71 protein-coding genes (1 of these 71 only partly in view) are annotated in these 55673 nt (G+C 43.5%); 10 read left to right on the top strand and 61 right to left on the bottom strand.

The annotated features are described in order from the left end of the window. Positions 1-234, bottom strand: partial view of a hypothetical protein gene (locus tag QZ995_RS08465; RefSeq protein ID WP_301805472.1) — the 5' end (the start) only. 1137 nt of this gene lie to the left of the window's left edge; only the first 234 of its 1371 coding nucleotides appear in the window; its start codon is at positions 232-234; its stop codon lies off the left edge, out of view. Positions 235-426: 192 nt separating this feature from the next. On the opposite strand from QZ995_RS08465, the gene QZ995_RS23815 reads away from it, so the two are divergent. Beyond that, positions 427-591: a helix-turn-helix domain-containing protein gene (locus QZ995_RS23815; protein WP_366919686.1), complete on the top strand. Its 165-nt coding sequence runs from the start codon at positions 427-429 to the stop codon at positions 589-591. Positions 592-606: 15 nt separating this feature from the next. On the opposite strand, the gene QZ995_RS08460 is transcribed toward QZ995_RS23815, so the two are convergent. The 5 genes from QZ995_RS08460 to QZ995_RS08440 all read right to left on the bottom strand — a co-directional run bounded on the left by QZ995_RS08460 (position 607) and on the right by QZ995_RS08440 (position 4875). Continuing rightward, on the bottom strand, positions 607-1578 hold the full coding sequence (locus QZ995_RS08460; RefSeq protein WP_301805469.1) for a toprim domain-containing protein: 972 nt from the start codon (positions 1576-1578) through the stop codon (positions 607-609). A 13-nt stretch (positions 1579-1591) separates the two neighbouring features. After that, complete coding sequence (locus QZ995_RS08455) at positions 1592-2704, bottom strand: AAA family ATPase (RefSeq protein ID WP_301805468.1); 1113 nt, start codon at positions 2702-2704, stop codon at positions 1592-1594. A gap of 253 nt (positions 2705-2957) precedes the next feature. Further along, positions 2958-3764 (bottom strand): phage antirepressor KilAC domain-containing protein, encoded by an 807-nt coding sequence (locus QZ995_RS08450; protein WP_301805465.1) that lies wholly within the window; start codon positions 3762-3764, stop codon positions 2958-2960. A gap of 230 nt (positions 3765-3994) precedes the next feature. Then, complete coding sequence (locus QZ995_RS08445) at positions 3995-4177, bottom strand: hypothetical protein (protein WP_301805462.1); 183 nt, start codon at positions 4175-4177, stop codon at positions 3995-3997. Next, positions 4174-4875: a DNA replication protein gene (locus tag QZ995_RS08440; RefSeq protein ID WP_437124724.1), complete on the bottom strand. Its 702-nt coding sequence runs from the start codon at positions 4873-4875 to the stop codon at positions 4174-4176. The genes QZ995_RS08445 and QZ995_RS08440 overlap by 4 nt, the downstream gene beginning before the upstream one ends. Before the next feature lie 184 nt (positions 4876-5059). Between QZ995_RS08440 and QZ995_RS08435 the strand changes: the two genes are divergently transcribed. Beyond that, positions 5060-5362 carry a hypothetical protein gene (locus tag QZ995_RS08435; protein WP_301805459.1) on the top strand — a complete coding sequence of 101 codons (303 nt, stop codon included), beginning with the start codon at positions 5060-5062 and terminating at the stop codon, positions 5360-5362. A gap of 147 nt (positions 5363-5509) precedes the next feature. Here the strand turns inward: QZ995_RS08435 and QZ995_RS08430 are convergent, their stop codons facing one another. The 43 genes from QZ995_RS08430 to QZ995_RS08220 form a co-directional block, all read right to left on the bottom strand. Then, on the bottom strand, positions 5510-5647 hold the full coding sequence (locus QZ995_RS08430; protein WP_301805457.1) for a hypothetical protein: 138 nt from the start codon (positions 5645-5647) through the stop codon (positions 5510-5512). Positions 5648-5865: 218 nt separating this feature from the next. Beyond that, the gene (locus QZ995_RS08425; RefSeq protein WP_301805455.1) at positions 5866-6246 is read right to left on the bottom strand and encodes a hypothetical protein; all 381 of its coding nucleotides are present in this window, start codon (positions 6244-6246) and stop codon (positions 5866-5868) included. Then, positions 6233-6577: a hypothetical protein gene (locus QZ995_RS08420; RefSeq protein WP_301805453.1), complete on the bottom strand. Its 345-nt coding sequence runs from the start codon at positions 6575-6577 to the stop codon at positions 6233-6235. Before QZ995_RS08420 ends, QZ995_RS08425 begins: the two co-directional genes overlap by 14 nt. After that, positions 6574-6909, bottom strand: coding sequence for a hypothetical protein (locus QZ995_RS08415; RefSeq protein WP_301805452.1), 336 nt, complete (start codon positions 6907-6909; stop codon positions 6574-6576). The genes QZ995_RS08420 and QZ995_RS08415 overlap by 4 nt, the downstream gene beginning before the upstream one ends. Before the next feature lie 14 nt (positions 6910-6923). Continuing rightward, on the bottom strand, positions 6924-7157 hold the full coding sequence (locus tag QZ995_RS08410; protein WP_301805450.1) for a hypothetical protein: 234 nt from the start codon (positions 7155-7157) through the stop codon (positions 6924-6926). A 375-nt stretch (positions 7158-7532) separates the two neighbouring features. Further along, positions 7533-7856, bottom strand: coding sequence for an ead/Ea22-like family protein (locus QZ995_RS08405; RefSeq protein WP_301805449.1), 324 nt, complete (start codon positions 7854-7856; stop codon positions 7533-7535). Further along, positions 7853-8158: a hypothetical protein gene (locus QZ995_RS08400; protein WP_301805446.1), complete on the bottom strand. Its 306-nt coding sequence runs from the start codon at positions 8156-8158 to the stop codon at positions 7853-7855. The genes QZ995_RS08405 and QZ995_RS08400 overlap by 4 nt, the downstream gene beginning before the upstream one ends. Continuing rightward, positions 8155-8547 carry a hypothetical protein gene (locus QZ995_RS08395; RefSeq protein ID WP_301805443.1) on the bottom strand — a complete coding sequence of 131 codons (393 nt, stop codon included), beginning with the start codon at positions 8545-8547 and terminating at the stop codon, positions 8155-8157. Before QZ995_RS08395 ends, QZ995_RS08400 begins: the two co-directional genes overlap by 4 nt. A gap of 247 nt (positions 8548-8794) precedes the next feature. Continuing rightward, the gene (locus QZ995_RS08390; protein ID WP_301805441.1) at positions 8795-9277 is read right to left on the bottom strand and encodes a hypothetical protein; all 483 of its coding nucleotides are present in this window, start codon (positions 9275-9277) and stop codon (positions 8795-8797) included. A gap of 578 nt (positions 9278-9855) precedes the next feature. Then, positions 9856-10110, bottom strand: a complete 255-nt coding sequence (locus tag QZ995_RS08385) for a hypothetical protein (protein WP_301805438.1) — start codon at positions 10108-10110, stop codon at positions 9856-9858. A 51-nt stretch (positions 10111-10161) separates the two neighbouring features. After that, entirely contained in the window at positions 10162-10806 is a 645-nt protein-coding gene (locus QZ995_RS08380; RefSeq protein ID WP_301805435.1) for a hypothetical protein, read from the bottom strand. A gap of 2 nt (positions 10807-10808) precedes the next feature. Then, positions 10809-11831, bottom strand: coding sequence for a ParB N-terminal domain-containing protein (locus tag QZ995_RS08375; RefSeq protein WP_301805433.1), 1023 nt, complete (start codon positions 11829-11831; stop codon positions 10809-10811). Between the two features lie 265 nt (positions 11832-12096). After that, positions 12097-12555: a hypothetical protein gene (locus QZ995_RS08370; RefSeq protein WP_301805432.1), complete on the bottom strand. Its 459-nt coding sequence runs from the start codon at positions 12553-12555 to the stop codon at positions 12097-12099. A 403-nt stretch (positions 12556-12958) separates the two neighbouring features. Then, positions 12959-13393, bottom strand: coding sequence for a hypothetical protein (locus tag QZ995_RS08365; RefSeq protein ID WP_301805430.1), 435 nt, complete (start codon positions 13391-13393; stop codon positions 12959-12961). Between the two features lie 358 nt (positions 13394-13751). Next, entirely contained in the window at positions 13752-14534 is a 783-nt protein-coding gene (gene spo0A, locus QZ995_RS08360; RefSeq protein WP_003337874.1) for a sporulation transcription factor Spo0A, read from the bottom strand. A gap of 289 nt (positions 14535-14823) precedes the next feature. After that, positions 14824-16149, bottom strand: coding sequence for a SpoIVB peptidase (gene spoIVB / locus QZ995_RS08355; RefSeq protein ID WP_301805424.1), 1326 nt, complete (start codon positions 16147-16149; stop codon positions 14824-14826). A 109-nt stretch (positions 16150-16258) separates the two neighbouring features. Next, positions 16259-17983 carry a DNA repair protein RecN gene (gene recN / locus QZ995_RS08350; protein ID WP_301805422.1) on the bottom strand — a complete coding sequence of 575 codons (1725 nt, stop codon included), beginning with the start codon at positions 17981-17983 and terminating at the stop codon, positions 16259-16261. Between the two features lie 12 nt (positions 17984-17995). Next, positions 17996-18445 (bottom strand): transcriptional regulator AhrC/ArgR, encoded by a 450-nt coding sequence (ahrC, locus tag QZ995_RS08345; protein WP_301805420.1) that lies wholly within the window; start codon positions 18443-18445, stop codon positions 17996-17998. Between the two features lie 4 nt (positions 18446-18449). Next, positions 18450-19307 carry an NAD(+)/NADH kinase gene (locus QZ995_RS08340; protein WP_301805417.1) on the bottom strand — a complete coding sequence of 286 codons (858 nt, stop codon included), beginning with the start codon at positions 19305-19307 and terminating at the stop codon, positions 18450-18452. Between the two features lie 254 nt (positions 19308-19561). After that, entirely contained in the window at positions 19562-19864 is a 303-nt protein-coding gene (locus QZ995_RS08335; protein WP_301805416.1) for a hypothetical protein, read from the bottom strand. 182 nt (positions 19865-20046) lie between these two features. Further along, entirely contained in the window at positions 20047-20874 is an 828-nt protein-coding gene (locus QZ995_RS08330) for a TlyA family RNA methyltransferase (protein WP_301805414.1), read from the bottom strand. An 8-nt stretch (positions 20875-20882) separates the two neighbouring features. Further along, positions 20883-22769: a 1-deoxy-D-xylulose-5-phosphate synthase gene (gene dxs / locus QZ995_RS08325; protein ID WP_301805412.1), complete on the bottom strand. Its 1887-nt coding sequence runs from the start codon at positions 22767-22769 to the stop codon at positions 20883-20885. Between the two features lie 150 nt (positions 22770-22919). After that, positions 22920-23816: a polyprenyl synthetase family protein gene (locus QZ995_RS08320; protein ID WP_301805409.1), complete on the bottom strand. Its 897-nt coding sequence runs from the start codon at positions 23814-23816 to the stop codon at positions 22920-22922. A 1-nt stretch (position 23817) separates the two neighbouring features. Beyond that, the gene (gene xseB / locus QZ995_RS08315; protein WP_301805407.1) at positions 23818-24069 is read right to left on the bottom strand and encodes an exodeoxyribonuclease VII small subunit; all 252 of its coding nucleotides are present in this window, start codon (positions 24067-24069) and stop codon (positions 23818-23820) included. Next, on the bottom strand, positions 24059-25414 hold the full coding sequence (xseA, locus tag QZ995_RS08310; RefSeq protein WP_301805403.1) for an exodeoxyribonuclease VII large subunit: 1356 nt from the start codon (positions 25412-25414) through the stop codon (positions 24059-24061). The genes xseB and xseA overlap by 11 nt, the downstream gene beginning before the upstream one ends. A gap of 23 nt (positions 25415-25437) precedes the next feature. Next, positions 25438-26289 carry a bifunctional methylenetetrahydrofolate dehydrogenase/methenyltetrahydrofolate cyclohydrolase FolD gene (gene folD, locus QZ995_RS08305; RefSeq protein ID WP_301805401.1) on the bottom strand — a complete coding sequence of 284 codons (852 nt, stop codon included), beginning with the start codon at positions 26287-26289 and terminating at the stop codon, positions 25438-25440. Positions 26290-26384: 95 nt separating this feature from the next. Then, entirely contained in the window at positions 26385-27362 is a 978-nt protein-coding gene (locus QZ995_RS08300) for an O-sialoglycoprotein endopeptidase (protein WP_301805399.1), read from the bottom strand. A gap of 16 nt (positions 27363-27378) precedes the next feature. Next, positions 27379-27789, bottom strand: a complete 411-nt coding sequence (gene nusB / locus QZ995_RS08295) for a transcription antitermination factor NusB (protein ID WP_022585090.1) — start codon at positions 27787-27789, stop codon at positions 27379-27381. A 15-nt stretch (positions 27790-27804) separates the two neighbouring features. Beyond that, positions 27805-28017: a DUF2273 domain-containing protein gene (locus QZ995_RS08290; protein ID WP_003337889.1), complete on the bottom strand. Its 213-nt coding sequence runs from the start codon at positions 28015-28017 to the stop codon at positions 27805-27807. Positions 28018-28029: 12 nt separating this feature from the next. Then, complete coding sequence (amaP, locus tag QZ995_RS08285) at positions 28030-28599, bottom strand: alkaline shock response membrane anchor protein AmaP (protein WP_301805394.1); 570 nt, start codon at positions 28597-28599, stop codon at positions 28030-28032. Between the two features lie 105 nt (positions 28600-28704). Beyond that, positions 28705-29136, bottom strand: coding sequence for an Asp23/Gls24 family envelope stress response protein (locus QZ995_RS08280; protein ID WP_003337891.1), 432 nt, complete (start codon positions 29134-29136; stop codon positions 28705-28707). A 65-nt stretch (positions 29137-29201) separates the two neighbouring features. Then, entirely contained in the window at positions 29202-30557 is a 1356-nt protein-coding gene (accC, locus tag QZ995_RS08275; RefSeq protein WP_301805392.1) for an acetyl-CoA carboxylase biotin carboxylase subunit, read from the bottom strand. Between the two features lie 16 nt (positions 30558-30573). Then, on the bottom strand, positions 30574-31086 hold the full coding sequence (gene accB, locus QZ995_RS08270) for an acetyl-CoA carboxylase biotin carboxyl carrier protein (protein WP_301805391.1): 513 nt from the start codon (positions 31084-31086) through the stop codon (positions 30574-30576). 179 nt (positions 31087-31265) lie between these two features. Beyond that, positions 31266-31958, bottom strand: coding sequence for a SpoIIIAH-like family protein (locus tag QZ995_RS08265; RefSeq protein ID WP_301805389.1), 693 nt, complete (start codon positions 31956-31958; stop codon positions 31266-31268). A 15-nt stretch (positions 31959-31973) separates the two neighbouring features. Continuing rightward, on the bottom strand, positions 31974-32612 hold the full coding sequence (spoIIIAG, locus tag QZ995_RS08260) for a stage III sporulation protein AG (protein WP_301805387.1): 639 nt from the start codon (positions 32610-32612) through the stop codon (positions 31974-31976). Between the two features lie 29 nt (positions 32613-32641). Beyond that, positions 32642-33358 carry a stage III sporulation protein AF gene (spoIIIAF, locus tag QZ995_RS08255; RefSeq protein WP_301805384.1) on the bottom strand — a complete coding sequence of 239 codons (717 nt, stop codon included), beginning with the start codon at positions 33356-33358 and terminating at the stop codon, positions 32642-32644. Between the two features lie 10 nt (positions 33359-33368). Further along, positions 33369-34553, bottom strand: a complete 1185-nt coding sequence (spoIIIAE, locus tag QZ995_RS08250; RefSeq protein WP_301805381.1) for a stage III sporulation protein AE — start codon at positions 34551-34553, stop codon at positions 33369-33371. Positions 34554-34572: 19 nt separating this feature from the next. Further along, the gene (spoIIIAD, locus tag QZ995_RS08245) at positions 34573-34962 is read right to left on the bottom strand and encodes a stage III sporulation protein AD (RefSeq protein WP_003337898.1); all 390 of its coding nucleotides are present in this window, start codon (positions 34960-34962) and stop codon (positions 34573-34575) included. A gap of 14 nt (positions 34963-34976) precedes the next feature. Further along, a complete protein-coding gene (gene spoIIIAC / locus QZ995_RS08240) occupies positions 34977-35180 on the bottom strand; it encodes a stage III sporulation protein AC (RefSeq protein ID WP_003337900.1) in 204 nt (67 codons plus the stop codon). A gap of 16 nt (positions 35181-35196) precedes the next feature. Then, positions 35197-35715: a stage III sporulation protein SpoIIIAB gene (gene spoIIIAB / locus QZ995_RS08235; RefSeq protein ID WP_301805371.1), complete on the bottom strand. Its 519-nt coding sequence runs from the start codon at positions 35713-35715 to the stop codon at positions 35197-35199. Then, complete coding sequence (spoIIIAA, locus tag QZ995_RS08230) at positions 35703-36665, bottom strand: stage III sporulation protein AA (RefSeq protein ID WP_301805369.1); 963 nt, start codon at positions 36663-36665, stop codon at positions 35703-35705. Before spoIIIAA ends, spoIIIAB begins: the two co-directional genes overlap by 13 nt. Before the next feature lie 136 nt (positions 36666-36801). Further along, the gene (locus QZ995_RS08225) at positions 36802-37293 is read right to left on the bottom strand and encodes a CD1247 N-terminal domain-containing protein (RefSeq protein WP_301805367.1); all 492 of its coding nucleotides are present in this window, start codon (positions 37291-37293) and stop codon (positions 36802-36804) included. 54 nt (positions 37294-37347) lie between these two features. Then, positions 37348-37614, bottom strand: coding sequence for a YqhV family protein (locus QZ995_RS08220; protein ID WP_301805364.1), 267 nt, complete (start codon positions 37612-37614; stop codon positions 37348-37350). Between the two features lie 154 nt (positions 37615-37768). On the opposite strand from QZ995_RS08220, the gene QZ995_RS08215 reads away from it, so the two are divergent. Genes QZ995_RS08215 through QZ995_RS08205 form a run of 3 tightly spaced genes read left to right on the top strand, consistent with a single transcriptional unit; the run spans position 37769 to position 39809 of the window. Continuing rightward, positions 37769-38590: a phosphosulfolactate synthase gene (locus tag QZ995_RS08215; protein ID WP_301805362.1), complete on the top strand. Its 822-nt coding sequence runs from the start codon at positions 37769-37771 to the stop codon at positions 38588-38590. Next, positions 38581-39300 carry a 2-phosphosulfolactate phosphatase gene (locus QZ995_RS08210; RefSeq protein ID WP_301805359.1) on the top strand — a complete coding sequence of 240 codons (720 nt, stop codon included), beginning with the start codon at positions 38581-38583 and terminating at the stop codon, positions 39298-39300. Before QZ995_RS08215 ends, QZ995_RS08210 begins: the two co-directional genes overlap by 10 nt. Before the next feature lie 38 nt (positions 39301-39338). Next, positions 39339-39809, top strand: coding sequence for a DUF441 domain-containing protein (locus tag QZ995_RS08205; RefSeq protein ID WP_031414310.1), 471 nt, complete (start codon positions 39339-39341; stop codon positions 39807-39809). Between the two features lie 144 nt (positions 39810-39953). Here the strand turns inward: QZ995_RS08205 and QZ995_RS08200 are convergent, their stop codons facing one another. Beyond that, positions 39954-42131 (bottom strand): YcdB/YcdC domain-containing protein, encoded by a 2178-nt coding sequence (locus tag QZ995_RS08200; RefSeq protein ID WP_301805352.1) that lies wholly within the window; start codon positions 42129-42131, stop codon positions 39954-39956. Further along, on the bottom strand, positions 42122-42691 hold the full coding sequence (locus QZ995_RS08195; RefSeq protein ID WP_301805349.1) for a sigma-70 family RNA polymerase sigma factor: 570 nt from the start codon (positions 42689-42691) through the stop codon (positions 42122-42124). The genes QZ995_RS08200 and QZ995_RS08195 overlap by 10 nt, the downstream gene beginning before the upstream one ends. A 165-nt stretch (positions 42692-42856) precedes the next feature. Here QZ995_RS08195 and QZ995_RS08190 point away from each other — a divergent pair, with 165 nt between their 5' ends. After that, positions 42857-43429: a DUF1349 domain-containing protein gene (locus QZ995_RS08190; protein WP_301805347.1), complete on the top strand. Its 573-nt coding sequence runs from the start codon at positions 42857-42859 to the stop codon at positions 43427-43429. Positions 43430-43563: 134 nt separating this feature from the next. Here the strand turns inward: QZ995_RS08190 and efp are convergent, their stop codons facing one another. The 4 genes from efp to QZ995_RS08170 all read right to left on the bottom strand — a co-directional run bounded on the left by efp (position 43564) and on the right by QZ995_RS08170 (position 46316). Next, positions 43564-44121 (bottom strand): elongation factor P, encoded by a 558-nt coding sequence (gene efp, locus QZ995_RS08185; protein WP_031414306.1) that lies wholly within the window; start codon positions 44119-44121, stop codon positions 43564-43566. 41 nt (positions 44122-44162) lie between these two features. Beyond that, positions 44163-45236: a M24 family metallopeptidase gene (locus tag QZ995_RS08180; RefSeq protein WP_301805343.1), complete on the bottom strand. Its 1074-nt coding sequence runs from the start codon at positions 45234-45236 to the stop codon at positions 44163-44165. Between the two features lie 27 nt (positions 45237-45263). After that, complete coding sequence (aroQ, locus tag QZ995_RS08175) at positions 45264-45713, bottom strand: type II 3-dehydroquinate dehydratase (RefSeq protein ID WP_301805342.1); 450 nt, start codon at positions 45711-45713, stop codon at positions 45264-45266. Positions 45714-45776: 63 nt separating this feature from the next. Then, positions 45777-46316, bottom strand: coding sequence for a YqhR family membrane protein (locus QZ995_RS08170; protein WP_301805338.1), 540 nt, complete (start codon positions 46314-46316; stop codon positions 45777-45779). A gap of 135 nt (positions 46317-46451) precedes the next feature. Between QZ995_RS08170 and QZ995_RS08165 the strand changes: the two genes are divergently transcribed. Together QZ995_RS08165 and QZ995_RS08160 are read left to right on the top strand one after the other, a co-directional pair. Then, on the top strand, positions 46452-47396 hold the full coding sequence (locus QZ995_RS08165) for a DUF1385 domain-containing protein (RefSeq protein WP_301805335.1): 945 nt from the start codon (positions 46452-46454) through the stop codon (positions 47394-47396). Between the two features lie 28 nt (positions 47397-47424). Further along, positions 47425-47763, top strand: a complete 339-nt coding sequence (locus tag QZ995_RS08160) for a hypothetical protein (protein ID WP_301805333.1) — start codon at positions 47425-47427, stop codon at positions 47761-47763. Between the two features lie 6 nt (positions 47764-47769). Here QZ995_RS08160 and QZ995_RS08155 read toward each other — a convergent pair whose 3' ends face one another. The 3 genes from QZ995_RS08155 to QZ995_RS08145 all read right to left on the bottom strand — a co-directional run bounded on the left by QZ995_RS08155 (position 47770) and on the right by QZ995_RS08145 (position 49936). Continuing rightward, positions 47770-48702: a patatin-like phospholipase family protein gene (locus tag QZ995_RS08155; protein WP_301805331.1), complete on the bottom strand. Its 933-nt coding sequence runs from the start codon at positions 48700-48702 to the stop codon at positions 47770-47772. A gap of 122 nt (positions 48703-48824) precedes the next feature. Beyond that, the gene (gene mntR / locus QZ995_RS08150; RefSeq protein ID WP_301805328.1) at positions 48825-49277 is read right to left on the bottom strand and encodes a transcriptional regulator MntR; all 453 of its coding nucleotides are present in this window, start codon (positions 49275-49277) and stop codon (positions 48825-48827) included. 119 nt (positions 49278-49396) lie between these two features. After that, positions 49397-49936, bottom strand: coding sequence for an NADPH-dependent FMN reductase (locus QZ995_RS08145; RefSeq protein WP_301805326.1), 540 nt, complete (start codon positions 49934-49936; stop codon positions 49397-49399). A gap of 214 nt (positions 49937-50150) precedes the next feature. Between QZ995_RS08145 and QZ995_RS08140 the strand changes: the two genes are divergently transcribed. Further along, positions 50151-51200, top strand: a complete 1050-nt coding sequence (locus tag QZ995_RS08140) for a hypothetical protein (RefSeq protein WP_301805323.1) — start codon at positions 50151-50153, stop codon at positions 51198-51200. A 129-nt stretch (positions 51201-51329) separates the two neighbouring features. Here QZ995_RS08140 and deoC read toward each other — a convergent pair whose 3' ends face one another. The 3 genes from deoC to QZ995_RS08125 all read right to left on the bottom strand — a co-directional run bounded on the left by deoC (position 51330) and on the right by QZ995_RS08125 (position 54614). Then, entirely contained in the window at positions 51330-52007 is a 678-nt protein-coding gene (gene deoC, locus QZ995_RS08135) for a deoxyribose-phosphate aldolase (RefSeq protein WP_301805322.1), read from the bottom strand. Between the two features lie 33 nt (positions 52008-52040). Further along, positions 52041-53345, bottom strand: a complete 1305-nt coding sequence (locus QZ995_RS08130) for a pyrimidine-nucleoside phosphorylase (protein WP_301805319.1) — start codon at positions 53343-53345, stop codon at positions 52041-52043. 333 nt (positions 53346-53678) lie between these two features. Beyond that, entirely contained in the window at positions 53679-54614 is a 936-nt protein-coding gene (locus tag QZ995_RS08125; RefSeq protein WP_301805317.1) for a sugar-binding transcriptional regulator, read from the bottom strand. Positions 54615-54756: 142 nt separating this feature from the next. Here QZ995_RS08125 and QZ995_RS08120 point away from each other — a divergent pair, with 142 nt between their 5' ends. Continuing rightward, positions 54757-55539, top strand: a complete 783-nt coding sequence (locus tag QZ995_RS08120; RefSeq protein WP_301805314.1) for an alpha/beta fold hydrolase — start codon at positions 54757-54759, stop codon at positions 55537-55539. Positions 55540-55673 lie beyond the last annotated feature (134 nt).

Here is a 55673-nt window from a genome sequence, read left to right as displayed (position 1 = left end):
TGACGTGAGCCTATCGAGTAAGTCTAATGTAAACGCAGTATCTGCATTGGAAGATAGTATCTTGGATAGTCTACCCTTGGAATATTTCATCATATCAGCTAATGTTGACATTTTTACAAATCCAAAAGACCACATTTTACGTTGAATCAATTGTCTTAGTTCCACACGCATCAGGTGAACGTCTTGATCTAAGTATTCTCTGCGTATAGAGTTCTCTATAGTTACTATCTCCATAGATTTCACCTCTCGCAATACGTCTCATAATGGGATTATACATCTCATTATGAGATTTGTAAACACATAACGGGACGTTGTTTTAGCTTAATAACTATGTTACTATGATAAAAAGAAAGGAGTTGGATTAATTTGTCATCAAAGCGAGAACTTTCACTTGAAGGTAATGAACTAAAAGATTTAATAGACATAATGAAAGCTGAAAATAAGATAAAAACTTATTCCGAACTGGCCGAGTTATTAAATATTAACGTAAGTACCTTTAGGAATAGACTACATCGCGATAATATGAATTTTAATGACGTGGTAAAATTAGCTGACTTTTTAGGGTACGAAATGATTTTTAGGAAAAAGTAGATCAATATTCCTAAATTATCCTATACAAATATTAATATTAATAAAATTATTTTTACTTGTAAACGCCCTCATATAGTATTTCATCAATTCCGCACTATTTTTTATTTCGTTTGGGTCCTTGTACCGAAACGGATACCCTACGACGTTAACCGCCATGTATCCCGACAGTCCTCCGACGACCGCCCGTTTCATCTTCTGTCCAGCCGAGTCGTGGTCCGCCATCACCCCGATAATCTCTATCGGGCTCTTCCGCAAAGCCTCCGCCTTCTCTTCGCTGAACACCGAACCACCTAACGCTACCGCCGGCACCCCCGCACTCCACAGATACATTGCGTCAATCTCGGATTCCACGAGCACCGCTCTTGTAATTCTCTGCTTATAAACGATGTCCAGCCCGTACACCATTTCACGTATAGGTCGCCCTCCCTTTGCGTACCAGAACGTCTTCTCGTTAACCTTCCGATATTTAACGTTCCCTAACGTTCCATCCGCGTTAAACCAAGGAATAGTAATCGCGTTAGTCCTCGGATCATAGCCCGTTCGGAACATCTGCTGTATCTCATCGGTTATACCTCGCGAAGCTAAATACGGATGGTCCCTGCCTAGGTACTGTTCGTCTAACGGCTGGATTCGCGGCTGGTCTATACGTAAGCGCCCCGACAAATCTAACGTAAGAGTCTCGGGATCAACCGTTCCCTCCCCGTACTTCCACCGCAAGTAATCCTGCGTCTCCTCTTCCGTTTCCTCCCGTAGAAACGCGAGCAACTTCACGATCCCGCCGCGTTGGTAATCCGGGTCCTTCGCGCCCATATCCGACCAATAGCCGGCCTTTGCCTTATTGCGAGGGTCATTACTATCGCGTAACCATACGTAGAAGGAAGGCGACCGATCCCAACGGAAGGGGCTGGCCGCAAGTAGCTTGTCATCCGTCCACGTTGCGGCCGTCCACGAAAACTGCTCGAGCTCAGCCCGAATATCTATCTCCATTTGTACGTCCTCCTTAAAACGGCATCTTAAATTGATCTGCGGCCGCCTCTCCGCTTGGTAGTTCGCGCACAAGCCCGTAGTTCGGCATGTAAATGACTTCTAACGTGACACCTTCGCCACCGTTGCGCCCTTTATTTAACTGTATAACCCCGATTCCATCCAACGTATCTATCCCGATAGTTAGTGCCGAATCCTGGAGGAACGACTTACTCTTCATTAGTTCAGCGCGTGTGGGCGGTCTAAGCTCTCGATTGCCCTCGTCGTCCCTGTCATCCCGGACCTCTTCCGCCTGCGTAATGCCGTGGATAACGCATTGATATCGACCTGCCAACGCCCTTATTTTGTTCGAAGTCTCGGTCGCGTCGCCTCCGGTTGTCTTAGACCGGTTCGCCTCGTAAGTCATGTAATAGTACGGGTCAATAACAACAACATCCGCCTTTGTTGCCACAATGTCAGCTTCTAGGTCGCGAACTCTACGAGAAGAGAAGTCAATGTCATCTACCGTACGAACGACAATGGTACCTGGTATGATCTCGTTGATCTCCGTTAAAAACTGTTCGAATCCCTTTTCAAACTCTTCCGTTAATTTCCCATTAAGTAGCGCTCTGTTCTCGAATCCTACCTCATAATCCACACCGTCAATGTTTGCGTTAACAGCTCCTTGGCGTGCTGAGATAGATGAATAGGCACGGGCCATCCATTCGAATCGAGACATTTCCATCGCCCACACAAGTACGTTTGCGCCTTGAGCAGCGGCTTCTATCGCTTCCTCCATCGTAAATATAGATTTACCTCGGCCACTCCGCCCGTACCACGTATAAACATTGCCGGAAAGGTAGCCGCCTATCTCTTTATTAATCGTAGGGAATTTCGACTTCCATATCTTAAACGACGTTCCTTCCTTACGTTTTCGATATTCGTCAAGAAACGTTACCGTATCACGTTTAATATCCGTTCCTATCTTTGATCGCGTAGTCGTTTCCGCCCTGATATGCTCTGTTTGCTCGATGAGCCACGCGGCAAACTCTTCCGTCGACAGTTCCGTAAACTTATTCCCAACGTCCTGTCCAGTTAAGAACGAATGAAGCCGTAACTTGCCCGCATCGTTCCTTATCTTACGCGCCATGTACTCGAAGGAATCGCCGACTTCCGGCAGGTACGTAAAGCCCGCACACTCAGCGACTACAGTTCGATAATCCGGCGCCTGCCCTCCGTTGCTGTCCGCGTAGTCCTTTATGAACCGGTAGGCCTTCCGTTCAGCTTCCGTGGGGAAATGCTCGGCCCGTATGTCGTATCGAAGAAATGCGCCTGTATCGTTTGTGTCAATCACTTTCGATAGAAATGATTCACCGTATGCCAAAACCGCTCACCTCCGCTAGTCAAGAAATGTCTACAGAGCCTTTACCAAAATAATACTCGATTTGAGCTAAGGGCATGCCGTTGATACGACGGGCACCGCCATTCCTTTCTAACAGTTTGTCAATGTAATCTAGCCCCTTAGCCGTAACATAAGTAATCGGAACGTTAAATAGGCTGCTGTTTCCGAACGTCCGTTGCTTTACCACGAAGTAGCCCTCGTTAACATACATCTGGTAGGGCTCGTTTTTGTGATTTAGAAGCTTAATACCTCGTAAGAATGCATATAACTTCTTTTCGCCAATCCCTAATGATTTACCTGATTCGCGAATAAGTTGGTAATTGTCTGCGTTTATGAATCGATCATGAGCCTGTACCTTTGGTTTCTGTATAGATAATTGTTCTTCTGCAAGAGATCGGGCCTCTTGCTCTTCTTTCAATTTTGTAGCTAGTTGAATTAAAAAATCTGGGCTTGTGAGGGCTTTTTCTAATGTACCCTCAGTCATATAAGCACCGTGCTTACTAATTGAAGGTAATATCTCATCAAAAATCCAATATTCAAAACGTTGAGAAGATGGCAATTTAGACTTTGCTATGAGACGGTATAGATTGCCTTCATTTATGAATTTCATTTTTTGTTCTCCACCTGATGTAGGGACTGAACGAATCGTGCACCCCTCTTCTCGGCAGTGATCTCGGACAGCTTTTTGAGGATTTGAGTACCCCAAAGACTTAGCAGAACTCGTTGCTCCGAACCACTCCCTTCCGTCTAAAATTAACACTTCTACTTCTCCAAAGATTTCGTGTTTAAAAAGATTCAGATTGACCATACGTCTTCCCTCCTTTTATCATGCAATAGTTTGATCGGTTGCTCCTTTTCTTTATACCACGATGTTTTTGTACACTCGTTTTTTCAGTGATAGCAGATGTAAATAAAAGTAATTTATTTTGTGCTCTAGTACTATCTTTTGTGCTATAGTGTGATTATTTGTGATTAATTTTAGAGTATTTTTTTAAATAAAATGCTTGACAGATTTTTATTTAGGTATATTAAACATACTTATAAAAGACGTCTTCCCCACTCTGACAATTTCTCCGACAACCGATCCGCCTTCTCATCCGACAGCTCCCCGAACTCATTCCGAAACTCTATTAGCAGCGCGTAATCAAGAAAAGCCTCTGCGCAGTAATCCCGTTCCTCATCGGTCATACGCGGCTTCGTACGGAATAATCTCGCAATCATTTTCGCATCCCCCTCTTCGAATCGCCATTGAACCCTAGCTGCAAGCATTGCTCCCGCACGCGATCCGCTAGTCTTTTATCATATAGAGTAACCAACTCTTCCATCGGTATGTTCGAGGTGTAAACGGTGGGTATCCGATTCGTCACCCGATGATTAATAATCGTATGCAGATCGCCTCGAAAAGCCTCGGTCGCGTCCCGTACTCCGATATCGTCCAGCACCGCGAACGGAGCATTAGTCGCGTGCTTCATCCATTCATAATATTTACCGGATGCGGGCTCGGCAATGTGGTCGGGTACTTTCGGTCTATTAAACTGATTAAATAGCGTTTGCCACTCGTTTACGTCGAGGAAGAAGACTGGCCGCTGTAACGGCTGGAGCCCTCGTTGGATTGAGCCGATATAGTGCGTTGTCAGGTACGCGTTCGCAATTGCGGCGGCTGTCGTGGTCTTGCCTGTGCCGGGTTCATACGAGAATAGATACAGCGACTTGATACGTTCAGAAGGTTCTGAAACCTCGTTGAATTGGCGTATAAACGTCGCTATATAACGTTCGATATTCGAATAGATACTACGCTGTTCGACGCGTGGCGGTGCCGTCTCGACGGTTACAAGAGCGTAGTCACTTGGGATGCAGGCGGCGGCTACTCGGCCCCCTTTTCCGCTGGCTCCGTGCATCGCGATGAAGGACGGGCACAGGCGGGTGCAGGCGGTCGGGTCGGTAGCATGGCGGCAGGGTTCACGTAGGATGCAGTGTGGTGCGTTTGTCCCTATACTCAATCACATAACCCCCTAATCGTTCACAAATTTGCAACTTTTTATTGATTACCCCGTTTTGGAAGTAAATATAATATCTACATCACTCTTGAATGGAGGTTTTATCATGAAGATTTCTAGTTTTATAGTAACTTCTATGATGGCAATCCCTCTTCTCTTTGGAGCATCAGTCGTACACGCAGATTCCACTAGTAGTAAAGGTTCGATCATGGCAAAGTGTCCTGATGAGGTGCAAGTGTATTGGCCCATGTCGAAGTTCCCTAAATCTTCCGACGTTCCCTCGACAGCCGCCGACTATAAAGACCGAAACTACACAATTACAAACCTAAAGCTAGATAGAGTCACTACAGACTACTACAGACCGGGTTACTGGGTAGGAATTTATAAAGGAACATGCACATGGAATTAACATTTACAGGGATTGCTGGACTTGTTCTGGCAACCCTTTATTTACTTTATAACCACTACGTAGTTCATCCGTACTCGTTACTTTTTCCCCTCCAAATAGTAATGTAAATTAGAATCACGAAATCACACGTTATCAAAAAATAATATTCTATTCCTCGTTAAACATTTGCATTGCGTCACTGTACCCGCGCCAATTGTCTACACCACATGCCTCAAGACAACTTAGCATGTAACTGTCGTTCTGTAATTGCTTGTATTCTTGCACTGAAATAGTTACGAACTCCATTTCCATTCCTCCTCGACTATTAGTTTAGGTAGTTAGTTTTCTACCACATTTAGGACAATAATATACATCAATTCTATAAACCTCATTACGAAAATGTTCTATAAAAAGATAATGTCTGTTTGTACTCTCATCATATATAACCCCGTCATCTCCTCTAAGATAGGTTTCGTCATTGTATCTATGGCAATATTCGCACATATTCCGCACCTCCCCGTTATTTACAACCATTCCGCAAGCTCCTCCGTACTCATTACGTTCTCCTTCGTTGCTACTCGTCTTTCCTCGCGCAGCACCTTCGCCAGTACCCGCGCCCTCATATACGTATACATAAATGTAAAGGTCAACGTTAGGTACTGTCGCGTTGGCTTATAATCGCGGAAGCATCCGTCAATAAACCGTTTGACTACTTCCGTTCCGTGTTCGTCGATCATCCGTTTGATCATGCCTTGCTCGGACCGCCAGCCACGGGCAGGAACGTAAGGGAGTCTGTAGAGTTCCTCGTGTTGGTCACGTAGATACTCGGTAAACGTAGTCGTATTCCAATCGGCAATTTCCCGTTCGCGCCAAGCCTTCGCAGGCGGGAGTTTACGCTTTGTCATCGAGGTCCACCTCCTCTGATTCGTACTCCATCACGAAATCCCAAAAGTCCTGACAACCGTAGGAATCGAGCATACGCCCTACAGTAGATTCAACCGCGCGAAGTCTTCGTTCCATCTGCGCTACTTTCATTTCCGCATCCAGCGCCCTTTCAATTGCGTGAGGCCATCCGGTACGGGCTTCAGCGATAAACGTCCACCCGCACTCCGTACAACTATTCGCCATAGCCTCGTTGCATATCGCTAGGTCAGCCGTTAAGTCGCGCTTCTCACCCGCACAATATGGGCAAGGCAGTTCACTTTCGTAATAGCATACGCATCTGTCCGTTATCATCCCAATACTTCCTCCTCTCCGCCTAGATAATCGATGATTCCCATGTAGTCGAACTCACTCGCGAGAGATCGGACACCCTCAAGAAGTCCACACAACCGTTCTACCTCCGCTTCGGCGGATAACGCCCTTTCAATCGCATGAGGCCATCCGTCACGAGCTTCGGCGATAAAACGAGCGTCTGCCCTCTCACCGCAACTAGCAACAATCACACCGCCTCCCCATGACGGGATAGACGTTGCCTCTACACAATACCCCCCGTGATAATCCTTGACCCAAGGCCCCTCTGTCGCCGCGTTACATATCTCTAAGTCTTCGTGTAGATTCCGTTCCATTCACACATCGTCTCCTAAAATAAAATCGTTGTCTGAGGTAGGTAATGGTAGTACATGTAATCCAAAAGAAAACCGTCCGCATCAGACTTGCTAGAATCAGTTTGTTTTGTTTGCACATGCTTTGGCCCATAGCTCTCTATTCTTTTTGGAAGCTCATAGCCTATGCACCATAAAATAACCGCGAGCAAAACGGCACATTTAACTCCCCGCCATATAATTTTCCACGCAAACCGCTCTACCTCACGCACTATCCATCGCTTCCTTTCCGTAGTCGTAGCGCGTGCCATTCGCAAAAGTGTCGAGTGTACGCCTTATCTGCGGCGATCTGCCGTTTGACCGCGCGTTTTAATTGAAAAGCGTGATAAGCGAGTTTGATTCGGGTTAGCATTCGGAGACACCTGCCCTTTCCCGTATTCCTAAAAGCACTGTTAGTTGATTGTAGATTCCAAATACTGTATATTCAATATGAAAGGTGGGGAATCAATGAATAAGTTTGAATGTTTCGTACTTTATTTTTTCAGCTTCTTATTCTTTCCATTAGGCATTATTTTAGGATTAGCTTTTTTGTTAGGAAAAGATTCTTCAATAAGAAGAGTTGGACGAAACTGCCTGTTTTCAGCTCTTTATTCATTTGCAGTACTCGTAACGATAGGAGTGATTAACTTTGTTGTTTCATGATTTATTTCGCCCGTTTCACATCCTAATCGAGCAATGACGCTATTTAATCGTTCAATCTCCGCTAGTAACTTCGGTATGTCTTCGCGGGCATGGGCAATGAACTTTGCGTCTTCTTCCCGATGAATAAGCGAGCGATCCAACTTATCGTATACATCGTATACATCGTATATATCGAAACACACCATCTTACCAGGAACCACTCGCCAAGGTCCTTCCGTTGCCTTCTCCACACGTTCCCGTATCGCTTCAATTTCTTCACGCGTCATCATATTAGCCCACGATCCCCTTTCCATTCGATCTCCGGCAGACCTACGGTGTTTAGGATCTCCTCGACATCCTCGTCGTACGTAAAGCCCGGAATACAAAACAATATAGTAAGCGCGTTAATTAACGTATCACGTAGCTCCTTATCGGAAGCGTATTCGACTACATACTCGTCAACACCAACAACGGCTTGATTCAAACCGGCCAGTATTTTCGTAATTATCTCATCCTTTCGCTCAGCTCGTTTGATTGCCGCTGTCTGCTCGGGGTCAAATAAAACGTAGGGTCTTCCGCATACCATGGTCATCTTCCGATTCCTCCAATAGCGTAGATAATTTCAAGGATCGCGTAATACTCCGGGTTAAGTACGTTCAGTATCCCGTGGATAGAAACGATGCCTCCCACTATGACGGCGACTATCGAAAGCCCTCGGATAACCCAGTAGTCCTCACCGGTAGGATTGACGCGACCGAACCAGCCTTTTAGAGACGCGTTATGTTCCTCGATTTCAATACGTCTTTTCTCCGTAAACCTCCACCCGAACCAAGCCAAGACCATTATCGGTATCAAAACCGCTATTTTCACAATACCTACCGTAATTTGCTGTTGAACTAATAGCTCGAAAACGTGTCCGCTGGCCGTTCCGAGTTGTGACGCTAATTGTTCCAGATAAGCCGCAATTTTATCGCTGGTCATTAGGACGCCTCCTCCGATTAGTTATTTTTGTCCCATGTCTTCACGCTATAATTCGCAGTAAAGGAGTGTGAACTATATTGACTATTTCGTTTTCTTACATCGTTTCTCGCGAAGACATCTCGCTGATTATTCCGGTGTTAGATTCCGCCGCGATCCCGTACAAGCTCGAATGGAACGGCGGGGATTACACGTTAGGCTTTCCGGAATTACACGTGCGGCAATTTGCGGTGGTTCATCGTCTGTTGGGTTACGATGCATCCGCAAGTACGTCGCGGTACCATCGGTAATCACCGTCATGTTCGGTCGACGCTGTTTTAACCTCTAGCCGAATTTCATCCGTAAGTAGAAACTTCCGGAAATAGTCTAGTTTTTTCAGTGTCCGATCGGTGAGCTTCCGGTAGCATTCGTCAAAATATTGATAGACGTTATTGCCGCGAACTACGGGTATGACATCTTTTCCGAGCCATCTACGGTTCAACGCGAAGTAGACGAACTCTAAGCCTTGGTAAACTGCGCGGGGGACGTTCTTCCTCGCGCCGTAATCGTAAACAACGCACGTATGTCCGAGGGCCAGCGACATGAGAAAGGTATAATCGAGGTCTTGCAGAAGGAAGTCCCACCGTTTCTGTTCGCAAGCTGTCGACTGAATACGGATAAAGGAATACTCGCCCGGAATGACCGGAATAGCCTCGATTCCATTCGTTAGATTGACGAAGTGCTTGCGCATCATATGACCTCCGTTTTCGTTTTATTTACGTGACTTTTACGCGGATACAATGGAAACTGTCACAAGTGCTGGTTGCGTATGTCTTGCCGCCATTTCGGGAGCAAATGCCGTCGCACTCTTCCGAAAGCATGTGACTATCCTGAAAGTACACGCAGAAGTCGCATATAGTCGTACAATCGTCATTGCAAGTTATCAAGAGGAAACGCCTCACTTTCGTTTTATTTACGTGACCACGCGTTTAGTAATCGTAACTTTGTGGCGGGAGATAACCGGCGCCACGTTCCGGCGAGTATGCGCATTTGGCTAGGCTCCTTTCAGAAGGGAATTCTGCACATTGTATAGAATATGAAACTGTGAGACTATTCTAGGGGGTTTAAACTTGATGTTTTTAAGAGATTGGGAAATTGTGGGAGTCCACGACGTTGCATTGTTCGCAAATGAGGACTCCGTCATCGCAGTACATAACAATGCAATTATTGGCCTCACCAAACTGACTAGTTGTAATAATCCGTCATTTGAAGCAATAGTCCCAAACTGTAAAATCGTTGTTTACACTGATAAGAAAAAAATCGAGATAGGCCTTACCACTCCTTGTGCGTAACCCCAGCGCATTTCTGAAAGAACACCTCTTTCTTAAGCGATTCTAAAACACGAACGGCGTCCTCAATTGTTGCGCCCTGTTCCGTGAACCACTCGAAAACAACATTACGTAAGGCTCGGTAATCGCACTCTGCAATTCCCTGAGGAACACCAGAAGTTTTCGCCATGTTTGATCCCTCCATTGCGGCCGTCAACTTCGCAGTCAAGTCAATGTACTCACGTGTAAATTTACTCATACCATCGTCTCCTTTTCTTTCTTGTCGCAGGCCAGTTCAGGTGGGAGGATTCTAAACCACCTGTAACTGATCTGGTATTTCTGCCTGAGTCTGAGATTTAACTTCGTTGACAATGCCATTATCGAATGTACCGGCCTGCTGCATAGCGATGTTCCACCACATGACGGAATATTCGTCGAGGCGTTTCCTGAAAATATCATGCAAGGTCGCGTTTCTTCTAATCTTTCTAAAGAATGCGTTATTTGACCGCTTATCGAGGTTAGATAAAATCATTCGAGATAAATGGTAAGCCTCTCCACTCTTCGAAATGGCCCCCGGTTGTGCTATGAGATATTTGAATGCGGAATTAAACTGTATCCCAAAAGCAATAGACGCGTTTTTATCAAAATCAGGAAAAATCTTATTGAAAAAATTCATAGTAGTTTTCTTGGCCGCTAGAGGTAGTTCTTCAATTGAATTGATAAACTTACCCGCCTCAACGACATCCTGCATCCACGTCACGATGCCTCTTTTATAGTTTTCGTTCTGAGCCGCTTCTGACCCAAACATTAATGCGCGTTCGATCTCACTACTTGCGTGTAGATAGGCTGTGTTCTTTTCTCTAGTCGCTTGTTCTGCTGTCTTGCTTGTCACCTCTTCAAAATTGATACCAAACATTTTCATTAGTAGATTTGTTGTTATTACTTGATTTTTCATAATTAAACCACCTCGATTAATTTATTGTTATCGGTTACGTCAATAACCGTAATCCGCGACTCACTTTCAATAGCAACTGTCATTTGCTCAGATAGCCTAGCAATGTTTTTGAGTTCGGCCGAAAGTCTCTCCACCAGTTGTCGCTCTGCTCCCATAATAACGTCCCCCGCGAACCTTTCATTTTCGAGAAATACTTTGAGGTAACCAGAAGCCGAAGTCACTGAACGGAAGATATCGTATAACGGGCTATCTTGTTGGTGCTTGACTGATCGTTCTAGCCGTTCCAGTTGTCGGATACGATCGTAGCTTTGCACGAGGGACGCTTCCATTTCGTCTCGCTCACGCTCTATTTCTGCAATACGTGTCTCAGCATCCCGAAGTCTTTTCTCGGTTTCATTCGGGGGTACCGCCGTCCGCGCGCCTTCTAACTCGGAGGTCAAACGTTGTACTTCGGCTTCCTTTTCGGCAAGTTTACGTTTAGTTTCCGTGTAGGCCCGGTGTATTGATATTTCGTCGTCATCGAGCTGCGCAATAATTTCGGGGTCTGCGTTGTCAGCGATGTACTTGGCCTTTTCGTATTGCTTTCCGGAGCCGAAGCCGGATACGTTTGCTACAATGTCTCGCGTCTCGCCTTTCTTACCCTCCGGTAAACTTTCCGTAGGGTCTATTTTCTTTCCGGCCTTTTCCCGTTGTTCCGACTTTACCCTTTCCACGCGTTCCAGCCTACGCGCCCAGTCAACTCGTTCACTGAATGTAAATTCCTTGCGGTTTTCATTCTCGCTGATTTCCATTCGTAGTTGATGCTCGTAGTCACGAACGGTCATGACGCGGACCTCAATTTGTTGCCAGCCGAGATGCTTGCAAGCTCGGAGGCGGCGTTCACCTGCAATGAGGACGCTATCAGGCGTGGTAACCGGTGGATTAATCAATCCATTGTCAGCGATATCTTGCGCGAGTTCTTCGATATTGCCGAAGTCTTTACGAATACGGTCGGAAACTTTAATACTTTCAATCGGTAATAACATAAAGTACATCCTCCTGTTCGGGGTTCGTTCGCCCCATTGTTCTACTTCTTAGATATACATCCCCGCGATAGTATATAATCACATACCTTTCTTCGCGTGATCCTTCTAATAGAGATAATACCTTCTACTTAATAGTTGACCGCGCGATAGAAGGAACGTAGTGACTGATTGATGCGCTATCTTTTATTCTTTAAAAACATTCTTTTTAATAATTCTTTTTCATCTACGCGTGAGTAGTATGTCTCTACGTTAGCGTAGTATGTTTCTACTGGTGTGTAGATACCTCCCTCCCTTTCTCCTTGCCGAGCAGTTTCTTTACCTCTGGCTTTGACGCCGCCATCTCCCGGAGCCTCTCGATGAATCCCGGCAACCTTCCCGCAAACTCAGCCTCAGTCAACGGATCGTGAACGGTGTAGTATATCTTGTCTGCTCCGTTAGGACTCGGACGTGTCTCGATGTCCACCAGTCCGATCGCGCTGAGTATCCCGTCCAACAACGGGAGCGTCGAGTAGCTCATCTGGAACTTTTCAACGATACCCTTGCGCCCTCGCCATGACTTGCCGTGGTTAAACGATGACTCGTCGTTATTTCGGAAACGTAAGAGGAAAAGGTAGTATAACGTTGCCTTGTCGCCAATGTACGGATGGTATACGTCCCATATGTCGTGGTAAACGAGACTAAAGCCGGATCGTAGCGTGCCCTCTCGGATGTATACGTTTGCCACTCGGATATTCACCTCCAACTGATGCCTACACTTGTTTATTCGTACGCGATGGTGAGTTCGCACACTTTTAGGAGAAAAATTTTTGTCCCTTTACTCTTAATAGGGCAATGAGGTAGTCGAAATTGGGACATAAACCTTAAATTTTTTTACTTTAACAATTGCCTATAATTACGAGACTACAAAAACTCAAAAATTTGGTACACGTTTAGTAAATTAATTTGACTCATCTAGCATTTATGACACCCTTTACTCTTAATAGGCCAATGAGGTAGCCGAAATTGGTACATAAACCTTTAAACAATTTTTTTTACTTTTGAACAAAAAAAAATAAAGCCCGTCTCTCGACAGGCTCCATCCTTTATGTATTTAAGAGTATTAGGTGAATACTACACCTAGAATTACATTATTTAAATTTTGCGCGGAGTTCTTGGAATACCTTTTTATTGGACGCTTCCGAGGACCCCCAACCAAACTTACCGTCCATAATAAGGAAAATCAGTTCAACCTCTTCACCTTTATTATTTTTACCGCGGACTAATACTGTCTTACCCTTTTTCCCGGCCTTCTCGTAATCTACCGATCCGATAACTGTTGTATCACTAAGTATGGCGCTGTCTCCAGATATAGCATTCGCGGCCAGTGAGAAAATCTGCTTCACGTCCGGATGAACATGTTCTTCGACAAACTTCTTCTTAACCTCTACGTCCTTATTATTCAGGAACTGCTCTACGTATTGGAGTGCGAGTTGCTCCTCTGCACTCAAAGACTTACTCGTTTGTTCCGAACTGCATCCGGCTAGTAAAAGAACAATTATTACTACATACGAAAATCGCTTCATTAAAACCCCTCCAGATTTTAACAGATTCAATATACGTTAATCTTACTAGATTGTTCAGTATAATCCAAATAAAAAAGCCAGCCCCGAAGGACTAGCGCAATGATACCGTGAGTTTATCCGCGAAGGTATTCTACTATTTTCTAACTTATCCTCCAGTTAAAGTTGATTCACAATAAATATTCAGGTACACTTTTGGTCAAGCGATCTTTCCGACTAACTACGTAAAAATACGGAGGTGAAAAGACCAACTTTATCGTAATGCCGATGAAAAATTTATTGGAATCTCGAGCGAGCCACAAGCAAAAATTGACCCAAACAAGACGCTTAGCTTAACGTGAAAACAGCGTGGGTATCGGCTTTAACTAATCTTCGCCTCAATCCGCAGCTTATCCGCCACCATCGCGATAAACTCGCTATTTGTGGGTTTTGCCTTAGTATTAGAAACCGTATAGCCAAACAAGCTAGAAATGGAATCCAGGTTACCTCTCGACCAAGCCACTTCAATCGCGTGACGGATTGCACGTTCCACACGGCTGGCTGTTGTATTAAACTTTTTAGCAATATCCGGATAAAGTACCTTTGTGATAGAACCCAATAGCTCAACATCGTTATAGACCATTGTAATTGCTTCTCGCAAATATAGATATCCTTTAATATGAGCAGGCACTCCGATCTCATGGATAATGCTGGTTATGTTGGCATCTAAATTACGTCCTTTATTTTGTATCATCGAAGAGGTTTTCATTACGGGGATAAAAGAGGTCTTGCTACCGATCATCTGACGAATTCGCTGTGCAAGAATGTCCATGTCAAAAGGCTTTAATATATAGTAAGATGCCCCAAGTTCTACCGCGCGCTTTGTAATCTCTTCTTGGCCAAATGCTGTCAGCATGATGATTTTAGGTTGAGGCGTTAGTCGCATCGCTTGAATTTGTTCTAATACAGCCAAGCCATCCAGATGAGGCATAATAATGTCCAAAATAATAATGTCTGGAACGCGTTCTTGGACGATCTTTAATACATCATTTCCGTTATAAGCAACCCCGCTTACGCTCATATCACTCTGAGTGTTAATATACTCTTCAAGAAGACCTACAAACTCACGATTGTCATCAGCTAATACCACGCTTATCTTACTCAAATTCGTTCCTCCTTACGCATTCGATCACAGAGCATGATCTAACACTTCTTTCCTGTGAAGAAGTACGTTTCTCTTGATTCCTTAAGGTAAATTATTCGACAGGTCATTTTTAACTCCTGCCCATGACGAAAGATTGAATGATATCTCTGATGATTCGACAAATAAGAGTAAAAGGACAGATGATCAGATATTTATAGGAGGGATATCGTGTAATTTGCTGTAGAACTTTTGCTAATTTCCGTATTTGGTTCTTCAGAAACAAGAATGTAAAAAGGTCTCAAGCAAGCTCTTAGCTCGCCTTGAGACCCATTGATTGTTGTTGTTTTATCGTCAAACCCGCATCCTGAAGCATCCATTCAATAAAGCAACCATAGCCGGAAGTAGGATCATTGACGAATACATGCGTAACTGCTCCAACCACTTTACCCTCTTGAATAATAGGGCTGCCGCTCATACCTTGTACAATTCCACCTGTTTTTTCTAATAATCGCTTGTCATTAACCTTAATGATCATCCCTTTAGTTGCAGGAAAATGCTGTTTTACAACGTTGACAATTTCAATCTCAAACTCTTCTACCTCTTGTCCATTCACGACTGTTAAAATTTTTGCTGGACCTTCTTTTACCTGCTCAGCTAATGCTACCGGCAATGGTTCATTTCGCTTTGCTCTTTTAGGTTTGTCATACATTTTTCCGAAAATGCCAAACGGGGTGTTTTTTGAAATGTTGCCTAACACTTCATTTTCATTGTAAAAGCGGGCGAATTTCTCACCTGGATTACCACTCTGCCCTTTCTCAATGGAAGTAACACTAGCCTGCACGATTTGTCCATCTCCCACAACGATAGGCTGTCCTGTATCTACATCTGAAATGACGTGACCAAGAGCTCCGTATGCCTTTGATTCTGGCTCATAAAAAGTTAACGTGCCCACACCTGCTGCGGAATCACGAATATAAAGTCCCATGCGATACTGATTATCTTTTTTGTCTTGTGCTGGTTTAAGTGTCAAAACGATCTTTTCTTTTCCACGTACAACCATGAGTTGAATAGATTGGTTCTTTGCACCAGCTTCATTCACAATCTTTTTGACTTCACTCATGTCATTAATGTACAGATCATTCATTTTGACAATCATATCTCCAACATGAATGCCAGATTTTTCACCAGGTGAAACCTTTTCTTTACCTGTATCAACCAAATGATGGCCAACTACAAGAACGCCAGCAGTCTGTAGCTTAACACCTATTGATTGTCCGCCAGGTATGACTTTCAGATCGGGGAGCACATTAACCTTAACTTCTTTAATGGGAAGCTTGCCAACTCGCCATTGCAGACGAGCCTGCCCTACTTTTTTGGGTGCTACTTGCAATGGTTGGCTAAAATCGACGTGTACTTCACGGGCTTCTTTTCCGTTTACTTGCAAAATTTCGGGGTTACTGTTTACTAACGTTCCCATTACAGGTACGGAAAGCTTTAATTGGCTAAGGGAACCTTCAAATAACCGTAGTTCTTTGGGTAAAGAGGTTACATCATGAAAGGGGGTTGAAGTAACAATAAACGCAGTCAAGAGTAAGAGCAGAGATCCAATCCATTTTCTTTTGTGATTTCGTATCACCCAGCAATCACTCCTAGCTTCCCTACCTACACCTACAGCTACACCTCACTTACTAATATTTAATGTTACCTGCACGCCACCTGTTTATAACACCAAAAAGCTGTCAATTTCAATTGACAGCTTTCCGTTCTTCTCCAAGGAGAATCATTTCCTTAGCATGCTCTTTTGTTTTCTCTGTAACTTCAGCTCCGCCAAGCATACGAGCAAGCTCGTTTACGCGCTCTTCAGCAGACATGAGGACAACCGTTGTGCTGGTCTCCTGCTCATCCATCTGCTTTTGAATATAAAAATGGGCATCTGCCATAGAAGCTACTTGTGGTAAATGCGTAATACATAGCACTTGGCGATGTCTCGCTACTCGTGCCAATTTTTCCGCAATAGCTTGAGCAGCTCGACCGCTGACACCAGTATCTACTTCATCGAAGATCAGAGTGCCCACCTGCTCGGTAGTGGCTAGTATGCTTTTAATCGCGAGCATGACACGGGATAATTCCCCTCCAGAGGCAATCTTGGTTAAGGGGCGTAGTGGTTCACCTGGGTTCGGGGCAATCAGAAATTCTATCTCATCAATCCCGCGAGAACTCACCCTAACTCGATTGCCCTCAACCTCAATGCCTCGCTCGTCGGGAATATGCCTAATCTCAATTGCAAAACGTGCTCGTTCCATATGCAATTCTTTTAGCTCATGCTCAATCAGGTTAGCAAGCTCTATTGCTAACTCACGGCGAATCGTACTTAATTCCAGTGCCTCAACAGCTACATCAGCTTCGGCTTCACGGAGTGTTTTCTCCATTTGTTGCAAACGATCATCATAATGCTGGATTTCATCTAGTTCATCCTGTATACCTGCTGCATATTCCAGAATCTCGTCTACGGACTTACCATACTTGCGTTTTAATCCAGATAACTGGTCTAACCTGCTTTCTACTTCAGCTAGGATAGCAGGATCAAAATCCAGCCGATCCTTTATATGACGCAATTGTTGAACGGTATCTTCTACCTGATAATATGCACTTTGAATCGTTTCTACGATCGGAACTAGCTGTTCATCATATTGTTGTACCCGCTCCAATTCCCCCATAGCGTGCCCAAGCCAATCTTGTCCCCTCTGATCTCCATAAAGGGACATATAAGCATCCTGTACACCAGCAAATATTTTTTCAATATTAGCCCACTTCTTACGTTGCTGCATGAGCTTCTCATCTTCACCAGGGATTAATTTTGCCGCTTCAATTTCATTTAACTGATAGCTTAACAGGTCAATACGCTGCATTAATTCGCGCTCATTCTTAGCCATTCGTGATAAATCCTGCACGGCTTTGCGATATTTTTGATATAAATGACTAAATTCTTGTTTTGTTCCAGCCAAGCGAGACTCCCCATAAGCATCGAGCCAGCGAATATGCTTATCTGATTGCATAAGCGCCTGATGATCATGCTGACCGTGTACGTTTACCAACCACGGGCCTAATTCTCGTAACATTGCTAAAGTAATTAGCTGGCCATTAACGCGAATGATGCTTTTACCCGTAGAAGAAATATCCCGACGTACAACCAAGATACCATCAGGGTCAACCTGAATGCCGAAGTTCTCACAGACGACGTAAGCAGGATGCCCTGGCTTACATTCGAACAGACCTTCTATCTCTGCCCGTTTTTCTCCGTAACGAATAAGCTCTGCTGAACTGCGATCACCGAGCAATTGCCCTAGCGCATCGATAATAATGGATTTACCTGCCCCTGTCTCCCCTGTCAGGATATTAAGCCCTGGCCCAAAAGAGATAGTGGTGTGTTTGATAATCGCAAAATTGCGTATGGTTAGTTCGTGGATCATGCATACCCTTCCTTATAGCATGTCTAAGAAGCGTTGGGACACTTCTTTTGCATTCTCTTTGGTTCGACAAATGATTAAAATCGTATCATCACCGCAAACACAACCCATTATCTCATTCCAATGTAAATTGTCAATCAGAACAGCAACGGAATTGGCATTTCCTGGCATTGTTTTTAGTACGATCAGGTTTTCGGAAAAATCAATGCTCACAAATGAATCCAAAAGCACGCGCTTCATTTTTTGCAATGGATTAAACTTTTGGTCCGTTGGTACAGAATATTTGTAACGGCCGTCACTCATTGGAATTTTTATCAAATGCAGTTCTTTAATATCACGTGAAACAGTTGCCTGTGTTACACTGTACCCGTTTGAGCGCAGGTAATCTACGAGCTCATCCTGTGTTTCTATATCATTATTCATGATGATCTCTTTGATTTTGATGTGTCGTTGGCCTTTATTCATACATTTACTCCCATTCACCTTGTAATTTAGTTCGAATTAATTCATAAAAATTGCCCTGTCTCCATTTGATCAGCGGTGTAACATGCTTGGATTGCTCAACAAAGATCTCATCTCCGCCCTCTAAACGTGAACCAAACTGACCGTCGATCGAAAGTCCAATCTCATCATGCACAGCATCTACCTCAATTCGAAGGCGCTGATCTGATGCTAGCACGATAGGTCTCGCCGTCAGGGAATGAGAGGCGATTGGTGTAAGCAATAGCATGGCAACATTTGGAGCTACAATGGGACCACCCGCTGCTAACGAATAGGCCGTAGAGCCGGTCGGGCTGGAGACGATAATCCCGTCCCCGCTAAAAGTTCCTACATAAAATCCATTTGAATAAACGGAACACTTAATGATCCTGCAAAATGATCCCTTGGTAATCCCAATATCATTCATAGCTGTATAAGTGGCAAGCCGTTCACCTTGTCGGTACAACTCAGTGGTAAGCATACTTCGTTCTTCTGTATAGTATTGCCCGGTTAATAGCTTCTCTACGGCGTCGGTTAGATTATCTGGCTCTGCCTCTGACAAAAAGCCTAATGTACCAAGATTAATGCCGAGTACTGGTAAATTATGACCAGCTAGCTGCCGAGCGATACCGAGTAACGTGCCATCTCCTCCAAGCACGCAAAGAATCTCCACATATTTTGAAAAATCATAGAGGGGTACAGCCACATCTTCGCGACCAATTACACCTGCTAAATCTTGTTCCAAATAAACTTTTGCCCCGCGCGCTTCCAACAAGTACAATAACTCACGGGCGACCACGCGGGCTTTAGGCTTACCCTTGTTTGCGATAATTCCAATGGACTTCACAGTGTCACCCCAGTATCTTTGATCATCTGCTTCTAGCAGGGATATTACGCGAATCTGATCCCAATGAATTCTTGCTGATCATCTCAGATGAGGGTTACTCGTTTGATTGATTTGAAACGAAGGATTCGCTCTAACATTTGTTCATCTTTATACAATTATACATATTTTTTTGCATAATGGATAGAGGGAGTAATGCTTCCTTTTCATATCCAACAAGCTAAAAACCGCATAAAACCTGCTTTTTATTATGCAGATTATAATCTTTCCACATATTCCTTTGCTTCTTTAAGAGACAGCCCCAGTTCTAGTCTTGCTTCTTTGATTGCTTCTATTTGTTTGCCTTCAGAAAGTAATCTCATTAGCTTCGCATTTATCGGATGATTCAAAACGGCATTGTTATTTGGTTTTATATGCTCAGAACAATCTGTGGCTCCAACCTGACAAGCAATTTGCTGTAGAATGACATTCATTCTTTTTAATTGATTTTGTAGCTTATTAATCTTTTCAACTAGCAGTAATACAATGCAAACTAAGACCATAATTATCGCAAGTTCCATAATCTTCTCTCCTATTTTCCTTTTTAGGGACAACACTTAGCTTTTTTATAAACAATGTAACATGGACAAATCAAATTTTCCTGTAAGAATCGTCTGTCAAAATGATTGTAACGGCTCGAGATAAAGAAAAACCTCAAATCCATTAGAAATGATTTGAGGTTTCGTCATTCATTTGCTTAAATCTAACTCAATTGCTTATGTGCCTCGGCGACAACTTCCTCAATACGTGAAAGCCACCACGGCTCATCCTGTTCTACTACACGCTCATCAGCCCGCGGTTTATAAAGATGGAGAAGAAACTCAATATTTCCCTCTCCTCCCGTGATTGGCGAATAACTGACACCATTTACTTGAAAGCCCAATGTAGTAGCAAATCCAGCGATCTCTTCTATGACTTGACGATGCACACTGGCATCCCGGACGATTCCGTTTTTGCCCACTTTTTCTTTACCTGCTTCAAATTGCGGTTTTACCAATGCTAGTACATTGCCGCCCTCTTGTAAAAACGTGTAAAGCACTGGCAAAATCAGCCTTAAAGAAATAAATGATACATCAATCGAAGCCATGTTTGGCATCTCGTGTTCAAAAGCAGCCGGGTCCATATGGCGGAAGTTCGTGCGTTCCATGACAACAACTCGTTCATCCTGACGTAATTTCCACGCTAATTGATTGTAGCCTACATCAATGGCATACACCTTTCTTGCTCCATTTTGCAGAGCACAGTCCGTAAAGCCTCCCGTGGATGAACCAATATCCATCATAATCCGATCGGTTAAGTCAATTTGAAACTCTTTAATAGCCTTTTCCAGCTTAAGCCCACCGCGGCTTACATAAGGATGAAGGTCACCTTTTACTTGAATAGCAACATCCTCTGGAAATTTTGTACCTGGTTTATCGCATCTTTCACCCGCAACAATAACAAGCCCTGCCATAACGGCTCGTTTTGCTTTTTCACGGGTCTCATACAGCCCCCGATCTGCAAGTAAGACATCTAATCGTTCTTTTTTCATAGTCGTTATTAAGCCCTCTGTTTATTTACTGGTAGCAAGGAGCGTACACGTGCAGCGATCGCTTCGGCTGTTAAACTGATTTCCTGCCGTTGCTCCTTAACACTGCCGTGCTCAACAAAATAATCGGGAACCCCCATCGGTTCCACTACCATATTATGATAGCCTTGCTCAGCATAAAATTCCATGACTGCACTGCCAAAGCCACCTTGCACACAGCCCTCTTCCACCGTAACAATATCCATATTTTCCTTGGCAAGACGCAGGAGCAATTCTTCGTCTAAAGGTTTACAAAAACGTGCATTGACAAACATCGGCATGATGCCATCCATTTGCAACAGATTAATGGCTTTTTCCGCGACGTCATAAATATGCCCAAATGAAAGAACAGCCACGCCTTTCCCCTCTCTAACTACTTCCATCTTACCGATTGGAAGGGTCTTGAGCTCTTCATCCATTTTGACACCTAGACCGTTTCCGCGCGGATAGCGGAAAGAAATAGGGCCGTCATACTCTGCCGCTGTTTTCATCATATGCTGCATTTCATTCTCATCTTTTGGAGCCATAATGACCATATTGGGAATAGCACGCATAAAAGCAATATCATAAACACCTTGGTGCGTCTCTCCATCAGCTCCTACCAAACCAGCACGGTCTACCGCAAAAACAACAGGCAGCTTCATTCGAGCAACATCATGGATTAACTGGTCATAGGCACGTTGCAAAAAGGTGGAATAAATCGCCAGGAACGGCTTCATTCCTTGTGTCGCCAGCCCGGCCGCGAATGTACAAGCATGCTGTTCAGCAATCCCCACATCAAACATTCGCTCTGGATATACCGATGCATACTTTAAGAGACCTGAACCATCTGGCATAGCCGGTGTAATTGCTGCAATACGATCGTCTTGCTGTGTTAGCTTAATCAACGTATCAGCAAATACACTCTTGTAGGCAGGCGCAGCAGCAACTGCTTTAATCATTTCACCAGATTCAATCTTATAGGTATCTGTTCCGTGCCATTTCATTGCATTTTGTTCCGCCGGCAGATACCCTTTTCCTTTTTTGGTAATCACATGCAACAAGACCGGTCCACGTGTATTCGCGGCTGTACGCAGTGAATCAATCACCAGCTCTAGGTTATGTCCATCAATAGGACCAATGTACGTAAAGCCCAGCTCTTCGAATAAAATGCCGGATACAAGCATGTATTTCATGCTATCCTTGACCTTTTCAGCCAGTTGAGCCAATTTGCCCCCTACAGCGGGAATCGCCTTAAGCAGGCTCTCCACCTCATCCTTAGCTCTATTATAAATATGATCTGTACGTAATTTGCCCAGATAGTTATGCATAGCACCTACATTTGGTGCGATGGACATTTCATTATCATTTAAGACCACGATTACATTCTTCTTTTCATGACCAATGTGATTTAAGGCTTCAAAAGCCATACCGCCCGTCAATGCACCGTCTCCAATGACACCTATCACATGGAAATTTTCCTTCTTCAAATCGCGGGCGCTCGCCATGCCCATGGCACCTGACAACGAAGTGCTGCTATGCCCTGTTTCCCAAACATCATGAGCACTCTCCGCCATTTTTGGAAAACCGCACAATCCCTTATATTGACGCAGTGTCGGAAAGTCATCTTTTCGTCCTGTTAAAATTTTGTGTACATAGGCTTGATGACCAACATCCCATAAAATTTTATCCTTTGGACTGTTAAAGCAATAGTGTAGTGCGATCGTTAGCTCCACAACTCCTAGGTTAGGAGCTAAATGCCCCCCTGTTTTAGAGAGGTTTTCTATCAGGAACCGACGAATTTCTTCGGACAACTGCTGTAATTGGGAGATTGTCAAATGCTTGAGATCATCTGGGCTCTTCATGTTTTCAAGCAACACTGTAACCCCTCGCTTTCACTAAGTCGCAAACGTTCCATACTAATCATACATAATGCTTCACAAAAATTACACGTACACGCATTATATCCTTTTCTTATGTAAAAAACCATAAGAGAGTAATGATATCTCTCTTTAGGCAAATCTTCATCGCTAGCTAACACGCTCCATCACATACTCCGCTAGAGCAAAGAGAGCAGGATGATTGATCTTAACTGCTACAAGCTCTGCTTGAGCCTCCTTGACAAGCAAAGCTAGACGTCGTTTGGATTCAGCAAGTCCAAGTAAAGCAGGATATGTTGCTTTCTCTTTACTCGCATCACTTCCTACAGCTTTACCAAGCAATGCCGCATCTCCCTCAACGTTTAAAATGTCATCTTTAATCTGGAAGGCTAGTCCGATCTTTACAGCATAATTAGTCAGGGCCTGCAATTGCTTTGGTGTTGCTTCCGCCAGATATCCTCCGCCCCGCAATGCCGCAACCAGCAGATCGCCTGTTTTATGTAAGTGGATATACTCTAATTGCTCAAGGGAAAGCTGTTTGCCCTCTCCCATAATATCCGCCATTTGGCCACCTACCATCCCTCGTTCACCGGCACGCTGGCCAAGCTCAGCTATCAATTGAACAGTTGTTTCAGCTTTAACCTCGGGATGATGTAAATAAGAGCCAGCCACTAGGCCAAACGCTCTTGTCAGTAGGGCATCTCCTGCTAGAATAGCAGTGGCTTCCCCAAATACCTTATGATTAGTCGGTTTACCCCTGCGTAAATCATCATCATCCATGGCAGGGAGATCATCATGAATCAAGGAGTAAGTATGAATCATTTCTAAGGCTATCGCATAAGGAAGGCCACGTTCAACTGGTTGTTGAAACGCTTCTAGCACCGCTAGAACAAGAATGGGACGTAACCGCTTCCCACCAGCCATTAATGAGTAATGCATAGATTCGTACAGTTTGGCAGGAACGCCTTCTGCAGACAGTGCTTCTGGTAATTCAGTTTCCAGTAATGCAATTTTTTCATTTAAATAATCCTTCAGACTGAAACTCATGCTAGTCCTCCTCCACATGGAACGGACGCTCGGATATGCTGCCGTCTTGGTCTAGAAGCTGAATTACCTTGGCTTCAATTGAGTCTAACTTTGTTGCACATTGACGAGATAATTGGATTCCTTCCTGGTACAACTCAATCGCTCTCTCTAAAGGAACATCGCCTTCTTCTAGCTGACGCACCACTTCTTCCAGCCGTTGCATTGCTTCTTCAAATAAAAGCTCTGTTTCCTGAGCTGCTTTTTTACGAGCCATGGTTCTCTTCCTTTCGCTCTATATCTGTTACCGTTGTCATGATCTTCCCATCTTGATATCGTATCATGAGCTGATCGCCCACTTCAATTCCTTCAACAGATTTGATTAATGCATCTCCTTTATAAGATAGACTAAAGCCACGTTGCATAACCCTTAACGGACTCAAGGCATCCAAATGCTGAACCAAAGACAGCCAGGCTTGCCTTGATCGTTCCGTTTTTTGCTTCATAGATTGTGTTAATTGGCTCTCCATTCGATTGATTTGGCCACGCCTTTCTGCCACCTGTCGCTCCAATCGAATTTGTTTTAGCCGTTTTCTCACATGGCGGATTTGCTCATGTTTACGGGCTACCTTCATTTTCACCATAGCACTAAGGCGCAATGTTACTTCGTCAATTCGCTGTCGTCGCTCTTCTACTCGGCGCAACGGATTTTTTAGCCCATACGATTGCTGCAAGCGTTGTAAATGGGTGCGCTTCTCTTGAAGCTGAGTTTGGAGTGCACGAGCCAGTCGATGATCTAGCTGTTTAATTCTCTCCAGCCACTCCAAATAATGAGGGACGGCTAACTCGGCGGCCGCAGTCGGAGTAGCCGCTCGAATATCAGCAACAAAATCTGCAATCGTATAATCTGTCTCATGGCCAACTGCTGAGATTACAGGTGCCTGAGAAGCTACGATAGCTCTGGCAACGGCCTCGTCATTAAATGCCCAAAGCTCTTCAATTGAGCCCCCTCCCCGACCCACGATCATAACATCCACTTGATACTGATTGATGTGTCGAATGGCACGGATGATTGAAGCAGGAGCCTCGACACCTTGTACAATCGCTGGAGCAAGCATAATTTCTGCTTGAGGGTACCTGCGCTTAATTGTGGTAATAATATCTCGAATTGCTGCTCCCGTTGGTGAAGTTACTACCCCAATCGTTTTCGGAAACCTCGGTAAAGCCCGCTTTCTTTCAGCAGCAAACAGACCTTCCTGCTGCAGTTTTTCTTTTAATTGTTCAAAAGCAAGGAACAAAGCCCCTATCCCATCTGGTTGTAATTCTCTTGCATACAATTGATATGCGCCGTCCCTTTCAAATACAGAAATGGAACCACGCACAATCGCTTTGGTTCCATTCTTCGGTATAAATGTAAGGAAACGGTTATAGCTAGCAAACATCACGATTTTAAGCCGTGAATCCTTGTCTTTTAACGTGAAGTACATATGACCGCTGTGATGATGCGTAAAGTTGGAGATCTCTCCGCGAACCCAAACATCAGCTAGTCTAAGATCTCCCTCCATCATACGCTTCACATAGCGGTTTAACTCCGCGACAGACATGACCTCTGCTGGCTTCATACGATCCCTTCCTCTATCTACAATTATACAGTCAGTTTACGCCTTGCTGAGATGACCGTGTTTTGCATGAGCATTGTAATTGTCATTGGACCAACGCCGCCTGGAACTGGAGTGATATGACTCGCTACTTCCTTCACTTCATCAAACAAAACATCTCCAGTCAACTTGCCGTCTAGGCGGTTCATTCCAACATCAATGACAATAGCGCCATCCTTTACATGCTCTTTCTTGATTAAGTGAGCGATTCCTACTGCAACCACCAATATATCTGCCTGACGAGTATGTTCCTCCAGGTTTTTCGTACGAGAATGACACATAGTAACCGTAGCATTTTCATGTAACAGTAATAAAGAAACGGGTTTCCCTACAATATTACTGCGACCGACTACTACAGCATGCTTACCCTCTATACTAATTCCTGTACTTTTAATCAGCTCAATCACACCATGCGGCGTGCAAGGAAGAAACGTCTCTTTGCCAATACTTAAGTTCCCTACGCTGATTGGATGAAAGCCATCTACATCCTTTTCCGGGGAAATCGTATCAATAATCGCTTCCTCGTTCATATGCTTTGGCAAAGGTAATTGTACCAAAATCCCATGAATGTTCGGATCTTGATTTAATTCCTTTACTAAATCGACTACTTCCTGCTGTGTTACATTACTTTCAAGACGAAATGACTTAGAGTAAATCCCCGTTTCTTCGCACGCTTTGATTTTACCGTTCACATACGTTTGAGAAGCAGGATCATCACCAACTAAAACAACAGCCAAACCAGGTTGAATCCCTTTATCAACTAGTTCTGCCACCTCTTGTTTGATTCGTTCACGATATGATTTTGCAAACTCTTTACCATTGATTACTTGGGCTGTCATGTATGTCACTCCTCCATATTCGTTCATCTGTATACAGTAAGTGTAGCGGAAAGAGGATACAGGTGTAAAGGCGAATTTTTTTAACAAAAAAACTTTTAATGTTCGCTTTTAGCTTTCATCCACCCTAACATAGCGACACCATAGGCATTATCACCTGTATAAGCAGGGTCACAGAAAAAGAGTTTGCCCTTAACCGCTGGATGTTCGAGTCGCTTAATCAAGCGTTCACGTATGTATTGGTTTGCAGCCACTCCACCTACAATCAGGACTTCTCGACCGTGGCCAGCTTCTATCGCATTGCGCAAGGCTTTTTCTAAACTGTTAGCCACGCACTGCTCCGTTGCACGTGCAATCTGGGCTGGAGTTGCCATTTTCTCTTTGTTTGCTCGTAATAAAGCATTTTCTGGACCAGAGAAGCTAAAGGTAAGTCCTTTTACAGAAGAGGATACTCTAAACTCCTCTAGTGAGGTCTCTTCGCGATCTACCTCTTTTGCCAGTTCCTCCAAATAAGGGCCTGCAGGGAAAGGCAGTTTCAAAGCTACACCAATGCGATCTACTAGTTGTCCAGCATGCAGATCGATCGTTCCCCCAATGATATCTATCCGGTAGCCTGTTTGAATGCGTTGGCATGAAAGGATTTCACTGGTTCCTCCAGATAAATGGACAGCTAAAAATCGGTCATTAGCTGGTCGGTCATTAGCAGTAAACTCGCCTGCCGCGATGTGACCTTCCTGATGCGTTGTCAGATAAAGAGGAACACGCAAAAATAAAGAAAGTGATTTACCTAGACCTTCGCCCACTTTAAAAACAGGCATGTAGGACCCGTCTTTGGGACGAGGTTTTTCACTCACACATATCCCCTTTACTTGATACGCTTGTAATTTTAGTTGATCACAAAGTTCAGGAAGGTTCATCACATGCTGAAAGACGGCTTCCGATTGTTGCAAACCCCGTTCTCCCTCTTTCACACGCAAGAGTTTTTTGGCTTCTGCGACAATCTCACCGTCTTCTGTAGCAAGGCAAAGCGATGTCCGATAATTGCTGGTGTCAATTCCTACCATCACGTTTTTCATTCGCTTCACCTATCATTTATTCTTGAGTTTCTACTCTTTCATTGCTTTGCAGATAATTAGATAGCACGCCATTCACAAAACGATAAGACTGATCGTCGCTAAACAGCTTCGCTAGCTCAATCGCTTCATTCACTATTACGCGGGCAGGTACTCCCTCTTCAAACATCAATTCAAAAAAGGCAAGGCGTAAAATCGCTCGATCTACATTTGCAATACGATCCAATTGCCACCCACGCAGATATTGTTTTACTGCTTCATCAATGGAATCTAAATTATTTAATGCGCCTTCTACCAGGTATAAAAGGTATTTATTATCTTGTGAGCTGTCTTCCATTACCATCTGTAAAGCATGGTGTAGCTCAACCTCAGCCATGTCGATTTGAAAAAGGATTTGAACCGCTTTTTCGCGTGCAATTCTGCGTTTCATGTACTTAGTCACCTACTATTTAAATTTGCCAGGTAAAATCCGATCGAGAATTTCTCGCAGGTCTTCTTTTCGATCCAGTTTTTGTCCGATAAAGTAGCCTGTCCCAATAAACACGATGAAAACCAACGTGTTCCAGAAGCCTACTATCAAATAAATGATACCAAAAAGAAAACCAGCCAGAACTCCTAACAGTTTCCCCTTATGTTCCCATAATAACTCCCAAAGCATCCTATTCACCCTCTAATCCAACTTTCTGTTTCGAACGGCGACATTATTTTCCTTTGAGACGACTTCCGTTACCACAACAGTCACCTCTGCGATGTCAACGCCAGCGATGCTTTCCACTTGCTGTTTTACTTCGGTTTGCAACGTTTGCGTCATTTCAGGAATAGGGGACTCACCATCTACAGTGATTTTCAAAATGATCGCATTCCCGTTTTCCATTGAGCGAATGGTGGTCGTAAGATCGCGAACACCACGAACCTTTCGCCCTGCGCGTTCTGCAATCGCTTTGATTGTTGCAAAGCTGATATTTACCATTCCATTCTCATTGCGTTGATAAATCCCTTTTTCTTCTCGTGCCCTTCGCTGTGGAAACGCACTGAAAATAAACCGAACGCTAATCACTAAGAAGATGACAGCTACAATTAGATAGGGAATGTTAATCATATCCGCATTATACAATTCACTAAGCACCGCTTCTACATAGTACGGCTGAATTAAACGAGTAATGACACCAATCGCAATAATTGAGCCTGCCGTAAGCGCAATACTGTAAATTGTTAGGATAAACCGGTCAAAAAGATTCATGCGCGCCTCTCCTTTGTAGGAAACATCAACCAGCAAAGAACTCCGATCAGCATGCTCGACCAGTAGGAAAAATGCCCCCTAAGCTGGGGGCACTCCTAATAAGGTTTATCGAACCCGCTGATATTCTTCCGTTTGTGTAGCAGGTGGAGTTGCTGCTGGTTGTACCTTTTCCTCGGATTTTAATTCAACATCGATGATATGTACATTCACTTCCACCACTGACAGCCCAGTCATCGCTTCAATCGCGTTCCGCACGCTATCTTGAATGTTTCGAGCTACCTCAGGAATTCGATGGCCGTATTTTACGATAATGGAAACGTCAACTGCTGCTTCTTTGGAGCCTACTTCTACACGAACTCCTCGGGCTGCGTTTTTTTTCCCTAACTTTTCAACGAAATCTCCAACCAATCCACCGCTCATATGGGCAACTCCCTCAACTTCAGCGGATGCCATACCAGCAATAACTTCCAAGACTTCGGGAGCGATCTGGATTTTTCCAAGCTCTGATTTTGTCTCTTCTGCATCTATGAATTCCACGCTTCGCACCTCCCTTTTCAATTACACCTCATTATAACAGCGGGGTGTGATTTTTTGCAAACATCCTAGAGATCATTCAAATGAAGATCGTATGTCTCTAAAAATTTTGTATCAAATTGTCCACTGATAAAAACTTCATGCTCTAATAATTTTAAGTGGAAAGGAATTGTCGTATGAACGCCTTCGATCATTAATTCCTGCAAAGCGCGCTTCATGCGCTCAATAGCTTCATCACGCGTTTTTCCCCAAACGATTACCTTTGCAATCATGGAATCATAGTAAGGCGGAATCGTATAACCTTGGTATGCGGCGCTATCAATCCGAACACCGAAACCGCCCGGCGCTAGGTAGCCCTCAATTTTACCCGGTGATGGCATAAAGCTTTTTGCCGGATTTTCAGCATTGATACGGCACTCAATGGACCAGCCGTCCAAGACGATATCTTCTTGTGTAAAGGACAAATGGTTGCCATATGCGACACTGATTTGTTCTTTAATAAGGTCTATCCCCGTAACCATTTCAGTTACTGGATGCTCTACTTGAATGCGAGTATTCATTTCCATGAAGTAGAATTGGCCGTGTTTGTCCAATAGGAATTCTACGGTACCTGCACCATGGTAATTTACAGCTTGAGCGGCAGCTACAGCAGCCTCTCCCATCTGTTTGCGCAGCTCTTGACTTAGTGCTGGAGACGGAGCTTCTTCGACTAATTTTTGGTGGCGTCGTTGAATGGAGCAGTCACGCTCTCCAAGGTAAACCACATTACCGTGCTTATCGCCCATGATTTGAATCTCTACGTGACGAGGACCTTCAACGAATTTTTCTAAATAAACGCCAGCATTTCCAAATGCGGTTTTTGCTTCATTTTGTGCTTGACGAATTGCTTTCTCTAAATCCTCGTCATCTACAGCCACTCGCATACCTCGACCGCCGCCGCCTGCTGTAGCCTTGACCATAACGGGATATCCAATCTCGTTTGCCGTATCCAAAGCTTCGGCAATGCTCTCGATCAGCCCGTCCGTACCAGGTACAGTAGGAACCCCTGCACGCTTCATGGTCTCTTTAGCCGTGGATTTATCTCCCATGCCAGTTATTGCTTCTGGATCTGGCCCGATAAAAGTGATGTTACAAGCCGAGCAAATCTCAGCAAAGTCAGCATTCTCTGCTAAAAATCCATATCCTGGATGAATCGCATCTACTCCAACTTTGGTTGCAACGCTCATGATGCTTGCCATATTTAAATAGCTGTCTTTTGAAGCTGTAGGTCCTATACAGTAAGCCTCATCCGCAAGCTTTACATGCAGGGCTTCCCGATCTGCCTCAGAATATACAGCAACCGTTTGGATGCCTAATTCGCGGCATGCACGGATAACGCGCACGGCAATTTCACCGCGGTTGGCAATGAGAATCTTTTGAAACATCGCGTTTCTCCTCCAATTATTGTGCCTTTACCAAGAATAAAGGTTGACCGTATTCTACTAGTTGTCCATCTTCTACTAGGACTTTAACGATTTCTCCAGTCACTTCTGCTTCGATTTCATTAAATAATTTCATTGCTTCTACAATACATACAACCTTATTTGGCGTAACTCGATCACCCGGATTTACATAGACTGGTGCTCCCGGTTCTGGAGATGTGTAGAATGTACCTACCATTGGAGAAACAATTTTATGCAAATTAGCCTCATTTTCTACTGGTGGAGCCGCAACAGCTGGTGCTGCAGGAGCTTGTTGTGGTGCAACAGCAGCTTCCATTTTTGGTGTCTGTTGCTCGGCTGGAGCTGATGTATAAGCAACAGGCTCAGAGCGTACAACAACTGGTTGAGATGCTTCTACTCCGCCGCTTTTTTTAATAGAGAGCTTAGAGCCATCCGCCTCAAGCTCAAATTCTTTAATGGAGGATTGGTCCAGCAATTTGATAATTTCACGGATCTCATGCAGTTTAAACACTACCTAGCACCCCTTTGTTCATTCAATAATTCAGCTCTTTTGTCGATTAAAATGACGATTATGATTGCATGTTATGAGCTGGTCATAAAATTTATGGTAACTTTTTGTCACGCGAACGTCAAGAAAGGATTTCTTTCTCATTCTTAACTAAATTCGAGAAAGAAATCCTTTTTCCCCCCTTAGGGTTGAAAACTAACTGTAATATTTTTACCTGGAACATTTAAATGTTGTTTGGCAAGAGCAATCAATTTAATTGCTTCCTTCGAATCAACCTTATCCTTCTGCACAATAATGCTGACGCTGTCCTTTTGGGTATTCACTACGCAATCCTTATAGCCCTTTGTTTTGATCAGCTCTTCTAACGCTAGTGTTTGTTGCTCAAGCGTGGATAATTCCTCTAAACGTGCATTGGCTTCTGCTATTGCTTGGGGAGTTGAATTAGAGTTGGTCATAATAGCTGTTTGCTCATCCTTTTGTAATTGGGTCATCGCTTCTCGTTTCAGCTTATATCCTTGGAAAACATCGGTTGCTTCCGGTGGGGGCAATGTCGTAGTATCGGGCGCTGCGGCTGCCTCTGGAGTTTTATTGGCGGCTTTTTGATTCGGCTTCTCGGCATCTTTGCCAGAAGACTGTGCTGTAGCTTTATCTGCCGCACCTTTGCTTTCAACAGGTTTTGCATCTGGCAATGGCTGGTCTAATTGCTTGGTATCTACTTCTATCCCTGTGATCGATTGATTTTCCTTTTGTGCTTCTTTATGGTCAGTGGTTGCCGGCACCTGATCGTTTGGACCTTTAACCATATAATATCCGGACAACACGACCATTACCGCAAGCATTGTCAACAACCAGACTGTTTGTTTACGTAAAATCATTTGAAATCCCTCCTACTATTTTTTAGGCAAAATAGAAATTTTATAAGCAGGTACTTCTAATGTTTTCTGCACGGCTTCTGTAATCCAAGCTTTCACCTGAATGTTTTCGGCTCCTTTTGCTACAACCAGCACTCCTCTCACTTTAGGTTTTAAGGTTTTCACGACGACAGGCTGTTCTTGTTTGGAACCATTCATGATCACTACCTGTTCGTTGCGGGATTGGTCACTTTGAGCGCGAGTCGCTTTTTCTTTGTCGGTTTCGTTTGTAGTGGCTTGTCGTTGTTCCCGATTTTTCTCCACCACCACTTCTGGAGTCGAATCGAGATTCACCATCACTTCTACAGAGCCTACTCCTGTTACTTTTTCTAAGATATCCTTGAGCTGAGTCTCAAAACGATTCTCGTATTCTCGGATTAAATCGCCACCTGTTGCATGAGAAGAGAAAGCGGGAGAGCTTTTAACCGGATCCTCAGGAGGCTGCACAGAACTGTAGTTACCTTCTTGCTCTCGTGCTATATCTGGGGTGAACGACAAAAAATCTGTAAAGATCATGAATGCCGCGCCTAAGCAAAGCAGGATAATAAAATAATGAAGCGGCTTCATCTTTTTTGGCTCATCCTTGGATTGAATCAATTTCTTTAATGAATTCAGCACATGGGTCCCCCCTTTCAGATACCGCCCAATCAGCGCTTATCCGCTTCCCGTTTGGGAGCAATTATTTGGACTTGCTTCATTTCCACACCGCATTCCTTGGCCAAATACGCCGCAATCTCTGCATGAAGCGGGTCTTGTTTAGACGCCGAAGCAGTTGCTACAACGGCTTCATCCTTTCTCTCACTTCCCTCTTGTTGATGATTTAGATTTATCTCAATAGATTGGATCGGCTCAATTTTTTCAATAGGCGGATTTATCCCTTCCTTCCGATCTTGCCGGGCTTTATTTGTAGAAGATTGATCTGGAGCAATCGTTGCCGTGATTTCTTTTATCGCTTGTTCCCTGGCGCCATGCGATTCAAACCGAATCGCTACATCCGAGAGCGTCACCCCAAAAGTCAGCTTTACTTTTTCAGCAAGCAGATTGCTTAATTGCGAGGAGACATATTGGTTCATTTGATCATCTTTGGCTTGAATCAATTTCTGGGTTACTTGCTCCCACTGCGACTGGTTCTCCTGCTTTTTCTTGTTCTGCTCGTTTTGGTAAACGCCAATTTTTGTGGCTAATTCATCTGGAGTAATTTGAAATATTGAGAAGACTGGCGACATGATCGTTAGCAAAATAATAAGCCCCATCACCATTTTCACGTATTGCTGTATCTTCGTATTGGGCAAAATAAGATCCAGAAAGGCGGCTAACAGCACTAGCAGAACAACCTTTCGCAACCAGAGATTCAACCATTCCATTTCATTTCACCTACCGAACCATCAAGGATATGTTTCCTGCTGCAATAATGATGGTAATGGCTAAAAAGAACATCAATCCAACTGTTGCTAGGGCTGCAAAAACATACAGCAGACTTTTACCGATAGTACCTAATGCTTTGATAATCGGGCTATTTCCCAACGGTTGCAGCACCGCTGAGGAAAAATTATAAATAAGGGCCAATATCAGAATTTTCATAGCTGGAAAAGCACATAAGAGCAGCAGAATGATCACACCAGCCAGTCCCACTGCATTTTTAACAAGGACCGAAGCACTTACGACTGTATCTGCTGCATCCGTGAACATTCGCCCAACCACAGGTACAAAATTACCTGTGATATACTTTGCTGTGCGAATCGTGACCCCATCTGCCATTGCTGAGGTAGCTCCCTGAATGCTCAAGATGGCAAGAAAGATTGTTAGAAAGGTACCCATCACTCCCATGGCTACATTTCGAAGCAAGTTGGCAAGCTGTGTTACTTTATATCTTTCAGAAAATAGACTCACAATAGAAAGCATGGCTGAGAGAAATAAAAGCGGAAAAATTATCGTGGAAATAAGAAACCCGCTTATATTGATCATGAAGACAATAATAGGATGGAACATAGCTGCTGAGGCCATGTTACCCATGGAAGCAAGCAAAGCAAGTACTAGCGGTATCATGGCAAGCATAAAGTCTGACATCCCTTGAATGGCGCCCTTGGCATAGGTAATCGCCACATGAAAGCTATTCATCGCAAGCACCATCAGAACCAGATAAGCAATAGCGTAAGCTACGACGGAAACTGTATTTTTTTCAAAAGCATTTTGCATGGATTCTAGCAGCATCGCGAATACAGTAATGATGATGATCGAGCTGAGCAGCTTCCCGTTCATCAGAATTTCATGAAAGAAGAATTTTAAAATCCCTTTAAGCATCCCTGATGGTGACAAACTGCCATCCTCCATCAGCAATTGCATGAAGCCTTTTTGTTTCAGATCTGGCAAGTACCCCTCATACTGGTCCAATGTCTTTTTCCAAAAGGTCTCTATTTGTTGTAGATTTAAATGCTCCGTTTGCTGCTTGACCATTTTTTCCACTGGCGAAAAATTCTCGGGATTTGATGATGCTGCGATGGCACCATTTGCAAAGAATAGCAGAAGAAACAGGAGCAAGAGGGTACATCTGTGTGCCATCGTTCATCCTCACCTCCCTTTACGCAGGCAATAAATTGACGACTGTTTCAATAATGATTTGAATAATGGGAACGGCCATGACAAGAATAAGCACTTTGCCAGCTAATTCAATTTTGGAGGCGATGGCCCCTTGTCCAGCATCTCTTGTCACCTGCGCTCCAAATTCGGCAATGTAAGCAATCCCGATAATCTTTAGAATCGTGCTAAGAAACACAAGGTTGAGGTCTGCATGGACAGCTAACTTTTCTAAAACACGAATAACATCAGATATCTTGCCAATTAAAAAGGTAAAAATGATGACACCGCTTACGATAGCCAGCAAAAAGGCGAATAAGGGTTTTTGTTCTTTAATCACAAGGGCGAGAAGCGTTGCTACTAAGCCCAGACCGACAATTTGTACGATGTCCAACGGCTCCTCACCCCCTAATTAAAAAGGAAGACTCGTTTGACCTCAGTAAATAAATCGCCTAGATAATGCGCTACCATAAACAACACAATGATAAATCCGACCAACGTCGCCCATTGAGCAATGTCTTCCTTTCCTGAGGCTTTTAGTACCGTCTGGATTATCGCTACGATAAACCCAACGCCGGCAATTTGAAACACTGGAGTCAAATCAAAGCCCACGCCCCACACCTCGCTCTTACATCATTAATATGACAATGAGAAGTCCGCCTAAAAATCCTAAATTTTTGTACATTTTTTCATACTTGAGCTGTTCTTCCTTAGCCTCTTCTTCTAAACCTCGCAAATGAAAGACTGTTAGTTGCAGATGCTTCTTTTGGTCCTCTCGATCAGAATTCCCCATCACATAGCCTAGATTCTTTAAAATTTCCTTCTCCTCTTTTCGTAGCGCAGTTAAGCTCCATGTTTGTTCTAATGCGGTTTGCCATACCATTTGGGTGGATTCGCCTGCTTTTGTTTGTAACAGCTCACTGGCCCGCTTGTACAGATTCCCAATGCTGCGGGTCACACGAACAGAAATTTTTTCAAAGGCTAGGGAGAGGGGGGTAGCTCCATATACGATCTCGGTCTCCAGCATTTGCAAGGAGTGCAGCAAAGCTCTTAATTCCTTCACTCGGTCGCTATAACGCTTTCCAAGCTGGATACCAATGAGAGAGGCTGACACTAGCACTACGATGGCTGCCCCTATCTTAAGCATATAACCTTCTCCTTATGAATCGATCGCAAATGTTCATCGTATAGTCCCTCAATTGTGCCGGCTCCGTGCTTGCGACTAAGAATCACGTACCGTTTAAAGACCCTTTCCTTGATTAAACGAGAAATCGTAGGCCGCTTCGCGATATCTTCAAGCGAAATTCCGTGAGCACTGCATAACACTCCCACCCCTGCATGCAAAGCCTCCCATATCGCTTCGCTGTCCTCCTGTCTTCCGATTTCATCCACCACAATCAGATCAGGTGACATGGAACGAATCATCATCATCATTCCAATCGCTTTCGGACAAGCGTCCAGCACATCGGTGCGCGGCCCTACGTCTCGTTGAGGAACACCATTGTAGCATCCAGCTATTTCGGAGCGTTCGTCCACAATCCCTACTTTTTTGCTAGAAGACCATTCATTCCCGTAACTAATGCTTCTTGCCAAATCACGAAGTAATGTTGTTTTGCCGCATTGAGGAGGCGAGATCACCAATGTTGATTGGAATTGTCCCTGATCAAATAGACAGGCGAGAATGTCCCTGGCAACTCCCTTTTTCTCACGGGCAATCCTTATATTAAAACTGGTAATATCTCGAATTCCTTTAACATCTCCATGCTCTAACACCACCCTGCCAGCGATACCGATACGATGTCCTCCGACAACCGTAATGTAGCCCCGTCTTAATTCTTCCTCCAGCGCATAAAGCGAGTGCTGACTAATCTGATTAAGCAATTTCACGCTGGAATCCTCACGAAACATCCACCCTTGGCGAAAATTGGCTGTTAGCTGACCTGTAGGTGTTACATAACTAGCTTGATGTCCGTAACGAATTTCAATTGGTAAGTTTTGCCGTAGTCGAATCTCTTCTACATGTTCTTGCACTTTTACAGGCAGAGCGGCTATCACGGCGCGAATCTCTGTCGGCAACAAAGACAAGATATGTTTCATAAAGTCTCCCCTTTGTCCACTCAGACTTATCTCATCCTATGCAGGAAGGGACAACATTTATGACTATCAAGCCAAGGAAAACTAGCACAACTTTTTCCGTTACTAGAGTGGCCTGATCTTATGCGTGTAAAATGAGCTAGGAAGGGTTATGAACATCCTGATGAGAGCGATTGGTTATTTCATAGGAATGATAGCCCTCAGGATCAACCTCTTCTTTGACCATTAAAACCTCTCTGCATTGAGGACATTCTAATTCGTGGACATGTGAAACGACCCCTTTCTTGTCTGTATCGTGAAGCGCTTCGTAATAATACGCTTCGTCCGAGTCATCCAAATCAGAGAATCGCTCTCTGTAGTTCATCGCTTCTTGATAGTCTTCGTATACCGTTTCGTAAAATTCATCATCATCGTATAACAGGTACTCCAGATCGGTTAAATCCTCGTCTACAGCTTCAACATATTGTTCACATTCTTCTACACGTACATGGAGCGTTCTCATTTCCGCTACCAAATCATCACAAAGCTGTACCAGTCTGTATAAGGCTTTTTCTTCCAACCCTGCTAGTTCTGGATCCAGTCCCTCCATTAATCCTTGTAAATAAGCCAAATGCTGTTCCACATGTTCCATAAGAATTCCTCCTCACTTATGCTAGTGGGTAGTATTCCCCAGAACCATCATGCACTATTTACTTTTTACGCCAATCAAAATACAAGTTACCCCAATAAAAATCCATAGTATTTTCGTAAGTGATAATTTGTCAGATATACCTACCATTCCAATCGTAGTCGTTGTAAGTAAGATTATGGGACCAACCAACGCTAAACCGGAATTATAGATCAATGCTTTTTCAACTTGGTTTACCTTAAGGATCAGCAAAGCTACAATAATTTCCAGACTGCCGGACAACAATCGCAGGGACGCCATCCCAATAATTGCCTTTTCCCACATGCACGTCTCTCCCTTCTTTTACCCACTCTATGCACCTTGTCCGATGTTATGTCCTTTTTGCAATCAAAAATAGATAGGCTTATACCCCTTCGACCATGTAGACACAGACTGCATATGGTAAAACAAATGCCTATGGATTGGAGAGAGCTTACGAATGGAAAATGAGACTGCGTTCTGGCCGACTCAATGGGTAGATCCATCCTGTACCCGAGAATGTAAGCCACGTCATACCGGTATTACCATGGTAATAGACAAGGGATTAGGCTTGCACGCCATGAAAGACTTGCTACACACTGCTTCCTCCTACATTGATATTTATAAACTAGGCTTCGGAACCTCTGTTCTCTATCCCTTTTCTGTGCTAGAAGAAAAGCTAACATTAGCTCTCTCTCTAGATATTGCGGTTATGCCTGGTGGAACCTTTTTTGAAATAGCCTATACGCAGGATGGGGTTAAGACATATCTGGAACGAATTCGCGATGCAGGATTTAACGCAGTAGAAATTTCAGATGGAAGTATGCCTATTTCTACTCAGGAAAGGCATGAGGCGATTTCGATGGCTAGAGAAATGGGCTTTCGCGTATTTTCAGAATATGGTCAAAAGGCGAGTACCTTCCGTGCTGATCAGGAAATGCTCCTGTCAACACTCGCGGGAGACGTGAATGCTGGTGCTGACTATGTCATTGTGGAAGCACGTGAAAGCGGCAATGTCGGAATTTATAACAAACACGGCGAAATTGATTCAGAATTCGTGCGCCAAGTCATACAACAAGCCTCTACGCTAGCAACTAGGCTAATCTGGGAAGCTCCGCAGAAACCCCAACAGATCGGCTTGTTAAAGACAATCGGGCTTGACGCTAATCTAGGAAACATTGCTCCTGCAGACCTCTTATCTCTCGAAACTCTGCGACGTGGGTTGCGTGGTGATACCGCCTATCAGGTATTAGAAGACAGGAGAAGATTGGTATGCGAATAGAGCTGGTCCCCACCGTTGAAGAAATACGAGTAGAACAGATTATACATCGAACCGTCATCGTAATTGATGTACTCCGCTCCACTAGCACAATTGTCAGCGCTCTGGCGCACGGTTGTCGAGTCGTTAGTGCTACTGAGACAATTAGGCAAGCACTGGCTCTACGAACATCTGAATCTGTTCTAGCTGGGGAACGCCACTGCAAAAAAATCACCTCGTTTGACGAAAATAATTCTCCTATTACTATGAAAAAGGTAAATTGGGAACAGACACCTCATCTAGTGTTAACCACTACAAATGGTACCCGTGCCATGCAAAAGGCCGAGAAGGCTGAGAATTTGTATATCGCTTCTTTTCTAAATGCAACAGCTTGTATAGCTCAAGCCCTTCAATTAAAACGCGATATCACCTTATATTGCTCTGGGACTCGAATGGAATTTGCTTTAGAGGATGGTCTGTGTGCTGGCTTCTTAGTAGAGGAAGCGAAGCGTTTTCTCCCCTCCATCGAGGTATGTGATTTAGCGGAAGCAATGCGAGCGGCCTATCTGACATTTGCTCCTTCACTCTTGCAAGTGATGATGAATAGTAAGACAGGAAAACGTCTGCAGCAGCATCATTATCAGGAAGATATCGAAATGGCTAGTCAGCTCAATCTTTATAAAATCGTTCCTGTATGTAAGGAAAAATGCATACTCCCCCTGCTTGGCTCATAAGTTTGAGAGGAAGACACAGGACAGGGGTTCGATGAAGCATGCATGTCACAAGCGGTGAAATTATGTTGGTAGTACTCATCATTATTGGCCTGATTGGTCGTTCTCCTATCATTGCTACCGCAGCTAGCTTATTGTTGGTTCTAAAATTAACCTCGTTAGAACGCCTATTTCCGACTGTGGAGAGACGTGGTCTGGAATTGGGCCTTCTCTTTTTAACCGTATCCGTTCTCGTACCGTTTGCCAGTGAAAAGGTATCGCTTAAGGATGTAACTCCACTGTTTACCACCGTTGTCGGGATTATGGCATTGATAGGAGGTGTATTAGCTACCCATCTAAACGGAAAAGGGCTGGATATGCTACGTGCTGACCCTCAGTTAATTGTAGGTTTAGTGATTGGTTCTATTATTGGGATTGTATTTTTTAGAGGAGTGCCTGTAGGTCCTTTAATGGCTGCGGGTATAACAGCCTTTTTCATGAAACTATTGGACTGGATAGGCAAAGCAATGTGAGGGTTAGTTATGATAAGAAAAAGCAAAAATACACCCGCTTATCTGACGTTGGTTCTTAGGAGCTCTGTTTGTCTCTTCTAAGCTTTCCAATACAAGAGGATCGGGTGTATTTTTGTATGTGATCAGCTACATTTTTCTATGAATTTATTGCACTTCTACTTTTCCTGTAATAGCGTTCAGATAAATATGTTTATCAGCATTCTCTTTCGCACTTAATGAAACGTAGATTAATTTCGGCTCTGACAATTTCTCTCTATCTACTCCCTTTAGGGTATATGCTAATTGCAGCGGCATAACTTTGAGGTATTCCTGTACAGCCTCCTTTACTGGTACGGCTTGACTCTTATCAGGCAGAACAATATTGCCCTTCCATTGTGTAAGATTTTCGAACCCATTAACCTTACCTGTAGACGGGTCAACGGATACTTCATAAGCCTGATCGGGATATTGTTCGATAACCGGTACACCGTCCTGACTCTTAAAGAATGAGAAATGCCAGTCACCTGAATTTACGGGGTTAGCCTCTTGCGGCTCCAGGATTCGGCTAATTTGTACCTCGGTAACCCCTGGATCTACGTATTTTTCCAGAGCAGCGACCGCTTCCTTTAAGGCGTCTTGTTGGGAAACGGTTATTTTCCCATCAACTCTCGGTATATTTATTTCCTCCACCTGACCTGTTTTGGCATTCACAACCACCTCAAGGCGCTTCTCATTTTTTGTTTGCCATTGGAATACATGCTGTTTTGCTCCAAACCTGGATTCCCCTTCCCTCTCACTAAATGGAAGGCCAGTTACCTTTACTCCAAAATGATCTGTCAATAGACGAGCCGCCTCTTCCTTTGTTTTGATCATCGGTGGTTTTGAGGCTTTGAGTCTGATTGGCTCATGTGTCGTACGACGATCATAATCAATTCCATTATTCCCCAGACCATACTCTACTTTTCCAGTACCTGCATCTATATACCAGTTGAGTGAGCGAATTTTACCCATTTGTAGATGTGAAACGGCTGGAGTATAGTCAAGCAACGGGCGTTCTTCGATTACCTGATGTGTTTCTGGATCACGCTTGACTACTGAACGCTCGATGTAACGTAGTTTCATATTTTGCGTCAATGCTTCTTCAGCTTTTTTCGGAGAAATTGCTTTAGACCGATCAGGTAAACTAGCTAGATCGTACAAGCCTGTTGCTCTGGAGTAATAAATGATACGTCCCCCTTTATCTACCACAACGGTAAGATTATCCTCTAGGACAGGCAATCCGTTGTAAAAGCGCATGTAACTAGCTCGGCCAGTTGTTCCTGTCTCTTGATAATTGCTAAAATCGTCTCCTAGCATATGCTGCAAAAACCGATTCGCTTTTTTGGTTGCCAACGACTTTTCTGCCCATTCAACCCCCTGCTTCCGAGGGGTTTCCAGATTGTAGTTTGTCAATAAATCACCTTTCCCCTCCGTACTGATCATTAGTGAATTACCTTCTTTATCAGCATTCGCTAATGAAAAATGGTATCCAGAGGACTCTACCTCTTTGTTTGTCAAAGTTGCTTCGGTATTTAACTCAGGAATGGCTTCCTTCAGCTTGATAAGCATCGCTTGCTCTGATTTGTTAAGCTCCCCATAGGAAACAACTCTCCCGGAACCATCCACCCATACTGATAGCTTAGCGAAAGGAACGGGTTCTCCGTTTTTCATCTGTTGATAGGAGACATTCATTCCTTTCACATCCAACTCCAGGTATCCACTTTTTGGTCGCTTTATCTCACTTATCGCAACCTGCTGATATTCTTCACTATGATTACCGAGCAGGGATTTCAAAAATAAATCCGCCTTTTCTTTAGCGATCTTTTCGGATGGAATTTGCTCAGTGGTATCTCTATTAAACCACTTAAATACTTCTACACTCCCAGTTTCCCGGTTGATAGCCACCTTCGCAAGCTTACCGTCCTTTGCTCGTAGCTGAACCTTAATTCTGTTATCCGCTGTTTCCTTGATGTCAAGCTGATAGCTGCTTAAATCGGGGATTGCTTTTTGAAGTGACTGTAGGGCTTTTTCAATGATGGCATTCGTCTTTTTCTCCGTCAAAGCAGTTGCCGACTGTTTCAAAATCTCCTGTAATCCTGAAGGTGTCAATTTCCATACGGTTATCGCCAAAGCAAGGCAGGCTACTGCTGTGGCCACTGCATAAAGTCTGCGATGACGTTTTCGCACATCCTTGCTGGCCTTTTCTTTAATCCTTTTTTCCAAATCTACGGTAAAACGCACATCCTTACTTGCATTGCGGCTTACAGTCTGAACAGATTCACGAAACTCTTTTTCTACATCCATTCCAATCCCTCCTTTTCTAACAATGACTTAAAGCTCATTCGTGCCCGATGTAGCTTCGTACGTACTGCCTCTGCAGATATCTCAAGCACCTGTGCTATTTCCTTGACTGTAAAATCCTCATAGTAATGCAGCAAAATAATCTGCCGGTACTGAGGAGACAATGACATAACTCTCTCTGCCATTTCTGCCTTCGTCAGTTTGCCAATAACCGTCTCCTCGACTCGCTCTTCGGTTTGTTCGTACTGATTATGAAGAACATCCTCTTTTTTGAAGGTAGAGAAAATTCGCCGAAAAGACCATGAACGCAAGTATTTTTTTGCTTCGTTAATAGCAATTCGATACAGCCACGTTTTTACATTACTTTCTCCTCGAAATGAATGCAGCCCACGAAAGGCCTTCAGAAATACCTCCTGAGTGATATCCTCCGCCATATTACGGTCTTTTACGATGAGATACACCAATTGAATAATTCTCTCTCCGTACTCAGCCATCAGGAATTCCAGGTATGCCTCTCTCGTCATAGCAAGATCCTGATCCGCCTGCTTTATATCCTCATACACAATGAAATGCCTCCCCCTTTCGTTTTGTATGTCTATTTGATCCAGCTAAACGAAAAACATAACAGTTCCTTCTAATTTTTCGATTATTTGAACAAGAGAAACAAATTGCTATAATTTATGATGGAACGTAACCATTTAAAGTCACAAAAATAGGAGAAAAGAATAATGAATCTTTTTAACAAATGGATAAATGAAGCAGACATAACTATGAAGGATAACCTTGTCCAGCTTTCTGCCCCTTCAAAATCTGACTTTTTTATCAATCCAGCTAATGGAGAACGGCAGTTAAACGCCCCTTTTCTCTATACAGATATTCAGGGGGATTTTGTTCTACGTTCTAAAGTAAGCCATCAATTTCTGTCAACGTATGATGCAGCCGTTCTCATGGTCATGGAAAACGAGACGATTTGGGCGAAGCTTTGTTTGGAATTAACGGACTTTCATACATACTCGATTGTAAGTGTAGTAACTAATGGTGTATCTGATGATGCTAACGGACCATCTATTCCGAATAAAAGTGCATGGCTGCAAATGGCCAGAAAAGGGGATACCTTCGCCTTGCATTATTCCTTGGATGGGGAAAAATTTCAAATGATTAGATATTTCAGTTTGCCAGTTAGCGATACTGTAAAAGTAGGGATCGTTTCTCAATCCCCAACAGGTGAAGGCTTAATCAGTGATTTTGCTTTTCTCCAGCTTGAACGAATGACAATACGCGACATTCGAGCAGGGAAATAATAAAAAAAAAGCCCTAGATTCACTTCAGACTAGAGGCTTGTTTTTATGTCTCCCTCGAAGACGCTAGCGTCAGACAGCAAAAAAACTACCGAAAATCGGCAGTTTTTCTTTGCTATACTGTGTAATTATTTTACTTATGCACGAGATACGTACGCTTGAGTACGAGTATCAATGATCAACTTGTCACCTTGGTTAACGAACAATGGTACGTTTACGATAAAGCCAGTTTCCAACGTTGCTTTTTTAGAAGCACCTGTAGCTGTATCACCTTTAATACCTGGTTCTGTTTCTGTAACTTCCAATTCAACTGTGTTTGGAAGCTGGATACCGATCGTCTCGCCATTATATTGCATGATCTGAACATTCATGTTTTCTTTAAGGAATTTCAACTCATGCTCAATTTGTTGTTTTGTAAAAGTGATTTGCTCATACGTTTCTGTATTCATGAACGTATAATCATCACCGCTTGCATACAGGTATTGCATTGTGCTTGATTCAATACGAGCAGGGTTTACTTTTTCTCCACCACGGAAGGTCATTTCCGTTACGTTACCATTGCGCAGGTTACGCAGTTTGGAACGAACGAATGCCGCACCTTTTCCTGGTTTTACGTGTTGGAATTCAAGTACTGAATAAATATTACCGTCAACTTCAATAGTTAAACCAGTGCGAAAATCGTTTACAGAAATCATGCTTTTCCTCCTAAATATAACTCAACCTTACATAGTATAATTTATACCGGCAAAATCAGCAACTCTTTTGGCGTTTTGTTCAGAATCTCGATTCCATTTTCAGTTAATACCACATCATCTTCAATACGTACTCCACCAAGGCCTTCCACATAAATGCCCGGCTCAATTGTTATCACCATACCCGGCTCAAGTACCGTTTCTGAAAGCATCGAGACCGCAGGCGCCTCATGGACGTCCATCCCTAAGCCATGCCCTGCAGCGTGACCGTAGTAATCTCCATATCCTGCTTCTTTAATGATGTCACGCGTCAATGCATCTACTTCTTTACCAGTCATCCCAACCTTTACCCGATTCACACCTTCCAGCTCTGCCCGCAAAACAATCTCGTAGATTTCCTTCATTTTCGGATCAGGTTCGCCAACAGCAAAGGTACGTGTCATATCAGAGTGATAACCCTTGTAATGTGCCCCAAAATCAATCGTTACCATATCTCCCGCTTCAATTACTTTTTCACTGGCACGACCATGCGGCAAGGCCCCTCGTTTGCCTGAAGCTACAATAATGTCAAATCCGGAGCCTTTTGCACCGTGCTTACGAAGATAGTATTCCAGCTCACTGGCTACGTCCATTTCACGAATTCCCGGTTTAATTATTTTAATCACATGAGCAAAAGCAGCATCAGATAATTGGGCTGCCTGTCTCATAATAGCGATTTCCGCTTCGTCTTTGTACAAACGCAATTTCTCCACAAGACCCTTCGTAGCCACTAACTCTACATTGTCTAACGTCTGCTTCCAAGCTTCAAAGGTCGCATAGCTTGTATGTTCCGCCTCAAATCCAACCTTTGCTGCCTTCATATCTTGGAGCACTTGTTTTATCGTCGGCAATGCTTGACGTTTATTATTAATGACTTCAAAATCTCTACATTCGTTCGTAGCTTGTTCGATATAGCGGAAATCTGTGACAAATTTAGCTTGGTCCAAAGATATAATTGCCCATCCTGTGGAACCACTAAAATTACTAATATACTGACGATTTACTTCGCTTTCAATAATGAGTGCATCTACATTTTGTTCCTTCAATACAGCTCTTAGTTTTTCCAAACGATGCGACATCATGATCTCTCCCATCCTGGTTGACTTCTATGTACTTCTGTTGTGCTGCAAATGGCGAACCATGGCCCGTAATGCCCATTCGTATCCTGCATTGCCCAGTCCGACAATCTGTCCCAACGCTACAGGGGCAATGACAGACGTATGACGGAACTCTTCACGCTTGTGAACATTGGAGATGTGGACCTCGATCAGAGGCAGCGACACACTGGCTACCGCATCACGAATCGCATAGCTATAGTGAGTAAACGCCCCAGGATTCATAATGATCCCATCGTATACATCTCGTGCATCATGAATAGCATCGATTAGCACACCTTCATGATTGGATTGAAGATGTCCGATTGAGACATGCAGTTCATTTGCTACCTCTTGCAAATGCGCTACAATATCTTCTAACGTATCCTGGCCATAAATAGCAGGCTCACGTTTCCCTAATGCATGTAAATTGGGTCCATTTAATACCAAGACAGAGATCATAGTTGGTCATCTCCCTTCCCCCTTAATCTCTGTCTATCTTACCATATTCTTTTCATCGCTACATTATTGGTCTCTTTCATTTTTGCTTGTTTCCTCGGTATCAAACCTTTCCGCCACGATGCTCATCCCAATGAACATCCCTAGTGACATAAACCAGAAAAATTCTGTGCTCCAGACTCCCCATCCCCAGCGATGCATGTGAAAAAAATACCCAAATAAATAAAAAAACGCAATTCCATACAATGCCCCAAGCCACCAATTGTAAAGGTTGCCAAGAACAAAGTGATACACCAAGCATGCAACAAAAATAATCAGAAATAACATAACCACTCCTAAAGCTAGACCTTCGTAGGAATTCTCTCTAGCTTTGCCAAGGAACGGACGAGCAAAGACATAGACCCCATAAGGAGTAAATTGAAAGAAGTGCATAAGGATACGAAGAATACTCCAGATTAACGCTCCACATATAACAATTTGGAAAATTGTTTTCGCCTGAATCGGTTTTGCCTTTACATTTTTATCAGACGAGGATCGATTTTTGGGTTGCTGCTCTTCAAATTCCTCTGTTTTTAGCCGTTGTTGTTTCGAGATAGTTGCACTCACGTTAATCACCTCAGTACTAGTATGGCTATGTCCAGGAAAAACATGAAATGATTCATAGCGAAAAGTACCTTGGAACATTAGGTGGCAGAAGGATATAACTTTCGGTTACAATAGGAATAAGGATGGTGATTAAATTTGAAGCAGCAAAATGTGCCGGCATATGGCGGGCAGGCCGTAATAGAAGGCGTTATGTTTGGCGGTAGAAAAGTGACCGTAACCGCCATCCGCCGAAAGAATCAGGAGATTGAATTCTTTGAAGAGCCTAAAAAGACGATCACATGGGTGAATAACCTGAAAAAAATTCCATTTCTTCGCGGAATCGTTGGATTGATTGAGGCAAGTGCCAGCGGAGCTAAGCATCTGAACTTCGCTTCTGAACAATACAGCATGGAATCAGATGACGAGGCAGATAAAAGCTCTGGTCCATCTAAGATGACACTAATATTAGGCGTCGCCGTGGTAGGTGTTCTTTCTTTTCTAGTCGGTAAAATTTTATTTACGGTTGTACCAGCCATACTTGCAGGCTTTCTATTTGGCAAATGGGTTCCGGCTGGGGTGTGGCAAAATTTAATTGAAGGCGGAATTAAATTCTTCCTGCTCATCGGTTATATTAGCTTGATTGCCCAGACACCCCTGATCAAACGATTATTTCAATATCACGGTGCTGAACATAAAGTGATTAACGCGTATGAGGCTGGGGTAGAATTAACAGTAAAGAACGTGCAAAGTTTTTCCACCCTACACTACCGTTGCGGCAGTAGCTTTCTCATTTTTTCCATTATTGTCGGTGTGTTTGTATACTCCCTAGTTGATTACCATACAATGTGGGATCGTGTTGTTCAACGGATTATCTTGTTGCCAGTGGTAATAGGCGTTTCGTATGAGGTTCTACAAGGAACCAACCTATTGCGAGATATTCCAATTCTTCGTTTCTTGGGTTATCCTGGGCTCTGGTTGCAACGCATCACAACAAGAGAACCTGATGATACGCAAGTGGAAGTAGCTATTGCCTCTTTTGAAAAAATGAGGGAACGGGATCAGGAATTTTTGAAGAATCAAAAGCTTGCTACCACCGGTTAAGTAACCTATCTTAAAGAGGTGAAGCTAGTTGAAAAGAGGCTTTCTTTATCCGGTTTTTGGGATAATCATGCTGTTGGCGGTTATAGGTTTTACAACTGAATTCTTACAGAACCCCGGTACAATGATCGCGTTAATTGCCTTTTCTGCTCTCCTGTTGTATCTTGCGCGTAATTTTTTAAAAACAGGCAAATTCATGCCGCGGTTCACCAAAAAAACTCCTAAGGTCAGACCAATGAAACCAGGATTAAAGCGATCTGTAACAGCTAATCGTCGCCCCAATCCCTTTCAGGTTATTGAAGGCAGTAAAGGCAGTAAAAAAGACAAACGTGATAAAACGAAACAAAATAAGCCCAAGATGTATCAGTAACAGCTTTCAAACCAGAAAGCTGTTATTTTTTTCACTCCGATAAGCAGTTATATATTTATTAAAATCCCACTTGTTTAAGAAGTCCTCCGCTGCCTTTTTCCCTGAATCAAATAACTCTTGTCGTTGGGCGGCGGTTAAATGGAAATCAATTGAGCTATAGCCCTTGGTAGGAATGAAAACCGTGCGAACAGCTTCTGCTTTCTTTACATGAAACCGATCATGGGCGTCCATCATAGTCATCAGCAACGCCTTTGATAAACCGTATAAGCTTTTCACTGTTTGGGGACGAACCGGAACAGACTCATCATTTAAACGAAAGCCAAAGGTCGGCCATAAGGGGCTTTCCTTAGAATCAAAAAGCCAAACGGGAAAATTACTCAATAGACCACCATCTACTATGATATGGGGGGTCTTATTTTTATATAAAAAATAAGGTTGGAAGAAATAGGGGATTGCACAGCTCATTCGGACTGCTTTTGCGATCGGGAAGGTTTCTGGCTTAATTTCAAAATCAGGCAGGTCATCTGGCAGAGTTAGCATGGTGCCAGCACTGATGTCAGAAGCGATGATACGCAGTTTTTCTTTCGGCAAATCACCAAAGGTACGGATTCCTTTTTTACGTAACAATTGACTGACAAAACGTTCAATTTCATCACTGGGGTACAAGCCCTTTTGGACGATCAGGTTATAGCATGAGCCAAGATAAGGAATTCTCGACAAGCCCTTTCTTTTTAAAAATTGCAAATAATTTAATGTTTCGAATATCTCACGAAGCTCTTGATGGCGATATCCGGCAGCCAACAGAGCGGCGACAATGGAACCTGCTGACGTGCCAGCAACGCTCTCCCACTGGTATCCATGCTGTTCCATCGCCGTAATCGCCCCAATCAAAGCTATCCCCTTCATGCCTCCCCCTTCAAAGACCGCATCTACTCGCATCTTCTCCCTCCGTTCCTACAAGGATGAATCCACAAATAGTTTATGCGGCAGGATAGTTATCCTACTCCTGAAAATTAGGGATCAAACACAAAAAAGCAAGCTTATCTGGCTTGCCTTTTGTGCTACATGGGATCTGGTTTTGTTTCCGTGTCCTCTTTTTGTTCGTCTTCTTCCCGAATACGCATGAGTTCAGCAACACGCGAAGGATCCTCTTTTAAAAATTGAACCAAATACTCTATGCTAGCAATGGATTCCCAGCTCAAATGGTGTTCAATTCCCTCAACGTCCTTGTAAATTAAATCCTGATCGACACCGATCAGCGTCAAGAAATCTTCCAGTAATGCATGTCGCCGCACCAAACGTTTGCCTACTTTTTTTCCTTTAGCCGTTAAGACCAGCCCGCGATATTTTTCATAGACTAAGTAATTGTCTTTATCTAGTTTCTGTACCATTTTTGTAACAGAGGACGGATGCACCTCTAACGCTTCTGCAATATCAGACACACGAGCATATCCCTTGGTATCAATTAAACTATATATTCTTTCCAGATAATCTTCCATACTTGGAGTTGGCACTCTCATCCCTCGTTTCAGCCAGTATCGCCCAAAGACATATGACTCTATCATACCGCTTTCTTTGCTTTTGTTTCAAGGGAAAGTTGAAAGATTTTCCGGCATTTGCTAAAATAATTGTCCTATTTTAATTTTTTGGTCATCCAAACCAGTTCTTTCCCCAAATTCACAAAGCGTTCTTGAAGACGTTCGTCCTGCAAGGTGTTGTCCTCTTTAAACGCTTTATAGGAATTAGAAACACTCGGAGAACCTGGTAATGGATAAGCATGCAAATTACGCAAAATAAGCTGCAGTGTGTTAACCGTATTAGTTGCTCCCATACTTCCGCCTGCTACTCCGATAATTGCGACTGGTTTTCCGTATAAAAATCGTCCTTCCAAAAAATCAAAAGAGTTTTTCAAAGCACCTGTAATGGTTCCATGATATTCCGGGGAACCAACCACAAGTGCATCGGCTTCTGCTATTTTCTTCACAAATTGATGAACAATCTCTGGATACGTACTAACGTCGCTTCTGGCATCATATAGAGGCAGAGGCCACTCAGCTAAATGAATTAATTCAACTTCTGCTCCTTCCATCTTTGCCGAATCCAAAACAATTTTCATTACCTTTTTTGTGCTGGATTCAGCATTCATCGAGCCCGCTATTCCTACAATTTTCATTATGAAACATCCTTCCCTCTATAAAAGTATTCCATTTATTGCTTTTCGTTTTATTTCTATGATAACGAATCTCATTATTTGAGTAAACAAATTTATTTAATAAGTATAAAAATCAAGCTGTTGTTCTGAATGAACAGGCTTCCCTCATAGACTGATATCAGGATATAACTCCTTGTCTTCTTCAACATTTTTCCAACAAGAAGGAAGATGATCAATGATAAAAAAAACCTTTCGTGTCACGTCCTTACTTACATCCTCAATGCTTGGGGCGGGATTTCTCAGCGGTTATGAATGGTTGCGGTTTTTTACTTACTATGGCACCTGGGGTTCCATTGGTTTAATGTTGGCTATTGTAGCGATGACTTGGATTCTGTATGAATCTCTTCACCTAGCCTATCGAAATCAGCTATTCTCCCTGTCTCAGTTTTTAGCCCACCTTATCGGGCCACAGCTCACTCATGTATTTGGTTTCTTTACAGCTCTCATCATCATTTTATACAGCGGGATCATGTTAGCCGATCAAGCACTCTTTTTGGAGCAGACAACCTCCCTATCATCACTGCTTGGTTTACTTGTTTTCCTGGTGCTTGTCTTTATTGGCGCTAGGCTCTCCAACTCCTCCTTGGCTAAAATAGCCGCAGGGTTCATTTTGGGAGCTGTCGTCATTGTCTTGTTTTTATATCGCACTCAAACTCATATTCCATTACCCAGTCTATCTTATCAGCTAAACCTAAAGTGGCTTTGGAATGGATTATTATTTACTGGCCTGCATCTATTTTTTAGCTTGGCTGTGCTTCTTCCTTTGGTCCGCGAAACAAGGTCACTCCCCTCGTTGCGATTTGGCATCGGATTAAGCAGCTTATTGTTTGGTGTTATTGGATTGTTTATTCATTTGCAAATTTTATCGCATTGGCATGATGTTCATACCCATCTCAAACCCATTGTGGAAATTTTGATGGCTCAATTGCCGTATAGTGTGTATGCTTATCTGCCTATAAGTCTCGGACATGTCATTATACTGGCAAGCATTCTCCTGCGGAGTCTAACTGACCCGTTACTTCAAGAGACGCAGGTGAGCGAGCTGCCACTTGTTCTTACCCTAGTAACCTTTGTAGGGATAATATCCTTCTTTGGCATCTTCTTCTCCTTTCTGTACCCCTTGCTTTACAGCACGATCACTTATGTTGGCCTCGCTTTATTAAGCATTCTTTTCGTGCAGTTTAGCGGCAGGCGTAATCCTCCACAAGATATCAATGATACCTGATACTTCGGCTCCCCCTACAACAGCACAATAAGACAGCTAGTGTTTTTTACATGACAAAAAGCGCTTCTCCTTGCAGAAATAACTTCTGGAAGAGAAGCGCTTTTTTTATGAATCCCTATATGCCTTGCCCTAGTATTGTGAGTTCGATACCTCGCCTTTTACAATGGACACACCCGCACTTGCACCAATCCGGCAGGCGCCAGCTTGAAGCATTTTTTCAACATCTGCATAGCTGCGAATACCGCCAGAGGCTTTTACACCTAACTCGGGACCTACTGTTTTTCGCATTAAAGCAATATCTTCTACAGTGGCACCTCCTGTTGAAAAGCCTGTCGATGTCTTCACAAAATCGGCTCCAGCTCTCATGGCTAATTCGCAAGCACGTACTTTTTCTTCTTCAGTGAGCAAGCACGTTTCAATAATAACCTTGACCAGTGCTCTTCCTTTTGCTGCTTCTACCACTGCACGGATGTCTTGTTCAACAAGCTGATCATTTTTATCTTTTAATGCACCTACGTTTATTACCATATCTACTTCAGTAGCACCGTTTTCAATAGCGTTGGTTGTTTCATAGGCTTTCAGCTCAGGAGTGTTGGCCCCTAAAGGAAACCCGATAACCGTGCACACTTTGACCTCCGGAGCTTCCTTCAAAAGCTCCGTGCATAAGCTTACCCAAGTAGGGTTCACACATACGGAAGCAAATCGGTATTCTTTTGCTTCTTCACAAAGCCTTACAATCATGTCTCTAGTTGTATCTGGCTTAAGTGCTGTGTGATCAATATATTTTGCTACGCTTTCTTTGGACATGTATATCCCTCTTTCGTAACTGTTACCAGTTATCTATTCTTTAATCTCACAATAAACCAACGGCAATGCTCCCACTGGGTCCTTGGAGAATCCATATGATTGATAGATACGTTCAATCACCTGATCAACGTCCTGCGTATTACTGTGGATCGTTACAAGCGACTCCCCTTGCTTCACCTGATCCCCAACTTTTTTATGCAGGATCAGACCAACAGCCAAGTCGATTTCAGATTCTTTCGTAGCACGTCCTGCTCCTAAAATCATTGCCGCTGTACCAATATCATCGGCAATAATCTCGGCTACATAACCATCTTCCTTGGCTGGAACCTCTATTGTAAATTGAGCTGTCGGCAAACGCTCTGGTTGATCGACAACGCTAGCATCTCCGCCTTGCGCGGCCAGGAAGGTTTTAAAGGTTTCGAGCGCTTTGCCGTTTGCGATCACTTCTTCCAGCTTGGTCCGTGCTTCTTCCAGACTTGCAGCTTCACCTGCTAAATAAACCATTTGAGAGCCTAAGACTAAGCAGAGTTCACGCAGATCTTCTGGGCCTTCACCTTTTAACGTGTCAATTGCTTCCTTAACTTCTAAAGCATTTCCGATTGCAAAACCAAGCGGCTGACTCATGTCAGAAATAACCGCCATAGTCTTACGCCCTACTTGGTTACCGATTTTAACCATGGTGCTAGCTAGTTCTTTTGCATCATCTAGCGTTTTCATAAAGGCTCCGGCGCCTGTTTTTACATCCAAAACAATGGCATCAGCACCGGAAGCAATCTTTTTACTCATAATCGAGCTTGCAATTAATGGAATTGAGCTTACTGATCCTGTGACATCACGCAAGCCATATAGTTTTTTATCAGCGGGGGTAAGATTACCGCTTTGTCCAACTACGGCCACTTTATTTGTGTTAACTAAACGGTTAAATTCTTCATTATCAATCTCGACATGAAAGCCTGCTACTGCTTCCAGCTTGTCTATGGTACCGCCTGTATGTCCTAGACCACGACCAGACATTTTTGCTACAGGAACACCTACTGCCGCAACTAGCGGAGCAAGAACCAGCGTTGTAGTGTCACCAACCCCGCCTGTGCTGTGTTTGTCTACCTTTACACCTTCTATAGCGGACAAATCAATCTGATCACCTGATTCAACCATGGCCATCGTCAGATATGCTGTTTCTTCCGGGGTCATCCCCTGAAAGTAAATCGCCATAGCTAAAGCAGACATTTGATAATCCGGAATAGATCCATCCGTAAAACCCTCAACGATAAAGATAATCTCTTCTTTGGTCAGTTCTTTCCCATCGCGTTTCTTTTCAATTAAATCGACCATTCTCATATTGATCACCTGCTGTTTCATTATGTATGTTGACAGCTACTACCGTGAGATTACCTACTTCAGTATCTCCATCTTCACCTTACCAGCCTTATGAAAAAATGTCAAATCTCGTTTGAACATTTGTCCAATTCGTATCATATACAAATGGAGCCCGATTCAGAAGGTAGCAACGGGTTGCTGTCTTTAAAAAGGGTAAGCACCTATTTTAAGGCATTTTGTGAAGATTACAAGCAGGAATTTTTGAAAATCAAAAAGAGGCCTGCTCCATTGGCGGAAGCTTGCCTCTTTTTCTTGCAATCTGAAGGTCATTTGAGTTGTTTTGTTCCGTTTTTATTATTTTAATAATTCCTTGGCAGTATAATGATCAGTAACCAAAACATTATTATAACCACCGCGAATCGCCCCTCTAATTGCCTCTAGCTTGGTTGACCCTCCAGCTACTAAAATGGACCGTTCTTTACTCTTGAGCTCCTCTATCGGGATACCAACAGTCCTATTCGTTAGCTCTTCATTTACAATGTTACCCTCCTGATCGTAGAACCGTGAGCAAATGTCGCCAACCGCCCGCTCGGCTAACAAAGCTAAATCATGTTCACTAAAATAGCCTAATCGAAACAATAATGCATCAGACATTACGCCACCTACAGTAAAGATAGCAATGTTAGCCTTTCGTGCTAGTTCCAGCTGTCGTTGTATGTAACGATCTGTCTCCAACGTTTCTTTTACCAGCGCTGAGTCGACGATTGCGGGCAGAGGCAGATAATGCGGTGTAGTGTGATAGGCTTGTCCAAACAAATGTAATACCTCTGAAGCATAGGTATTTGTTTGCGAATGGCTCACACCACCCTTTAATTGCACCACCTGTGCTCCCTGAATGGCTTTTGGCTGCAATTCCATGGCTACTCGGTACATAGTCGTGCCCCACGTAACTGCGATGATATCATGATCTGTGACAACCTCATGAAGATACTGTGCTGTTCGTTTCCCAAGCATTTCTTTAATGAGCGTCTCGTCATTAGTCGCTACTGGTACAATCATAACCGCTTTTAAATTATATTTCTGTGCCAGTTCCAGCTCAATGCGCTGAAGATTTTCCTCTGGGTCCATAATTTCAATGCGCACAATGCCTTCTGCCTTGGCTTGCTGCAGCAGTCTCGACACAGTCGGTCTTGATACACCTAGCTGCTTAGCAATCTCTTGTTGACTTAAATCCAACTGATAATACATTTTAGCTGCTTCGACCATCTTACTAATTTTATTTTCTTCCATATGTCACCCGTACCTTTGCGTCATCTATCAAGACTATACAAGCAAACCCATGTTCTAGCAACCTTCATTAGTCCCCCCTGATGTTTGAAACAAGATTGGCTTGCGCAGATTAGTAATTAAACATGTAAAACGGAGGTATCATATGCCTTACTTTATTGCAAATGGCGCAACCATTCATTACGAGATAAAAGGAGAAGGGCTTCCGATTTTGTGTATACATCCCCCTCTGCTTACAGGCAGCATTTTTTATTATCAGCAAAGAGAGCTGCAAGACCGTTATAAGGTAATTTCAGTGGATTTGAGAGGACACGGCAGAAGCAGTATTTCAGCCCATCCCTTTACCTATGAAGGAATCGCTTCTGACTTACATCTATTATTAGAGCATCTCTGTATTGAACAAGCCGTCCTGTTAGGCTATTCTACCGGTGGCTCTATCGCATTAGAAATGATGTTAAAAAGACCTCAGCACATCAGAGGTGCCATATTATTAAGCGGAATGGCCCACTGTAGAAGTCCCTATCTTCATCGATTAATTACGATTGCTGAAAAGCTGGCTCGACGGGGTGCTCTACACACATTAGCAATGGTGACTGGCTCAAGCAATGCCAATAATTTCTTTACGTTTATACGAAATTATCGCGATGCCATAAAAGGAAACCCAATAGGGATTGCCGACTATTATCAGTATGCTGCTTGCTACGATGTGCTGGATCGCCTCCATGAGATCAAGCTCCCCATTCTTTTATTAACGGGTGAAAAGGATGGTCATTTTACCTGCTTTGCACAGGAAATGGCTTCTCAATTACCGATGGCAAAAATTCGTTCCATTCCCCGTTATAAGCATCAGCTCCCCACTAAAGCTTATCACGAGGTGAATTTATTGGTTCATCAGTTTATTAACAGCTTTTGCCTTCAGTCACAATAGCAGTTACCAGCATCAATAGATAAAGGGATGCTTCATCAGCGTAAAGGACCGATGCAAACACAGGAATGCAAGTCATGAACCTTTGGCCCTTACCAGCGGTACTGGCAAGCACCACACTATCCAAGCGTGCATTC

This window comes from Brevibacillus laterosporus, from assembly GCF_030489605.1.
GTDB classification, from domain to species: domain Bacteria; phylum Bacillota; class Bacilli; order Brevibacillales; family Brevibacillaceae; genus Brevibacillus_B; species Brevibacillus_B laterosporus_E.
The sequence above is the reverse complement of the archived record's forward strand: the minus strand, read 5'-3'. Positions and strand labels throughout refer to the sequence as shown.

Coding starts and splice junctions, on each gene's coding strand:
- QZ995_RS23815 (WP_366919686.1), top strand. CDS start 427: ATGAAAGCTGAAAATAAGATAAAAACTTATTCCGAACTGGCCGAGTTA.
- QZ995_RS08460 (WP_301805469.1), bottom strand. CDS start 1,578: ATGGAGATAGATATTCGGGCTGAGCTCGAGCAGTTTTCGTGGACGGCC.
- QZ995_RS08455 (WP_301805468.1), bottom strand. CDS start 2,704: ATGGCGCGTAAGATAAGGAACGATGCGGGCAAGTTACGGCTTCATTCG.
- QZ995_RS08450 (WP_301805465.1), bottom strand. CDS start 3,764: ATGGTCAATCTGAATCTTTTTAAACACGAAATCTTTGGAGAAGTAGAA.
- QZ995_RS08445 (WP_301805462.1), bottom strand. CDS start 4,177: ATGATTGCGAGATTATTCCGTACGAAGCCGCGTATGACCGATGAGGAA.
- QZ995_RS08435 (WP_301805459.1), top strand. CDS start 5,060: ATGAAGATTTCTAGTTTTATAGTAACTTCTATGATGGCAATCCCTCTT.
- QZ995_RS08430 (WP_301805457.1), bottom strand. CDS start 5,647: ATGGAGTTCGTAACTATTTCAGTGCAAGAATACAAGCAATTACAGAAC.
- QZ995_RS08425 (WP_301805455.1), bottom strand. CDS start 6,246: ATGACAAAGCGTAAACTCCCGCCTGCGAAGGCTTGGCGCGAACGGGAA.
- QZ995_RS08420 (WP_301805453.1), bottom strand. CDS start 6,577: ATGATAACGGACAGATGCGTATGCTATTACGAAAGTGAACTGCCTTGC.
- QZ995_RS08415 (WP_301805452.1), bottom strand. CDS start 6,909: ATGGAACGGAATCTACACGAAGACTTAGAGATATGTAACGCGGCGACA.
- QZ995_RS08405 (WP_301805449.1), bottom strand. CDS start 7,856: ATGATGACGCGTGAAGAAATTGAAGCGATACGGGAACGTGTGGAGAAG.
- QZ995_RS08400 (WP_301805446.1), bottom strand. CDS start 8,158: ATGACCATGGTATGCGGAAGACCCTACGTTTTATTTGACCCCGAGCAG.
- QZ995_RS08395 (WP_301805443.1), bottom strand. CDS start 8,547: ATGACCAGCGATAAAATTGCGGCTTATCTGGAACAATTAGCGTCACAA.
- QZ995_RS08390 (WP_301805441.1), bottom strand. CDS start 9,277: ATGATGCGCAAGCACTTCGTCAATCTAACGAATGGAATCGAGGCTATT.
- QZ995_RS08385 (WP_301805438.1), bottom strand. CDS start 10,110: ATGAGTAAATTTACACGTGAGTACATTGACTTGACTGCGAAGTTGACG.
- QZ995_RS08380 (WP_301805435.1), bottom strand. CDS start 10,806: ATGAAAAATCAAGTAATAACAACAAATCTACTAATGAAAATGTTTGGT.
- QZ995_RS08375 (WP_301805433.1), bottom strand. CDS start 11,831: ATGTTATTACCGATTGAAAGTATTAAAGTTTCCGACCGTATTCGTAAA.
- QZ995_RS08365 (WP_301805430.1), bottom strand. CDS start 13,393: ATGAAGCGATTTTCGTATGTAGTAATAATTGTTCTTTTACTAGCCGGA.
- recN (WP_301805422.1), bottom strand. CDS start 17,983: ATGATCCACGAACTAACCATACGCAATTTTGCGATTATCAAACACACC.
- ahrC (WP_301805420.1), bottom strand. CDS start 18,445: ATGAATAAAGGCCAACGACACATCAAAATCAAAGAGATCATCATGAAT.
- QZ995_RS08335 (WP_301805416.1), bottom strand. CDS start 19,864: ATGGAACTTGCGATAATTATGGTCTTAGTTTGCATTGTATTACTGCTA.
- QZ995_RS08330 (WP_301805414.1), bottom strand. CDS start 20,874: ATGAAAAAAGAACGATTAGATGTCTTACTTGCAGATCGGGGGCTGTAT.
- QZ995_RS08320 (WP_301805409.1), bottom strand. CDS start 23,816: ATGAGTTTCAGTCTGAAGGATTATTTAAATGAAAAAATTGCATTACTG.
- xseB (WP_301805407.1), bottom strand. CDS start 24,069: ATGGCTCGTAAAAAAGCAGCTCAGGAAACAGAGCTTTTATTTGAAGAA.
- xseA (WP_301805403.1), bottom strand. CDS start 25,414: ATGAAGCCAGCAGAGGTCATGTCTGTCGCGGAGTTAAACCGCTATGTG.
- folD (WP_301805401.1), bottom strand. CDS start 26,289: ATGACAGCCCAAGTAATCAATGGTAAAGAGTTTGCAAAATCATATCGT.
- QZ995_RS08300 (WP_301805399.1), bottom strand. CDS start 27,362: ATGAAAAACGTGATGGTAGGAATTGACACCAGCAATTATCGGACATCG.
- nusB (WP_022585090.1), bottom strand. CDS start 27,789: ATGAAACGCAGAATTGCACGCGAAAAAGCGGTTCAAATCCTTTTTCAA.
- QZ995_RS08290 (WP_003337889.1), bottom strand. CDS start 28,017: ATGCTTTGGGAGTTATTATGGGAACATAAGGGGAAACTGTTAGGAGTT.
- amaP (WP_301805394.1), bottom strand. CDS start 28,599: ATGAATCTTTTTGACCGGTTTATCCTAACAATTTACAGTATTGCGCTT.
- accC (WP_301805392.1), bottom strand. CDS start 30,557: ATGTTTCAAAAGATTCTCATTGCCAACCGCGGTGAAATTGCCGTGCGC.
- QZ995_RS08265 (WP_301805389.1), bottom strand. CDS start 31,958: ATGATTTTACGTAAACAAACAGTCTGGTTGTTGACAATGCTTGCGGTA.
- spoIIIAF (WP_301805384.1), bottom strand. CDS start 33,358: ATGGAATGGTTGAATCTCTGGTTGCGAAAGGTTGTTCTGCTAGTGCTG.
- spoIIIAE (WP_301805381.1), bottom strand. CDS start 34,553: ATGGCACACAGATGTACCCTCTTGCTCCTGTTTCTTCTGCTATTCTTT.
- spoIIIAB (WP_301805371.1), bottom strand. CDS start 35,715: ATGCTTAAGATAGGGGCAGCCATCGTAGTGCTAGTGTCAGCCTCTCTC.
- spoIIIAA (WP_301805369.1), bottom strand. CDS start 36,665: ATGAAACATATCTTGTCTTTGTTGCCGACAGAGATTCGCGCCGTGATA.
- QZ995_RS08225 (WP_301805367.1), bottom strand. CDS start 37,293: ATGGAACATGTGGAACAGCATTTGGCTTATTTACAAGGATTAATGGAG.
- QZ995_RS08220 (WP_301805364.1), bottom strand. CDS start 37,614: ATGTGGGAAAAGGCAATTATTGGGATGGCGTCCCTGCGATTGTTGTCC.
- QZ995_RS08215 (WP_301805362.1), top strand. CDS start 37,769: ATGGAAAATGAGACTGCGTTCTGGCCGACTCAATGGGTAGATCCATCC.
- QZ995_RS08210 (WP_301805359.1), top strand. CDS start 38,581: ATGCGAATAGAGCTGGTCCCCACCGTTGAAGAAATACGAGTAGAACAG.
- QZ995_RS08205 (WP_031414310.1), top strand. CDS start 39,339: ATGCATGTCACAAGCGGTGAAATTATGTTGGTAGTACTCATCATTATT.
- QZ995_RS08200 (WP_301805352.1), bottom strand. CDS start 42,131: ATGGATGTAGAAAAAGAGTTTCGTGAATCTGTTCAGACTGTAAGCCGC.
- QZ995_RS08190 (WP_301805347.1), top strand. CDS start 42,857: ATGAATCTTTTTAACAAATGGATAAATGAAGCAGACATAACTATGAAG.
- efp (WP_031414306.1), bottom strand. CDS start 44,121: ATGATTTCTGTAAACGATTTTCGCACTGGTTTAACTATTGAAGTTGAC.
- QZ995_RS08180 (WP_301805343.1), bottom strand. CDS start 45,236: ATGTCGCATCGTTTGGAAAAACTAAGAGCTGTATTGAAGGAACAAAAT.
- aroQ (WP_301805342.1), bottom strand. CDS start 45,713: ATGATCTCTGTCTTGGTATTAAATGGACCCAATTTACATGCATTAGGG.
- QZ995_RS08155 (WP_301805331.1), bottom strand. CDS start 48,702: ATGCGAGTAGATGCGGTCTTTGAAGGGGGAGGCATGAAGGGGATAGCT.
- QZ995_RS08145 (WP_301805326.1), bottom strand. CDS start 49,936: ATGAAAATTGTAGGAATAGCGGGCTCGATGAATGCTGAATCCAGCACA.
- QZ995_RS08140 (WP_301805323.1), top strand. CDS start 50,151: ATGATAAAAAAAACCTTTCGTGTCACGTCCTTACTTACATCCTCAATG.
- deoC (WP_301805322.1), bottom strand. CDS start 52,007: ATGTCCAAAGAAAGCGTAGCAAAATATATTGATCACACAGCACTTAAG.
- QZ995_RS08130 (WP_301805319.1), bottom strand. CDS start 53,345: ATGAGAATGGTCGATTTAATTGAAAAGAAACGCGATGGGAAAGAACTG.
- QZ995_RS08125 (WP_301805317.1), bottom strand. CDS start 54,614: ATGGAAGAAAATAAAATTAGTAAGATGGTCGAAGCAGCTAAAATGTAT.
- QZ995_RS08120 (WP_301805314.1), top strand. CDS start 54,757: ATGCCTTACTTTATTGCAAATGGCGCAACCATTCATTACGAGATAAAA.